Source organism: Novosphingobium sp. TCA1 (genome assembly GCF_009811895.1).
Classification (GTDB): domain Bacteria; phylum Pseudomonadota; class Alphaproteobacteria; order Sphingomonadales; family Sphingomonadaceae; genus Novosphingobium; species Novosphingobium panipatense_A.
Genome location: NZ_BLJH01000025.1, coordinates 1 through 56,944, shown reverse-complemented (window position 1 = coordinate 56,944; position 56,944 = coordinate 1). Strand labels below are relative to the sequence as shown.

The 56,944-nt window shown below is 64.7% G+C and carries 43 protein-coding genes and 1 other annotated feature; of the genes, 19 read left to right on the top strand and 24 right to left on the bottom strand.

Going from position 1 to position 56,944, the window contains the following annotated elements:
* The 12 genes from NTCA1_RS22200 to NTCA1_RS22145 all read right to left on the bottom strand — a co-directional run.
* On the bottom strand, positions 1-115 hold a 115-nt coding region (locus NTCA1_RS22200), incomplete at its 3' end, for an FAD-dependent oxidoreductase (RefSeq protein WP_159831891.1).
* Positions 115-1,317 carry a 3-oxoadipyl-CoA thiolase gene (gene pcaF / locus NTCA1_RS22195; protein ID WP_159831890.1) on the bottom strand — a complete coding sequence of 401 codons (1,203 nt, stop codon included), beginning with the start codon at positions 1,315-1,317 and terminating at the stop codon, positions 115-117. The genes pcaF and NTCA1_RS22200, both read right to left, overlap by 1 nt.
* 5 nt (positions 1,318-1,322) lie before the next feature.
* Positions 1,323-2,093, bottom strand: coding sequence for a 3-oxoadipate enol-lactonase (gene pcaD / locus NTCA1_RS22190; protein WP_159831889.1), 771 nt, complete (start codon positions 2,091-2,093; stop codon positions 1,323-1,325).
* 3 nt (positions 2,094-2,096) lie between these two features.
* The gene (locus NTCA1_RS22185; RefSeq protein WP_159831888.1) at positions 2,097-2,414 is read right to left on the bottom strand and encodes a 2Fe-2S iron-sulfur cluster-binding protein; all 318 of its coding nucleotides are present in this window, start codon (positions 2,412-2,414) and stop codon (positions 2,097-2,099) included.
* A gap of 15 nt (positions 2,415-2,429) precedes the next feature.
* The gene (locus NTCA1_RS22180) at positions 2,430-3,080 is read right to left on the bottom strand and encodes a 3-oxoacid CoA-transferase subunit B (RefSeq protein WP_159831887.1); all 651 of its coding nucleotides are present in this window, start codon (positions 3,078-3,080) and stop codon (positions 2,430-2,432) included.
* Complete coding sequence (locus NTCA1_RS22175; RefSeq protein ID WP_159831886.1) at positions 3,080-3,787, bottom strand: CoA transferase subunit A; 708 nt, start codon at positions 3,785-3,787, stop codon at positions 3,080-3,082. The genes NTCA1_RS22180 and NTCA1_RS22175 overlap by 1 nt, the downstream gene beginning before the upstream one ends.
* A 13-nt stretch (positions 3,788-3,800) precedes the next feature.
* On the bottom strand, positions 3,801-4,586 hold the full coding sequence (benD, locus tag NTCA1_RS22170; protein WP_159831885.1) for a benzoate diol dehydrogenase BenD: 786 nt from the start codon (positions 4,584-4,586) through the stop codon (positions 3,801-3,803).
* 163 nt (positions 4,587-4,749) lie between these two features.
* The gene (benB, locus tag NTCA1_RS22165) at positions 4,750-5,262 is read right to left on the bottom strand and encodes a benzoate 1,2-dioxygenase small subunit (RefSeq protein ID WP_159831884.1); all 513 of its coding nucleotides are present in this window, start codon (positions 5,260-5,262) and stop codon (positions 4,750-4,752) included.
* Positions 5,259-6,617, bottom strand: coding sequence for a Rieske 2Fe-2S domain-containing protein (locus tag NTCA1_RS22160; RefSeq protein ID WP_159831883.1), 1,359 nt, complete (start codon positions 6,615-6,617; stop codon positions 5,259-5,261). Before NTCA1_RS22160 ends, benB begins: the two co-directional genes overlap by 4 nt.
* Before the next feature lie 24 nt (positions 6,618-6,641).
* Positions 6,642-7,562 carry a dioxygenase gene (locus NTCA1_RS22155; RefSeq protein ID WP_159831882.1) on the bottom strand — a complete coding sequence of 307 codons (921 nt, stop codon included), beginning with the start codon at positions 7,560-7,562 and terminating at the stop codon, positions 6,642-6,644.
* A gap of 40 nt (positions 7,563-7,602) precedes the next feature.
* Positions 7,603-7,893, bottom strand: a complete 291-nt coding sequence (gene catC, locus NTCA1_RS22150; protein WP_086489968.1) for a muconolactone Delta-isomerase — start codon at positions 7,891-7,893, stop codon at positions 7,603-7,605.
* A 3-nt stretch (positions 7,894-7,896) separates the two neighbouring features.
* Complete coding sequence (locus NTCA1_RS22145) at positions 7,897-9,054, bottom strand: muconate/chloromuconate family cycloisomerase (protein ID WP_159831881.1); 1,158 nt, start codon at positions 9,052-9,054, stop codon at positions 7,897-7,899.
* Between the two features lie 111 nt (positions 9,055-9,165).
* On the opposite strand from NTCA1_RS22145, the gene NTCA1_RS22140 reads away from it, so the two are divergent.
* Positions 9,166-10,104, top strand: a complete 939-nt coding sequence (locus NTCA1_RS22140; RefSeq protein ID WP_159831880.1) for a LysR family transcriptional regulator — start codon at positions 9,166-9,168, stop codon at positions 10,102-10,104.
* An 85-nt stretch (positions 10,105-10,189) separates the two neighbouring features.
* On the top strand, positions 10,190-11,077 hold the full coding sequence (locus NTCA1_RS22135; protein WP_159831879.1) for a LysR family transcriptional regulator: 888 nt from the start codon (positions 10,190-10,192) through the stop codon (positions 11,075-11,077).
* A gap of 195 nt (positions 11,078-11,272) precedes the next feature.
* On the opposite strand, the gene ppdK is transcribed toward NTCA1_RS22135, so the two are convergent.
* The 3 genes from ppdK to NTCA1_RS22120 form a co-directional block, all read right to left on the bottom strand.
* A complete protein-coding gene (gene ppdK, locus NTCA1_RS22130) occupies positions 11,273-13,951 on the bottom strand; it encodes a pyruvate, phosphate dikinase (protein ID WP_159831878.1) in 2,679 nt (892 codons plus the stop codon).
* A 180-nt stretch (positions 13,952-14,131) separates the two neighbouring features.
* A complete protein-coding gene (locus tag NTCA1_RS22125; RefSeq protein WP_159831894.1) occupies positions 14,132-15,361 on the bottom strand; it encodes an MFS transporter in 1,230 nt (409 codons plus the stop codon).
* Positions 15,362-15,689: 328 nt separating this feature from the next.
* Positions 15,690-16,241, bottom strand: a complete 552-nt coding sequence (locus tag NTCA1_RS22120) for a transcriptional regulator (RefSeq protein WP_159831877.1) — start codon at positions 16,239-16,241, stop codon at positions 15,690-15,692.
* A gap of 124 nt (positions 16,242-16,365) precedes the next feature.
* Between NTCA1_RS22120 and NTCA1_RS22115 the strand changes: the two genes are divergently transcribed.
* Positions 16,366-18,624, top strand: a complete 2,259-nt coding sequence (locus tag NTCA1_RS22115) for an acyl-CoA dehydrogenase (protein WP_159831876.1) — start codon at positions 16,366-16,368, stop codon at positions 18,622-18,624.
* A gap of 12 nt (positions 18,625-18,636) precedes the next feature.
* Here the strand turns inward: NTCA1_RS22115 and NTCA1_RS22110 are convergent, their stop codons facing one another.
* From NTCA1_RS22110 to NTCA1_RS22100, 3 genes are all read right to left on the bottom strand, one after another.
* Positions 18,637-18,990 carry a hypothetical protein gene (locus tag NTCA1_RS22110; protein WP_086489962.1) on the bottom strand — a complete coding sequence of 118 codons (354 nt, stop codon included), beginning with the start codon at positions 18,988-18,990 and terminating at the stop codon, positions 18,637-18,639.
* Positions 18,991-19,112: 122 nt separating this feature from the next.
* Positions 19,113-19,517 carry a thioesterase family protein gene (locus NTCA1_RS22105; protein ID WP_086489961.1) on the bottom strand — a complete coding sequence of 135 codons (405 nt, stop codon included), beginning with the start codon at positions 19,515-19,517 and terminating at the stop codon, positions 19,113-19,115.
* Positions 19,518-19,685: 168 nt separating this feature from the next.
* Positions 19,686-20,267, bottom strand: a complete 582-nt coding sequence (locus NTCA1_RS22100) for a DUF4142 domain-containing protein (protein WP_159831875.1) — start codon at positions 20,265-20,267, stop codon at positions 19,686-19,688.
* Between the two features lie 97 nt (positions 20,268-20,364).
* Between NTCA1_RS22100 and NTCA1_RS22095 the strand changes: the two genes are divergently transcribed.
* The gene (locus tag NTCA1_RS22095) at positions 20,365-20,778 is read left to right on the top strand and encodes a DUF3597 family protein (protein ID WP_159831874.1); all 414 of its coding nucleotides are present in this window, start codon (positions 20,365-20,367) and stop codon (positions 20,776-20,778) included.
* 72 nt (positions 20,779-20,850) lie between these two features.
* Here NTCA1_RS22095 and NTCA1_RS22090 read toward each other — a convergent pair whose 3' ends face one another.
* Positions 20,851-22,224 carry a carbohydrate porin gene (locus NTCA1_RS22090; RefSeq protein ID WP_236549520.1) on the bottom strand — a complete coding sequence of 458 codons (1,374 nt, stop codon included), beginning with the start codon at positions 22,222-22,224 and terminating at the stop codon, positions 20,851-20,853.
* An 85-nt stretch (positions 22,225-22,309) separates the two neighbouring features.
* On the bottom strand, positions 22,310-24,739 hold the full coding sequence (locus NTCA1_RS22085; RefSeq protein ID WP_159831873.1) for a glucose/quinate/shikimate family membrane-bound PQQ-dependent dehydrogenase: 2,430 nt from the start codon (positions 24,737-24,739) through the stop codon (positions 22,310-22,312).
* Between the two features lie 502 nt (positions 24,740-25,241).
* Between NTCA1_RS22085 and NTCA1_RS22080 the strand changes: the two genes are divergently transcribed.
* On the top strand, positions 25,242-26,567 hold the full coding sequence (locus tag NTCA1_RS22080; RefSeq protein ID WP_159831872.1) for a dicarboxylate/amino acid:cation symporter: 1,326 nt from the start codon (positions 25,242-25,244) through the stop codon (positions 26,565-26,567).
* A gap of 34 nt (positions 26,568-26,601) precedes the next feature.
* On the opposite strand, the gene NTCA1_RS22075 is transcribed toward NTCA1_RS22080, so the two are convergent.
* The 3 genes from NTCA1_RS22075 to NTCA1_RS22065 all read right to left on the bottom strand — a co-directional run bounded on the left by NTCA1_RS22075 (position 26,602) and on the right by NTCA1_RS22065 (position 31,006).
* On the bottom strand, positions 26,602-28,152 hold the full coding sequence (locus NTCA1_RS22075) for a S10 family peptidase (protein ID WP_086489954.1): 1,551 nt from the start codon (positions 28,150-28,152) through the stop codon (positions 26,602-26,604).
* A 218-nt stretch (positions 28,153-28,370) separates the two neighbouring features.
* Entirely contained in the window at positions 28,371-29,873 is a 1,503-nt protein-coding gene (locus tag NTCA1_RS22070) for an MFS transporter (protein ID WP_159831871.1), read from the bottom strand.
* A 98-nt stretch (positions 29,874-29,971) separates the two neighbouring features.
* Complete coding sequence (locus NTCA1_RS22065; RefSeq protein ID WP_159831870.1) at positions 29,972-31,006, bottom strand: LacI family DNA-binding transcriptional regulator; 1,035 nt, start codon at positions 31,004-31,006, stop codon at positions 29,972-29,974.
* A gap of 250 nt (positions 31,007-31,256) precedes the next feature.
* On the opposite strand from NTCA1_RS22065, the gene NTCA1_RS22060 reads away from it, so the two are divergent.
* From NTCA1_RS22060 to NTCA1_RS22045, 4 genes are all read left to right on the top strand, one after another.
* The gene (locus NTCA1_RS22060) at positions 31,257-34,058 is read left to right on the top strand and encodes a TonB-dependent receptor (RefSeq protein WP_201282569.1); all 2,802 of its coding nucleotides are present in this window, start codon (positions 31,257-31,259) and stop codon (positions 34,056-34,058) included.
* A gap of 287 nt (positions 34,059-34,345) precedes the next feature.
* The gene (locus tag NTCA1_RS22055) at positions 34,346-36,160 is read left to right on the top strand and encodes an alpha-amylase family glycosyl hydrolase (protein ID WP_159831869.1); all 1,815 of its coding nucleotides are present in this window, start codon (positions 34,346-34,348) and stop codon (positions 36,158-36,160) included.
* Positions 36,161-36,182: 22 nt separating this feature from the next.
* Positions 36,183-37,805 carry an alpha-amylase family glycosyl hydrolase gene (locus NTCA1_RS22050; protein ID WP_159831868.1) on the top strand — a complete coding sequence of 541 codons (1,623 nt, stop codon included), beginning with the start codon at positions 36,183-36,185 and terminating at the stop codon, positions 37,803-37,805.
* Positions 37,802-39,868 (top strand): glycoside hydrolase family 97 protein, encoded by a 2,067-nt coding sequence (locus NTCA1_RS22045; protein WP_159831867.1) that lies wholly within the window; start codon positions 37,802-37,804, stop codon positions 39,866-39,868. Before NTCA1_RS22050 ends, NTCA1_RS22045 begins: the two co-directional genes overlap by 4 nt.
* A gap of 45 nt (positions 39,869-39,913) precedes the next feature.
* Here NTCA1_RS22045 and NTCA1_RS22040 read toward each other — a convergent pair whose 3' ends face one another.
* Entirely contained in the window at positions 39,914-41,410 is a 1,497-nt protein-coding gene (locus NTCA1_RS22040) for a SulP family inorganic anion transporter (protein WP_159831866.1), read from the bottom strand.
* Between the two features lie 64 nt (positions 41,411-41,474).
* Positions 41,475-41,531 (bottom strand) — a sequence feature (sul1 is cis-regulatory element that is thought to sense ions involved in sulfur or methionine metabolism; They are found in Alphaproteobacteria).
* 128 nt (positions 41,532-41,659) lie between these two features.
* Here NTCA1_RS22040 and NTCA1_RS22035 point away from each other — a divergent pair.
* The 10 genes from NTCA1_RS22035 (at position 41,660) to NTCA1_RS21990 (ending at position 56,292) form a co-directional block, all read left to right on the top strand.
* Complete coding sequence (locus NTCA1_RS22035) at positions 41,660-43,498, top strand: sodium:proton antiporter (protein ID WP_086489948.1); 1,839 nt, start codon at positions 41,660-41,662, stop codon at positions 43,496-43,498.
* Entirely contained in the window at positions 43,495-44,136 is a 642-nt protein-coding gene (locus NTCA1_RS22030) for an OmpA family protein (RefSeq protein ID WP_159831865.1), read from the top strand. The genes NTCA1_RS22035 and NTCA1_RS22030 overlap by 4 nt, the downstream gene beginning before the upstream one ends.
* 60 nt (positions 44,137-44,196) lie before the next feature.
* Positions 44,197-45,003 (top strand): AraC family transcriptional regulator, encoded by an 807-nt coding sequence (locus tag NTCA1_RS22025; protein WP_159831864.1) that lies wholly within the window; start codon positions 44,197-44,199, stop codon positions 45,001-45,003.
* 63 nt (positions 45,004-45,066) lie between these two features.
* Positions 45,067-46,008 (top strand): DMT family transporter, encoded by a 942-nt coding sequence (locus NTCA1_RS22020; protein WP_236549519.1) that lies wholly within the window; start codon positions 45,067-45,069, stop codon positions 46,006-46,008.
* Positions 46,009-46,454: 446 nt separating this feature from the next.
* Complete coding sequence (gene proP / locus NTCA1_RS22015) at positions 46,455-47,963, top strand: glycine betaine/L-proline transporter ProP (protein WP_159831862.1); 1,509 nt, start codon at positions 46,455-46,457, stop codon at positions 47,961-47,963.
* A gap of 140 nt (positions 47,964-48,103) precedes the next feature.
* Entirely contained in the window at positions 48,104-50,383 is a 2,280-nt protein-coding gene (locus tag NTCA1_RS22010; protein WP_159831861.1) for a glycoside hydrolase family 3 N-terminal domain-containing protein, read from the top strand.
* 95 nt (positions 50,384-50,478) lie between these two features.
* A complete protein-coding gene (locus NTCA1_RS22005; protein WP_159831860.1) occupies positions 50,479-51,420 on the top strand; it encodes a MucR family transcriptional regulator in 942 nt (313 codons plus the stop codon).
* A 447-nt stretch (positions 51,421-51,867) separates the two neighbouring features.
* Positions 51,868-53,220: an NAD(P)/FAD-dependent oxidoreductase gene (locus tag NTCA1_RS22000; RefSeq protein WP_159831859.1), complete on the top strand. Its 1,353-nt coding sequence runs from the start codon at positions 51,868-51,870 to the stop codon at positions 53,218-53,220.
* A gap of 13 nt (positions 53,221-53,233) precedes the next feature.
* Positions 53,234-54,526, top strand: coding sequence for a polysaccharide pyruvyl transferase family protein (locus NTCA1_RS21995; protein WP_159831858.1), 1,293 nt, complete (start codon positions 53,234-53,236; stop codon positions 54,524-54,526).
* Positions 54,527-54,606: 80 nt separating this feature from the next.
* On the top strand, positions 54,607-56,292 hold the full coding sequence (locus NTCA1_RS21990; RefSeq protein ID WP_159831857.1) for a hypothetical protein: 1,686 nt from the start codon (positions 54,607-54,609) through the stop codon (positions 56,290-56,292).
* Positions 56,293-56,944 lie beyond the last annotated feature (652 nt).

Sequence of the window (56,944 nt, the reverse complement as noted above, 5' to 3'; positions counted from 1 at the left end):
GATATTCCGGCTCGCGGCCGATCACGGTGATGGTCCCCTCGAAACCGTTCTGGCGAAGGGCGATCGCGCACTGCGCTCCCCCGTGCCCGGCTCCCACGATTACGACGTCGGACATCACACGCGCTCCATCAGTACGGCCAGCCCCTGCCCGACGCCGATGCACATGAAGGCCAGCGCATAGCGGCCGCCGCTGCGCTGAAGCTCCTCCACCGCCGACATCGCGATGCGCGCGCCCGACATGCCGAGCGGATGGCCCAGCGCAATAGCGCCGCCGTTGGGGTTCACGCGTGGATCGGCGGGATCGATCCCGAGATCGCGCAAGGTGGCGATGGCCTGGCTGGCGAACGCCTCGTTGAGTTCGATGACATCGAGCTCGTCCACGGTGAGCCCGCTACGGGCCAGCACTTTGCGCGCTGCCTCGATCGGCCCGGCGCCCATCACGCGCGGGGCGATGCCGGCCGCCGCCATGCCGATCACGCGGGCGCGCGGGCTGAGGCCATGGCGCTTCGCTGCTTCCTCGCTGGCGACCAGCATGGCCGCCGCGCCGTCGTTGAGACCGGAGGCATTGCCTGCCGTCACCGTGCCGTCGGGTTTCACCACCGGTTTCAGCTTGGCCAGCGCCTCAAGGCTGGTGGCGCGCAAATGTTCGTCGCGGTCAAACAGGACCGGATCGCCCTTCTTCTGCGGGATCGCCACCGGTACGATCTCTGCGGCGAAGCGCCCGCTCGCCTGTGCCGCCGCTGCCTTTTCCTGGCTGGCGAGGGCGAAGCGGTCCTGCTCCTCGCGGCTTACCTGCCACTGATCGGCCACATTCTCGCCGGTCTGGGGCATGGTATCGACGCCGTAGGCCGCCTTCATCGCCGGATTGACGAAGCGCCAGCCCAGCGTTGTGTCCTCGATCTTCTGGCCGCGTCCGAAGGCGCTGTCCGCCTTGCCCATGACGTAAGGCGCGCGGGTCATGCTTTCGGCTCCGCCCGCAATCAGAAAGTCGGCATCGCCGCTGCGGATCGCCTGCGCCGCCATGCCCAAGGCATTGAGACCCGAAGAACAGAGGCGGTTGACGGTGACGCCAGGCACGCTCTCGCCCATGCCCGCCAGCAGCACGGCCATGCGCGCGACATTGCGATTGTCCTCGCCTGCCTGGTTGGCGCAGCCGAGGATCACATCGTCCAGCATGGACCAGTCCGCTTGCGCATTGCGCTCGATCAGCGCCTTGAGCGGCAGGGCGGCAAGGTCGTCGGCCCGCACCGTCGCCAGCGAGCCATTGAGCTTGCCGATGGGGGTGCGGATAGCGTCGCAGATGAAGGCCTGGGTCACGATGATCAGCTTTCGAGGAAGGAGACGAGCGCGGCGGCGAGCGCCTCGGGGGCTTCGAGCGGGGCGAGATGGGCGGCCTCCAGCGCGACATGGGCCGCTCCGGGAATGCGGGAGACGAGATGCTCGCCGTGCCCTTCGAGCGGGGTAGAAGTGTCGCGGGTGCCGGTGACGACCAGCGTCGGGCAGGCGATGGCGGAAATGCGGCTCTCGAGATCCATATCGCGGATCGCCGCGCCGCAACCGGCGTAGCCTTGCGCATCCATGGTAAGGAGCTGGCGGCGCACGGTTTCGTAGACGGCAGGCTCGGCGGCATCCGACAGGAAGCGGCCCATCGCCAGATCGGCGATGGCGGCCATGCCCTCGCCGCGTACTTTGGCGATGCGGTCGCTCCAGGAAGCGCTGTCCATCGTCGCGGAGGTGCAGACCGGCGCCAGCTTCGTCACACGCTCAGGCGCGCGGAGCGCCAGTTCCATGCCGATCATGCCGCCCAGCGACACGCCCGCCAGCGCGAAGGAGGCAAGCCCGGCGGCGGCGGCCACGGCCAGCACGTCATCCGCCAGCGTGGTCATCGAGAAGTCGCCCGGCTCGGCCACAGAAGCGCCGTGACCGCGCGTATCGATCCGCAGCAGGGCGAAGCGGTCGCGAAGATGAGGCAGGACCGCGTCCCAGAGGTCCATGTCCGTGCCGATCGAATTGAGCAGCACCAGCGCGGGAGCCTCATCGCGGCCATCGCGCTTCCAGTAGAGCGAGGCTCCGGGAACCTGGGTGAAAGGCATGGTTCAATCCTCCGGGGCAATGGTAACGCGCAGGCCGTCCAGCGCGGCGGTCAAGGCAATCTGGCACGAGAGGCGCGAGTGCGCGCCGCGATGATCGGAGGAATCGAGCAGGTCGTTCTCATCCTCGCCGGGCGCGCCGGTCGCCTCGGCCCAATCCTCGGCCACGAAGACGTGGCAGGTCGCGCAGGAGCAGCAACCCCCGCAGAGCGCGAGCAATTCGTCGAAACCGCTGTCGCGGATGGCTTCCATCACGGTGACGCCCTCGCGGGCGTCGATTGCGGTTTCGTCTCCCGAACGGTCGACGACTATCAGTTTAGGCACCTGGACGTTCCTGTCTTACGCCGTTTCCAGCGCGTGGGCGAAAGGCGCGCCGGTCTTGGCGGTGACTTCCTCCAGCGTGACGCCGGGGGCGAGTTCCACCAAGGTCAGCCCGCCCGCCTTGCGGTCGATGGCGAAGACCGCGAGATCGCTGACGATCATGTCCACCACGCGCTTGCCGGTCAGCGGCAGGGTGCAGGCGGGCAGGATCTTGGGATCGCCGTGCTTGGAGACGTGATCCATCACCACGATCACCTTCTTCACCCCGGCGACGAGGTCCATCGCCCCGCCCATGCCCTTCACCATCTTGCCGGGGATCGTCCAGTTGGCGAGGTCGCCCTCGGCCGAGACTTCCATCGCGCCCAGCACGGCCATGTCGATATGGCCGCCGCGGATCATCGCGAAGCTGTCCGCGCTGGAGAAGAAGCTGCTGGTGGGCAGCGCAGTGATCGTCTGCTTGCCGGCGTTGATGAGGTCCGGATCGACATCCTCGTCATAGGGAAACGGGCCGATGCCGAGCATGCCGTTCTCGCTCTGCAGCGTGACCTTGATGCCTTCCGGCACATGGTTCGCGACCAAAGTAGGGATGCCGATGCCCAGGTTCACATAGTACCCGTCGCGCAGTTCCTTCGCGGCGCGGGCGGCCATTTCATCGCGGGTCCAGCTCATTACGCGGCCTCCCTTTCACGCACGGTGCGCTTCTCGATGCGCTTCTCGTTGATGGTCGAAAGCACCACGCGGTCGACGTAGATGCCGGGGGTGTGGATGCAGTCGGGATCGAAGGTGCCGGCGGGGACGATTTCCTCGACCTCGGCCACGGTCACCTTGCCCGCCGTCGCCATGTTCGGGTTGAAGTTGCGCGCGGTCTTGCGGAACATGAGGTTACCCTCCTCGTCCGCGCGCCAGGCCTTGATGATCGACAGGTCCGCGCGCAGCCAGGTTTCGCGCACGTATTCCTCGCCCTCGAACACTTCGACCGGCTTGCCTTCGGCGACCACGGTGCCGACGCCGGTCCTGGTGTAGAACGCCGGAATGCCCGCGCCGCCCGCGCGAATGCGCTCGGCCAGCGTGCCCTGCGGGTTCAGTTCCAGTTCGAGTTCGCCGGAAAGGTACTGGCTTTCGAACAGCTTGTTCTCACCCACATAGGAGGAGATCATCTTCCAGATCTGGCGGCTTTCCAGCAGCATCCACAGCCCGAACCCGTCCGCGCCCGCGTTGTTGGAGATGACCGTCAGGTCCTTCACGCCTGCCGCGCGCACTTCGGGGATCAGGCTCTCCGGGTTGCCTGAGAGGCCGAATCCGCCGGACATGATCGTCATGCCGTCGAACAGCAGGCCATCCAGAGCGCTGCGAGGGCTATCGTAGATTTTCGACATCGAGTGTCTCCGTTTAGCCGAGGTCGCCGCCCGCGACGGGCAACACGGTGCCGGTCACGTAGCTGGCCTCGTCCGAGGCGAGGAACAGGATCGGGGCGATCTGCTCCTCAAGGGTTCCGTAGCGCTTCAGGAAGGCGGAATCGGTCACTTGCGCGACCGCCTCGGCCATCCACGCCTGCTCCTGCGCGTTGTCGCCTTCGGCGTTGCGGGCGACACGTCGGGGGGGAGCGCTTGTGCCGCCCGGTGCCGTCGCGACGACACGAATGCCCGCTTCGGCGTATTCCATGGCAAGGCTCTGGGTCAGGCCGTTGATCCCGCCCTTCGCCGCCGAATAGGGCACCCGGCGAATGCCGCGCGTGGCGTTGGAGGAGAGGTTGACGATGGTCCCCGCGCCCTGCCCCAGCATGGTCGGCAGCACCGCATGGCAGCAGTAAAGCGTGGGCATCAGCGAGCGGCGGATTTCCGCATCGATCTGCGCCGGTTCGAACTCGGCAAAGGGCCGCATCCGGATCGCGCCGCCGACATTGTTGATGAGGATGTCGATCCGCCCGAAGGCCTCGACGGCTTTCCCCATCGCCGCCGCCGCGCCTTCGTAGGTCTCAAGGTCGCAGCAGACGGAAACCGTCTTTCCGCCCGCCGCCACGATGGCCTGTTCCACCTCGGTCACGAATTCGGCGCGGTCGACCAGCACCACGCTCGCGCCCTCGGCAGCGGCGCGGGTGGCGACACCGGCCCCGATGCCCTGCGCCGCACCGGTCACGACCATGACTTTGCCTGCGAAACGTGCCTTGAAGATCATGGCCGGGCCTCCACGCACTTCGTCATTGCGAGCGTAGCGAAGCAATCCAGGGGCGGCACTGCGCCGCTCTGGATTGCCGCGTCGGCTTCGCCTCCTCGCAATGACGAGGGTTGGGGGGACGTGATTAGGAGGGAGTGCATGTGAACAGACATGTCCGCCCCCATCATACGTGGTAGATGTCGATGACCTGATGAATGTAGTCGTCCTTCAGGACGATCTTCTTCTTCAGGATCTTCGGCATCTCATCCGCGGTATCCAGCGTCAGGAACGTGGTCCCGAAGAACTGCTGCGTCTGCTGGTAGCGGTGGCTCATCGTGTGCCAGTTGTAGCGCAGGTCCACCTGCCCTTCCCGGCTCTCCAGCACTTCGACATTGCCGATGAAGTGCGCCGAACGCGGCTCGGGCGTGGAGGCGGAAGAGCGCTCAGTATTGAGCCGGTAGACGCGGTCTTCCAGACCCTGCCGGTTGGCGTAGTAGATCAGCGAGATTTCGGTCTGCGGATCGGTGCAGAGTTCATCGTCGTCGGTCCAGGCGGGCATCCAGTATTCGACTTGGGGCGAATAGCATTCCAGCCACTCGTCGAACCGGCGGTCGTCCAGCAGACGCGCCTCGCGGTAGAGGAAGGCGCAGATCTCGCGGTAGGAGAGAACCTCACGGGTCATGTCGAGCGTGCTCATTCCGCCGCCTCCATCATCGGCGGCTGATTGGCCGCGTCCTTGGCCAGACCGTCCAGCATGATCTGCGCCCAGAACTCGTGCTGGCGCACGAACAGCCCCTCGTCCTCGCTGCGCTCGCTGGAGAGCAGCGGGTTCATGCCCATGGCCTTGGCATTGGCGTCTGCGCCGTGGATCCAGCGGGTGGCGCCGCGGCTGAGGTCGTTCCACAGCTCGCCCGCACCTTCGTAGGCCTTCTGGCAGGAGCGGAACTCCTCCAGATCGTCGGGCGTGCCCATGCCGGTGACGTTGAAGAAATCCTCGTACTGGCGGATGCGGTGGGCGCGATCCTCGGCGCTCTCGCCCTTGGGGGCGTAGCAGTAGATCGTCACTTCGGTGGTGTGCACGTCGATCGGGCGCACGACGCGGATCTGCGTCGAGAACTGGTCCATCAGGAACACATTGGGATAGAGCGCCAGATTGCGCGTCTGCTCGATGATGAACTTCGCCCGCTCCTCGCCCAGCCGGGCGTCGAGTTCGGGCTTGTGGTTCCAGATCGGCCGCACTTCGGGATTGATCACCTGCGTCCAGAGCAGGATGTGGCCATGTTCGAAGCCATAGACGCCGCTGGCGGGCGCCTTGGACCAGCCGTTGGCGTCCACCGCCTTGGTTCCGCCTTCGGCGCGGCGGCCCATGGTGGACTGGTAGTTTTCATGAACGGAGCTGACGTGATAGCCGTCGCAACCGTTCTCCATCTGCATCTTCCAGTTGCCGTCGAAAGTGTAGGTGGAATTGCCGGTCAGCACTTCCAGCCCTTCAGGCGCCTGATCGACCATCTGGTCGATGATGACTTTCGCTTCGCCCAGATGGTCTTCCAGCGGCAGCACGTCATGGTTCAGCGAACCGAACACGAAGCCGCGATAGCTTTCGACGCGCACCTTCGTGAGGTCGTGCGAACCCTCGTGGTCGAAGCTGTCCGGATAGGCGCCGGTGCTGGCATCCTTGGCGCGCAGCAGCTTGCCGTCGGTCTTGAAGCTCCAGCCGTGGAACGGGCAGACGAACAGCGGCTGGTTGCCCCGCTTGCGGCGGCAGAGCTTCGCGCCGCGATGCGCGCAGGCATTGACCACGCCGTTGATCGCGCCGTCCTTGGCACGGGTCAGGATTACGGGCGTGCGCCCGATGAAGGTCGTGAAGTAATCGTTCTTGCTGGGAAGCTGGCTTTCGTGGGCGAGGTACACCCAGTTGCTTTCGAAGATGTACTTCATTTCCAGTTCGAACAGCGCCGGATCGGTGAAGACATCCCGGCGGCAGCGGAACTCTCCGGTTTCGACGTCATCGACCACGGCGGTCGAGACCCGGTGCATGAGGCGTTCGTACATGATCCTGTCTCCCGTATTCTGCGATCAGGCCGTTTCGGTCTGCTTCTGCGGTTCGGCCTCGGCGCGGGCGCGGGACGAGAAGTGCTCGTCGTCCGCATCGGCGGCGCGCTGCATCTGGAAGTCGAACTGGATGTAGGCGCTGTCGCCCTGGCGGCTGGGCACCGGCAGCAGACCCTCGCGGGTGCCGAAGGCGAAATCGTCGGCCGCGAAGGGATCGTCGCCGAAGTTGATCTGCGTGGTCAGCGTGCGATAGCCTGGCGCTTCGATAAAGAAGTGGACGTGGGCGGGGCGATTGCCGTGGCGGCCCAGTGCCTGCATCAGTTGGTCGGTCGATCCGCCCGGCGGCACCGAATAGCCGCTCGGCTGCTTGGAATGGAACGCATAGCGCCCATCCTTGCCCAGCTTGATGCGGCGGCGGTTGTTGAACGGGGTCTGTTCGCCGGTCGGGTCGAAGTGCGAATACCAGCCCTTCGAATTGGCGTGCCAGACGTGGACGATCGCGTTCTCCACCGCCTCGCCATCCGGGCCGGTGACGCTGCCGGTCATGTGCAGGACCGTGGTGCCTTCGTCCTCGTCGACGGAGAGGTTCACATTGCCTTCCACCAACGGCGCACCGGCCACATAGAGCGGGCCTTCGATGGTGCGCGGGGTGCCACCGGTAAGGCCAGCCTCGGCATCCTTGGCGTCCATGTAGAGGTCCAGGAAGTGCTCAAGGCCGGTGCCCGGCACGATCAGGCCGATCTCGCCCGCGCTGTCCGAAAGGTACTTCATGGCGAGCCAGAACTCGCTTTCGGAAATGTCGTGGCGGACGATCAGCTCCATCACCGATTCGGTGAGGTCGCGCATGATCGCCTTGAGGCGCAGATTGCCGCCGCTCTCGTTCACGCCGGCGGCGCGATCGAGCAGCTGCTGGATTTCCGGGGTCTTTACGAAGCTGACGTCCATTTTGTTCTCTCCCAAGGACTGTATTCAGTGGCTCCGGCGATCAGCGATCGTCGTCATGGATGGAGGATGGGTGCCGGCAGAGCGGCGTGATTTTCATGGTCATGAAGGGGTAGAGCGGCAGGCCCATCAGCGTGTCGTGCAGCGCCGCATTGCTCTCGACATCGAAGATCGAGACGTTCGAATAGAGCCCCACCTTGCGCCAGATGTGGCGCCAAGTGCCAGCCTGCTGGAGCTTCTGGAAATAGGCCTTCTCGGCCGCCTTGATCTTCGCGGCTTCTTCCGCGTCGAAATCCAGCGGAATATTGACGTCCATTTCGACCATGAACAGCATGGCTCAGGCTCCTGCGTTTACGGCGTGAAGGCGCGGCCCCGAACGGTCACGCCGGAAGAATTCGACCTTGTCGGGATCGAGCGCGATGCCGAGGCCGGGGCCGGTCGGCACCTTCAGCGAAAAGTCCCCGTAGCCGAGCGGCTCGGTGAGGATTTCCTCGGTCTGGAGCAGCGGGCCGAACAGTTCGGTGCCCCAGGCCAGCTCGGGAACGGTGGCGAAGACATGGGCCGAAGCCGCCGTGCCCACGCCGCCTTCCAGCATCGTGCCGCCATAGAGGCCGATCCCCGCCGCCGTGCCGATGGCGGCGACTTCGGCCGTGGCGAAAAGGCCGCCGGATTGCGCGATCTTCAGCGCGAACACGCCCGCCGCACCGGCAGAGGCGATGCGCAGCGCGGTGCGCGGACCGTGCAGCGCCTCGTCCGCCATCAGCGGCACGCCGCGCGTGGTGGCAAGGCGGGTCATCGCCGCGATATCGTCTCCGGCGATGGGCTGTTCCACCAGATCGCAGCCCACGTCCTGCAGCATCGCCATGCCCAGCTTGGCCTGCGCCTCGCTCCAGTTCTGGTTCACGTCCACGCGCACGCTGGCACGGTCCCCCAGTGCCTTGCAGATCGCGCCGACATGGGCGACGTCCTGCGCTACGCTGCGCTTGCCGATCTTCAGCTTGAAGATGCGGTGGCGGCGCAGGGACAGCATTTCCTCGCCCTCGGCAATGTCGCGCGCGGTGTCGCCGCTGGCGAGGGTCCAGGCCACCGGCATGTCATCCCGCACGCGGCCGCCGCCGATCAGTTCGGATACCGGCACGCCCAGCCGCTTGCCCGCCATGTCCAGCAGCGCCGTTTCCACCGCGCACTTGGCGAAGTGATTGCCGCGCACGCACTTGGCCACTTTGGCCATCGTAGCGCCGACACGGGCGATATCGCAGGTCTTCAGGACCGGGACGATATAAGTGTCGATGGCGGACTTGATGCTTTCCGGGCTTTCCTCGCCATAGCTGAGGCCGCCGATCGTGGTGCCCTCACCAATGCCTTCGACGCCGTCGCTGTCCGTCAGGCGGACGATCACCATCGCCTGCGAATGCATCGTGGCCATGGCCAGCACATGCGGGCGGATCGTCGGTACATCGACGATTAAGGTATCGGCGCGATCCAGCATGGCCATTGCGGCGACTCTCCCGACTGGTTAGTGTTGCTGTCACTTATCTAGTGGTCGTCAAAGCGGTCATCAAAGACCAATCGGGTGCAAGCCTGATACCTAGCGGGTATAATGAGCATGGATCTTCGCCTTCTCCGCTACTTCGTCGCCGTGGCGAGCGACGGGAATTTCAACCGCGCGGCGGAACGACTGCACATTGCCCAGCCGCCGCTCTCCCGCGCTATCCAGCAACTGGAGGCCCATGTCGGCGCCGAGCTTCTGGACCGCTCGGTGCGCCCGCTTCGGCTCACCCCGGTCGGCAAGCTGCTCTACGAGCAGGCCACGCAGATCCTGGCGCGGATGGAAGACCTTGAATCGATGGTGAAGTCCGCCGCGGAGAGCAAACGGCGCCGTTTCGTCATCGGCTTCGTGGCATCGACCATCTATGCCCGCCTGCCCGAACTGATCCGCGAGTTCCGCAAGTCCGCGCCGGACGTGGAACTGGTCATGGTGGAAAGCACCACGCTGGACCAGATCGCCGCGCTGAAGGAAGGGCGCATCGATGTTGGCTTCGGCCGGATCCGGTTCGACGACCCGGCGGTGCGGCGCATCATCCTGCGCAACGAGCGGCTGGTGGCCGCCTTCCCGATGCATCATCCCCTGGCGCAGGACGACGAGCCCATTTCCCTGCGGGACCTCGCCAACGAACCACAGATTCTCTACCCCCGCATGCCGCGCCCCAGTTATGCCGACCAGGTCATGTCGCTGTTTCGCGACAACGGCATAGAGCCCAGGGTCGTTCACGAGGCCCGCGAACTCCAGATCGCGATCGGCCTTGTCGCCGCCGAGGAAGGCATGGCGATCGTCCCGGAATCGGTGCGGCGGGCTCGCAGCCACGACGTCGCGTTCCGGGACCTTGTCGAACCGGCGACATCGCCGATCATCATGAGCCATCGGCCCGGCGACCATTCCCCGGAACTCGCGCTAATGGCGGCGATCATCGCCCGGCAATATCAGGAGTGGGGCTATGGCGTTCCCGCCGCGCTCGCCGGCGCGGAGTTGACCGAAGAACGATGATCGGATCTCCGTCGCGCACTGTGCTAGCCGCAGCGCCTGATGCACATTATAGAGGCCCGCTCATGGCCGATCCGCGCGATATCCGATGCTTAACCTGACGACCCTGCAACTCTTCATCCGGGTTGCGGAACTGGGCAGCCTGTCGCGCGCAGCGGATGAGGCGAACTTGGCCATCGGCGCGATCAGCCGCCGCCTGACGCAGCTTGAGCAGGACCTTGGCGTCCAGCTTCTTGTGCGCAACGGACGCGGCGTGACGCCGACCGCGGCGGGCGACGCCCTGCTCGCCCACTCCCACCGGATCATGCGTGAAGTGGGCCTCGCGGTTTCCGACCTTTCGGACTATGCCAAAGGCCTGAAGGGCAGCGTCAGCATTCTGGCCTGCACCGCCGCGATTACCCAGTTCCTGCCCGCCGATCTTGCCGCCTTCGGCCATGCCAACGACAAGATCCGGCTCAACATCCAGGAAGTCTATTCTTCCGAGATCGTCGGACGCCTGCGCGCGGGCGAAGCGCAAGTGGGCGTCATCCTGGAGGAGCCCGGCACGGTCGGCCTCGACACCTGGAAGTACCGCTGCGACCGGCTTGCCGTGGTCGCACCGCCCCATCTGTTGTTCGGCACGCATTCGGTGCGTTTCCAGGACCTTGCCGAGCACGAATTCGTGCAGATGGGTTACGACACCGCCAATACCCGCCTGCTGGCGCGCGCTGCCGAAGAGCAGGGCTGGACCTTCCGCCTGCGCGCTGCCGTGGACAGCTACGACGCGGTCTGCCGCATGATCCAGGCCGGGTTCGGCATCGGCGTCCTGCCGAGCGAGGCGGCGAGGAACTTCATCGTGCCGATGGGTCTCAAGCTGGTCGAACTCGACGAGCCATGGGCCGAGCGCCAGATGCTGCTGACCGCCAATGGCGCAAGCCTCTCCGGCCCGGCGCGGCTGCTGATCGATTTCCTGGTGGAGCGCTCGGAAGGGCGCTGACCTACACACCCGCTCAGGCGAAGCTTGTCGAAGCCTCATGAAGCGTGACGCCACGCCTCCCATCCTTCGACAAGCTCAGGATGAGCGGAGTGTGAGGCTTTAAAACAGCCCTAAAGCAAATGCGGACCGCACGCTTTCGCGCGCGATCCGCATTCCTGGTCAGGTAGCTCCTCCTCCCCGACGCGGTTGTAGCTTTTACTTCCCGGCGAGGGCCGCCTGCGCCGCCGCCAGACGCGCGATCGGCACGCGGTAGGGCGAGGCTGAGACGTAATCGAGGCCGATCTTCTCGCAGAACGCGATCGAGGCCGGATCGCCGCCATGCTCGCCGCAGATGCCGAGCTTGATGTCCGGGCGGGTCTTGCGGCCGCGCTCGGCGGCGAGTTCGATCAGTTCGCCGACGCCGTCCACATCGAGGCTGACGAAGGGATCGCGGGCGAAGATGCCTTTGTCCACGTACTGCGTCAGGAACTTGCCCGCATCGTCACGGCTGATGCCGATGGTGGTCTGGGTCAGGTCGTTGGTGCCGAACGAGAAGAACTCGCCCAGCTGCGCGATCTCGCCTGCCTTGAGTGCGGCACGCGGCAGTTCGATCATGGTGCCCACGAGATAGTCCACCGTGGCGCCGCGTTCGCTGAAGACTTCGGCGGCGACGCGATCGACGATCGCCTTCATCAGCTCCAGTTCCTTGGCAGTGGCGACCAGCGGGATCATCACTTCCGGGATCGGCGCCTCTCCGGTGCTTTCCTTGACGATGAGCGCCGCCTCGAAGATCGCACGGGCCTGCATCTCGTAGATTTCCGGGTAGGTCACGCCGAGGCGGCAACCACGATGACCGAGCATCGGGTTGACCTCGTGCAGTTCACCGGCACGGCGCTTGAGCGTCTCGACGCTGACATTGGCGGCGCGGGCCACTTCCTCGAATTCCGCCTCGGCATGGGGCAGGAACTCGTGGAGCGGCGGATCGAGCAGGCGGATCGTCACCGGCAGGCCGGCCATGACCGTGAAGATCTCCGCGAAGTCGTCCCGCTGTTCGGGGAGCAACTTGGCCAGAGCGGCACGGCGCTCGGCTTCGCCTTCGGCCAGGATCATCTCGCGCACGGCTGTGATGCGGGCAGCGTCGAAGAACATGTGCTCGGTGCGGCACAGGCCCACGCCCTCGGCGCCGAATTCGCGCGCGGTGCGGCAGTCCAGCGGGGTTTCGGCATTGGCGCGGACCTTGAGGCGGCGCACCTTGTCGGCCCATTCCATCAGCGTGCCGAAGTCACCGGCGAGTTCCGGCTGCACGGTGGCCACTTCGCCCGCCATGACTTCGCCGGTGGCGCCGTCGATGGTGACGGTGTCGCCTTCCTTCAGGACGCGGCCGTCGATGCGCATGGTGCGCGCCACGTTGTCGATCTGGAGGCTACCCGCGCCGGAGACGCAGGGACGGCCCATGCCGCGTGCCACCACGGCGGCGTGGCTGGTCATGCCGCCGCGTGCCGTGAGAATGCCGCGCGCCGCGTGCATGCCGTGGATGTCCTCGGGGCTGGTTTCGACGCGAACGAGGATGACGGCCTTGCCCTGCTCGGCCAGCTTCTCGGCGGTGTCGGCATCGAGCACGATCGCGCCCGAAGCCGCACCCGGCGAGGCAGGCAGGCCCTTGGTGAGCACATCGCGCGGCGCCTTGGGATCGAGCGTCGGGTGCAGAAGCTGGTCGAGCGCGGCGGGATCGACGCGGGCGACGGCCTCTTCCTCGCTGATCAGGCCTTCGCGCGCCATGTCGACGGCGATCTTCAGCGCCGCCTTGGCGGTGCGCTTGCCAGAGCGGGTCTGGAGCATCCAGAGCTTGCCCTGCTGCACCGTGAACTCGATATCCTGCATGTCGCGGTAGTGCTTTTCGAGGATCTCGAACACGCCCGCGAGTTCCGCGTATGTCTCCGGCATCGCCTCTTCCATCGACAGCGGCTTGGCCCCGGCGCGCTCGCGGGCGCCCTTGGTCAGGTACTGCGGGGTGCGGATGCCGGCGACGACGTCTTCGCCCTGCGCGTTGATGAGATACTCGCCGTAATAGGCGTTCTCGCCGGTGGCCGGGTCACGGGTGAAGGCAACGCCGGTGGCCGAAGTCTCGCCCATGTTGCCGAAGACCATGGCCTGCACGTTGACGGCCGTGCCCCATTCGCCGGGGATGGAGTTCAGGCGGCGATAGACCTTGGCGCGGTCCGACTGCCAGGAGCCGAACACGGCACCGATCGCACCCCAGAGCTGATCGTTCACGTCCTGCGGGAACGGCTTGTTCCAGAGCTTCTCGACGATCGCCTTGTACTCGGCAACCAGAACCTTCCAGTCGGCCGCAGTCATCTCGGTATCGAGGTCGTAGCCACGATCTTCCTTGGCGATGTCCAGCGCTTCCTCGAAAGCGCCGTGATCGAGTTCGAGCACGACGTCCGAATACATCTGGATGAAACGGCGGTAGCTGTCCCAGGCGAAACGCTCGTCGCCCGAAGTCTGGGCGAGGCCTTCCACCGTCTCGTCGTTAAGGCCGAGGTTGAGCACGGTGTCCATCATGCCCGGCATCGAGATACGCGCGCCCGAGCGGACCGAGACGAGCAGCGGGTCAGCGGTATTGCCGAACTGCTTGCCGGTCACCTGCTGAATATGCGCGATGCCCTGCGCGACTTCGGCCTTCACGCTTTCGGGATAGACGCCGCCGTCATCATAGTAGCGCGTGCACATCTCGGTGGTGATGGTGAAGCCCGGGGGAACCGGCAGGCCGATCGCGGCCATGCCATCGAGGTTGGCGCCCTTGCCGCCCAGGAGGTTCTTGTCGCCCTTGCCGCCATCGTCGACGCCGCCGCCGAAGCGATAGACATAGCGCGTTTCAGTCAAAGCCGTCATGGATCGAATACCTCGTTACTGGCAAAGCGTTATCGCCGCCGAAACAAGATTCGGCGTTTTGCTGCGATGCGGCAACCTAGATGGCGGGATTCAAGGTGGGCTTCCATCGATAATTGGCAAAGTCGGTTTTCACATTTTGCGAAATCTGACACTGGCCTCACCGAGAAGGCAGTCCGTCGCTCAGACGCTCGGCCGGGTTTCCGGCAAACGCGCGAAAACCGGCAGGACGCAAAGACCGACGACCGCGATCATGACCCCGGGAACCGCCTGCCAGCCGGTCGTCTGGACCAGCACTTGCGCCACGAAAGGTGCAAGACCGCCAAACACCGCCGTTGCTGCCGTCGCGCCGAGGGCGAGGCCGGTCAGGCGTCCCTCGCCGGGAAACTGCTCGGCCGTCGCCACGGCGCCCACCGCGCTCACCGCGCCGCCCAGGGAGGCCAGCAGAAGCGCGCCGACCAGCGCCGCTCCGTAGGAACCCTCGGCCATGGCCGCGAAGGACGCCGCAGGCACCAGCACCGCCAGCACGCCGACGCAAAGCAGCACCGGCCGCCGTCCGATCCGGTCGGACAAGGCGCCAACGAACGGCGTGACGAAAATGACCATGACCGCCGCCGCCGTGGAGAGCCACAAGGCCTGGCTCTCCGCCATGACGCCCGATCCCGTGACGAACGCGGGGACATAAGTAATGCCGACATAATAGGTGATCGAGCCGAGCGCCGAGATCGCGAAACCGCGCCCGATCGCCGCGCGGTGCTGCGAGAGCACCTGCCGCAGCGGCCGCTCGGGCACGCTTCGCGCCGCCACTTGCCGCTCGAACTCCGGCGATTCCTCCAGAGTGGCACGCGCCAGCAACACGGCCCCGGCAAGCACCGCACCGAACAGGAAGGGAATGCGCCAGCCCCATGCGTCCAGCGCGACCGGAGCCAGTGCATTGACCACCAGCGCCGAGACACCCGCCGCCAGCAATCCGCCCAGTTCGCTTGCGGCAGCGGCAGAAGACGTGACCAGGCCGCGCCGATTGCGCCGCGCGCCTTCCATCAGGTAGGCGACCACCCCGGTATATTCGCCGCCCACCGAGAAGGCCATGATGCAGCGCAGGGCCAGCAGCAGCCAGCCCGCTGCGGGACCGATCGCGGCATGCGTAGGCATGGCTGCGGTGCCGAGCATGGCGGCCGTCATCAGCGCCATCGACAGCAGCATCATGCGCCGCCGTCCATAGCGATCGCCGACATGTCCGAAAACCGCCGCGCCCAGCGGCCGCATCAGGTAGGCCACCGCAAAGCCGCCAAGCGTGATCGAAAGCGCATTTCCGCCGCCGCCGAAAAACACCCGTGACAGCACGGTGGCGAGATAGAGGTAGAGCGTGAAATCGTACCATTCGACGATCGTGGAAAAGGCGGCGACCACCATGGATCGCTTCGACAGCGGCGCATGTTCCAATGGCGGCACAGCGGCAATCGAACCGGCCCTCACCGCTCCCTGCCTGCGTACCGCTTGCCTGCGTACTGCTTCCTGACGATTTCACCTGACGACATGGGCGGATGATAGCCAAGGCTGCGAACTTGGCAAATCTTGCACGTCCTCAGAGCCCGTTTGAAAAATGCCCATTCGGGCATTTTCTTGCGGCACCAGCCCACGCCCCCACCCTACCACCCGCAGGATAATACCGTTGGGTGGTAGGGTGGGGGCGTGGGCTGGTGCCGCAAAATTCGCGTTTCGCGAATTTTCGAACAGCCTCTCAGGCGGATCTCGCCCGCAAGGCCTCGGCAGCGCTACAGGCCGCTTTCCAGCGCTCTAGCTCGGCGCGCGCATCCGGCAGGGCGCGATGGGCGGGCGGATCGGCTTCCGCCGCGCAGACCTCGGCCAGCACCGCTGCCGCTGCCTGCTTTCGCCCTGCCGGCGGAACCTTGTTCCCTAGGATATCAGCGACGTCCTCCACGATCATGTCCGCGGTCTTGCGCAGGCGCAGATGGTGCTTGGGATAGCCGCAAGTCCGCAGCAGCGCATTGAGCCACTTCGCGTCCCATGACGGCGCGCTGGCATGAAGGGCATGGCCGGAAAGCTGCTCGACCATTCTTGCCGCGACCTGCTCGTGCGCCTCGCCCTCCCGCTCCAGCAGCCTGCGGGGGATGCGGTGGATGGCCTCGGCGGCATCGTCCCAGTCGGTCCAGCCGGGCGCGGGTCGGATCAGGTGGCTTTCACCCCGGCCGTCCTCGAAGACCCAGGCCACCTCGATCGGATAGCTCCGCTTACCCAGCGAGGATGCCTCGAAGTCCAGAAACACGCGCATTCCCGGTCCATGGCGCGCTGCGGACTTTCCGGCAAGCAGCCTTTGCGGGGCAGCGCCCAACCACAAAGCTGGGAGCCATTCCATCGGGACATACGTTGTGCCGGGCAGGAGAAGGAGCCTTTCGATGTCCCACACCGCCAATCCCCTGACCGCCGTTCGCCGCGAGGTGCTGACCCGTCCGGTGCTTTCGCTCGTGCAATCGGCGCTACCGGCCCTCTCCGCCACCGAAAACGAAGCGATCGATGCGGGCAATACCTGGTGGGACGCCGCGCTGTTCACCGGCAATCCCGATTGGGAACAGCTGCTGGCCATGCCTCCCGCCAGCCTGACGGACGAGGAACAGGCTTTCCTGGATGGCCCCACCGAAACGCTCTGCGGCATGATCGACGATTGGCGCATGACCTGGGAAACCCACGATCTGCCGCCGGAAGCCTGGGACTTCCTGAAGCGCGAGAAGTTCTTCGGCATCATCATTCCGCGCAAGCACGGCGGCCTGGGCTTTTCGAACTTCGCCCATAGCGAAATCGTCCGCAAGATCGCCACCCGCTCGGTCTCGGGGGCGGTGACGGCCATGGTGCCCAATTCGCTGGGTCCCGGCGAACTGATCCTGCGCTTCGGCACGTCCGCCCAGCAGGAATACTGGCTGCCGCGCCTGGCCGACGGGCGCGAACTTCCCGCCTTCGGCCTCACCAGCCCGGAAGCAGGCTCCGATGCCGCCGCCATGACCGACGAGGGCGTGGTCTGCCGGGGCGAGTGGAATGGAGAGGACGTGCTGGGCATCCGCCTCAACTGGCACAAGCGTTACATCACGCTGGGGCCGGTGGCGACGATCCTGGGACTAGCCTTCAAGCTGCGCGACCCGGACCACCTGCTGGGGCAGGAGGAAGAGATCGGCATCACCGTGGCGCTCGTGCCCACGGACCTGCCCGGCGTCACCATCGGTCGCCGCCACATTCCCTCTATGCAGACGTTCCAGAACGGCCCGAACGAAGGGCGCGACGTCTTCATTCCGCTGGAAAACGTGATCGGCGGACCCGAACGGGTCGGCCAAGGCTGGAAGATGCTGATGAGCGCGCTGGCGGCGGGTCGAGGGATTTCGCTGCCCTCGCTCTCGGCGGCGGCGGGCGCCTTCGCGGCCCATACCACCGGGGCCTATGCCCGGGTGCGCTCCCAGTTCAATCTGCCGATCGGCAAGTTCGAAGGAATCCAGGAACGCCTCGCCCGCATTGCCGCCAATGCCTATCTGCTGGACGGCGCGCGGCGGCTGACCTGCGCCGGGCTGGACCAGGGCAACCACCCCGCCGTCATCTCCTCAATCCTCAAGCTCCACGCCACCGAACGCATGCGCGTGGTGATCAACGACGCCATGGACGTCCACGGCGGCAAGGCCGTGATCGAAGGGCCGCGCAACTACCTCGGCAGCCAATACCGCGCCATTCCGGTGGGCATCACCGTGGAGGGCGCGAATATCCTGACGCGCAGCCTCATGGTCTTCGGGCAAGGCGCGATCCGATCGCACCCCTATCTCCTCGACGAAATCCGAGCCGTGGGCGATGCCGATCGGGGCCGCGCGCTGGCCAATTTCGACCAGGTGCTCTGGAAGCATGTGGGCCATGCACTCAAGACCGCGATCCGCGCTTTCGTACGCAACTGGAGCGGCGGGCTCTTCGCGCCTGCACCGAAGGCGGGCAAGGCGACGCGCTATTATCGCCAGATGAGCCGCTATGCCGCCGCATTCGCCTTCGCTTCGGACATTTCCTTCCTGACGCTGGGGGGCGAACTCAAGCGGCGCGAACTGCTCTCGGCCCGGCTCGGCGACGTGCTTTCCGAACTCTACCTCCTGTCCGGCGCGCTCAAGCGCTGGGAGGACGAAGGGCGGCAGGAAGCGGATCTGCCCCTGCTCGCCTGGTGCATGGAAAGCGGGTTCGCCACAATCGAGCAGCGCTTCGCCGGGATCATCGCCAACTTCCCCGCAAGGCCGGTCGGCTGGATGCTGCGCCTGTTCATCCAGCCCTTCGGCCGCCGCCGCAACGGCCCCTCGGACCGCACGATCCGCCGCTGTGCCGAAATCCTGATGGAGCCCTGCCCCGCCCGAGACCGGCTGGTGGAAAACGTCTATATCGGCGGCGCGGACGAAGCGGTCGGCCGCCTTACCGATGCCTTCCGGCAGACCGTGGCCACGCAGCCGGTCCACGACCGCCTGCGCAAGGCGCGCGTGCGGGACTGGGATCGGGCGCTGGCAGAGGGGCTTATCACCGCAGAGGAACTGCAAAGCCTGCACGAAGCGGACGAGGCAGTCGCGGACGTCATCGCGGTAGACGATTTCGCAGCGGAGGAACTGAAGCGGCCACCGTCGCAGAATCTGGCCGAGGCTGCCGAATAAGATCGGTCCGTTTCAGGATTTCGGCCGGGTCACAGCGCCCTGGACTTCCGGGAAACATTCGCGCGCGAGGTTCTTCCACATCGGCTCGACGGCGTCCTTCCAGTCGCCGAAGCCGTAGAGCACGAGCGTGCCGTCATGACGCGCCTCGAACGACATCACCGGGCTGGTCGGCGTATCGGTTTCCTTGGCGATGCGGAAATCCACTTTCCGTCCGAACTCGAAGGACAGGTTCTCGCTGACGCCCACGTCATCGAACTCGGTTTCCACGCAGGCCGCCACTTCACCGATAGGCCGGTCGGAATGGGCCTTTATGGAAGAGGAAACCGCAGGCATCGCAGCCGAAAGCAGGATAGCGACAAGAAACATGGCGTGCTTGATACCACGAGTGAACAGATGGCCCAAGAGGCGCCGAGGGCTTGCGGCTGCTTCGCGCGGCTTAAATCAGGCGCGATAGCTGGTACGAGCAGGTGACGACACGCCCTTCCCGATCAGCTTTCGCTTCCGAAGAAGTGGTCGATGACATCGCGCGCCAGGCGGGCGGGTTTCATCGTCGCCGCATCGAGGCAGCACCAGCTGGATTTGACTTCGGCGAGCACTTCCTCACCGCGCCTGATGACCGTTTCGTAGAACGCCCGCGCGCCCTGGACCTTTTCCAGAAGCACCGTGGCGATCACGTCGTCGCCCAGGAAAGTGGGCTTGCGGTAGGTAATCTCGTGCTTGAGGGCGACCCAGAGATGCTGGCCCACCACTTCCGTCGGCGCGATCGCGCGCCAATGGTCGAGAACCGCGTCCTGCACCCATTTAAGGTAGCTGGCGTTGTTCACATGGCCCATGAAATCGATGTCTGCGGCATCGACGCCAATGCGGAAGTCGTGGGGAATCGCTGTTGTCACGCCGTGACTCTAGCAGAACCGCTGCGTGGGCAGCAGACAAATCTGATGAACGCGGGGAAACCCGGATACGTCCCGAAGCGGGACAGAACGCGCCTGCTCAGGGCGATCTGAAGCGCAGGCCGTTCCAGCATTGAGCACGGCCTGCGCTTTCCCGATCTTATTACTCGATTACAGAGACTTGGCCATGTTGAGATGGGCCGTTACGGTGGGGATCAGTTCCTTCGCAAATGCCTGGAGCGGCGCGGAATCGCCGCTTGCGGCATAGTCCTTGAGCTTGGCCAGGGTCGCCTCGTGTCCGTCGACCTGGGCCTTGGCATAGGCCTTGTCGAAGTCCGCACCCTTCAGCGTCTTGAGCGAATCGATCGTCTGCTGCTGTGCCTCGGAAAGTCCGGCGTCGGGCGTGATCGCCGGGGCCAGCTTGTCGGTCACGCCCTTCAGCTTCGCCGTGGACTGGGTGTGCGCATCGACCATCTTTTCGGCAAAACGCTTCACGCCCGCCGATTGCCCCTGGGCGATCGCCAGCTTGGATGCCTCGATCTCGAAGGCATCGCTGGCGGCGGCGGCATTGGCAAAGGCCTGTGCCGGGGTCTGCGTGGCCGTGCCCATCGGCACATCCGCGCCCGGGATCGCGCCGGGAACAACGCCGGTAGCCGGCGCCGTAGCGACGTCGCTGGGGGCAGGCGCTTCCTTCTTGCAGCCCGCCACTGCGAGTGCGGCGATCGACACGGCCAGAACTATCCGATGCTTCATGGTGAATTCCTCTTCCAGACTACATCCTCATCGTGAACCATCGGCGCCCGCAGGCGTTCCCGCACTGACCGTTCCGGTCCACGGCAGGAGCACGACAATGGGAATTCTCGGCAATATCTACGACAAGATCTTCCATCACGGCAAAGCCAAGGCCGCCACGCCGGCCGCCACTTCGGCCCCCGCGCCTGCTCCGGCCGCCGCTCCGGCACCGGCAGCACCCGCCCCCACGCCTGCGCCCGAACCCGCCGTGCAGGTGGACGTCGGCGCGGTGCTGGCGGAAATGGCCTCGATGAAACCGGACAACGGCGGAAACTACCGCAGTTCGATCGTCGACCTGCTCAAGCTGCTCGACCTCGATTCCAGCCTTGCCGCACGCAAGGAACTGGCGGGCGAACTGAACGTCCATGCCGGGGCGGATGGTTCGGCCGAGCAGAACATCGCCCTCCACAGGGCGGTCATGGACAGCCTTGCCCAGAACGGCGGCGTCGTGCCGGACAGCCTGCGCCAGTAACCACTTCCTTTCCTTTCGCGGACCGCAGATCCTGAAAAATCGGAGGGGTCGATGCGGTCCGCGATTTTCCGATCAGAATTGCATGCGCACTTGCAGCCCGAGTGCCAGGGCATTCGGCGTCGAACGGAAGCTGAAAGCGCCGGGATCGATGATGTACTGCACGTCCGGCCGCACCACCAGCCAGCGGTTCGCCTGGAAACCGTAGCTCAGTTCGATCGCGGTTTCCCCTGCGGGCAGCGAGGCATAGCTCCCCGGAACCGGCGCGGTATCGACATGGACGCGGCGCAGGCGCGGATCGACCACGGCATGGGTGAACCCCAGCCCGATGGTATCGGCATCCCGGCCCTTGAACGTACCGGTCTTGACCAGCCCGCCCGCATACCAGCGGGTGATCTGCGCCGAGATCTGCGGATTGGCGGTGAACTGCCCGAATATCGACAAGCCGCGGTTGCCGCTGCCCTCCCGGACGATCATCTGGTCCGCCAGGATATAGAGGCCGTAGCGCCCTTTCACGGTGCCCCCGCCGCCCAACCGGTCCACGCGCGAGGTGTCGTAATAGGCGCCCAGCTTGTAATGACCGGGAAGCGCCCGGCTGCCCGGGCGCGTACCCGGATCGTACTCCAGCTCCAGCGGCAGCACGACGCCGGTGGTCCCGCCCGCGAAAGGATCCCAGGCATTGTCCTCGTCATTGAGACGCGGGTTCACCTGATAGACGCCGCTGCGCAGGACGAGATCGGGCCGCAGCTTGTAACGCACCGCCGCGCCCCAGCGGGCATTGGGATAGTTGTACCACCCGCTGTCGCCAGACATCGAGAGCGGATGGGCGCAGAACGCCGCATTCACGAAGTTGCAGCCGATCGCCATGCCGCCAAGGTCATTGCCCATGGCGAAGTATCCGAGCCGCAGGTTCAGCCTGCCGCCCATCAGGTTCTGCTCGACACTGGCCTCGGTCAGGCGCGCATAGTAGCCGCCCGCCGCTTCCTGGATCGGCAGGCGATTGCCGACGAAGTCCGAGGACAGGCCCACGCCGCGCCGATCGTTGAACGTCACATGGACGATCCCGCCCTGCCAACCGGCCAGACGCTCCATGTCGAAATCGGCGCCGAGGCGCACCTGCTGGACGTAAGTGGTGCCGCGCCGCTGGCCGCCATCCACGGCGGAGAAAGTCTCCGAAACATAGTCGCCCCGGAAAGTCACACCGGCTTTCTTGAGGTCGCTGCGCAGGCCTCCCCAGTCTCCGGTCAGCGTTTCGCGTTCGGTGGAAGGCGCAGGCGTGACGGGCGGGGCGACGACTTGCCCCGCAGCCCCTGTTTCAGCCTCGGTCTCAGCCCCGGTCTCAGCCTTTGTCTCAGGCGCTGTTTCAGCATGAGCCCCCGTCGCAGCAAACGACGCGCAAGTTACCAACGTGGCCGCCATTCGGGCGATAGTCTGGATCTGTCGGGCCAAGGCCCCCTCCTCCCCGCCGTCACCTGACGCGGGCTGTTCTATGTCGGATGGAAATGGAGGGCGGACCAGGCCGCCCTCCCAGCCGTTACGGCAGCTTGTAAGCGATCACGTAGTCCCCGCGGTCGGGCGACTGCCGCGCGCCGCCTGCGGTGATCACGACGTATTGCTTGCCGGTCTTCGGCGACTTGTAGCTCATCGGGCCGCCCTGGCTGCCGACCGGCAGGCGGGCCTTCCAGACTTCCTTGCCGTTCCCCGAGTCGAAGGCGCGCAAGTAATAGTCCTGGGTGCCCGCGATGAAGACGAGGCCGCCCTGCGTCGCCAGCGTTCCGCCCAGGGTCGGCAGACCGATCGGGATCGGCAGGCCCATCTTCACACCCATCGGGCCGGTATCGCGCACCGTGCCGACCGGGACCTGCCACTTGATCTTGCGGGTCTTCATGTCGATCGCGGTCAGCGTGCCGAAAGGCGGCGCCTGGCAGGGCACGCCCAGCGCGGAAAGGAAGCGGTCCTTCACCACCGAATAGGGCGTGCCTTTCAGGGGAACGCTGCCCATGCCGGTATTGATCGCCTCGCCCGCGGCACCGGCTTTGCCGGCCTGCTCCTTCGTCTGCGCGACCATCTTCACCCAAAGGCCGAGGCGCATGTCGTTGGCGAAGATCGTTCCGCTGGTCGGATCGATCGAAAGGCCGCCCCAGTTCATCCCGCCCAGCGAGCCGGGGAAGCTCAGCGACTTGTCGGTGCCGGGCGCGGTATAGAGCCCTTCGTAGCGCATGCCCTTGAAAGCGATGCGGCACATCAGCTGGTCGAACGGCGTGGCGCCCCACATGTCCGCCTCGGTCAACGGGCCGACGCCGATCTGCGGCATGCCCACCGATCGCGGCTGCGTGCGCGCATAAGGCTCGTTCGGAATATTGGCGGGTTTGACGCCGACATTGGCCACTTCCGTAAGCGGCCTGCCGGTCGCGCGGTCCAGCACATAGAGCTGCCCGGCCTTGGTGCCGAAGACGAGCGCGGGCACCGTCCTGCCGTCCTTCGCCGCGAAATCGAGGAAAGTCGGCTGCATCGGCAGGTCGAAATCCCACAGGTCGTTGTGGACGGTCTGGAAGTGCCACTTTTCACGGCCCGTCGTCGCGTCGAGCGCCAGCATCGAGGCGCCATACTTGTGATCCAGCGCGCTGCGGGGGACACCGTAGAGATCCACCGAGGAACTGCCCACCGGCATGAACACGGTGTTGGAGGCCGGATCGTAGGACATCGCCGCCCAGACGTTGGGCGTGGAGCGCGTATAAGTCTGGCCCGGCGCGGGCATACCTGTGATTGCCGGATTGCCGGGATCGAAAGCCCAGCGCAGCTTGCCGGTGACTACGTCGAAGCCGCGCATCACGCCGCCGGGCATGTCCACCTGGACATTGTCCGCCACGCGCCCGCCGACGACCACGGTGGTCCCGGCCATCGTCGGCGCGGAGGTGAGCTGGTACTGCGGGTCGGGCGCATTGCCGAGACCGGCCTTCAGGTCCACGCGGCCGCCGTTGCCAAAGTCGGGGCAAAACTTGCCGGTATCGGCATCGAGCGCGATCAGTTCGGCATTGATGGTGTTCATCAGGATGCGGCGCTGACACGGTGCGCCTTCGGGCACGGTAACGGCGGTGACCGGCGTGGCGCCGGGCATGCCGGGCTGCTGGAGCGGGCGCGTCGCATCGAAATAGGCAAGGCCGCGGCAGCGGTTCCACACCGAAGCCCGCGCATCGATCCGCGCCTTCCACTTCTCGCGGCCGCTATCGGCATCCAGCGCGATGACATTGTTGTGCGGCGTGCAGATATAGACGGTGTCGCCGATCTGAAGCGGGGTGTTCTGATCCTCGGCGCCGTTGCCGTCGCTGATCGCGACGTCGCCGGTGCGATAGGTCCAGGCGACCTGGAGGTTCTTCACATTGTCACGCGTGATCTGGTCCAGCGCCACGAAGCGGCTGCCGCCGCCGGTATTGCCGTAAGCTTCCCAATTCTTCTGCTCATGAGCGGGATCGACCGGAACCAATGCGCCTTCCACACCGGAAAAGGCCACCGTTGCATGGGGTACGAACATCCCCGCGAAACCGGCAGCGGAAGCCAGGCCGACGACGGCGGCGACGGCAATCGAGGGCTTCCAGGAAGGCGCTCGCCCCGAAGCCCGGAGCAGCAGCGGATAGGAGAGCGCGATGACGGTGGCGCCCACGCCCATGGCCAGAAGCCGGGAGATCAGCGGCCAGAACGAGAAGCCCGCTTCCCACAAGGCCCAGAGCACCGTCAGCAGGAACGTCGCACCGAACAGCAGCGCACCTGCCGGACGGCGGCGCGCGATCAGGAAGCCGGAGACCAGCAGCGCGATCCCGGCCAGGACGAAGTAGAAACTCCCTCCCAGGCTGACGAGCTTGACGCCCCCGATCGTGAAGAAGAGCCCCGCGCCCAGCACCACTACTCCCAGCAGGAGTAGCCATGCCCTGGTCAGCAGACCACTATCGTTCGTCGTGCCCCGCATGCGGCACCTCCTTGCTAGCTTTCGTTCGAAACGGATTCGGATCTGTGCGGCACGGAAAAAGCAAAAGGCACGGCCATGCCCGCTTCGAGCGATACGAAGCGGAACATACGCACAATCAATGCCTTACCCGTATTCCGGGCTGGTCCTGAACCGCACAGACGGAAGCGTCGCGCATAGGCTTTTCGCCACACCCTCGACCAATTTGAATTGCGCACGGGCAATCGTTTATTGCTTTGTTATTGCTATAGTATTCCAAACCATGAAGGCATGGAAGACTATCTTTTTGTTATGGGACCGCGCAATCGGCATGGCGGCGATGAGGTGCGTCGTATTGTCTATCAATTAAGTTGACAATATGACGCACCCGTTTAATCCCAGAGCAAGCCGCTTTTCGCGTCAGGTTCATGGGCACAGGATACCGTCCACCCCTTGCATGACGGCCCTCAAGCGACGAAATTGAAGGTTCGGCCGGGCCGCATGGCCAGGATGTGAAGGTATAGGAATGTCGAATAACCCGCGCGCCGGTCGGTCGTGGCTTCCCGGTTTTGGAACGCAGGTCATGCTCGGCATGGTCATCGGCCTCGTCGCGGGACTGGTGGTCAGGCAGATCGGGCCGGACAGCGCATTTTCCGTCGGCGCGACCGAGACCTTCCACACCGTGGCCCAGATCTTCGTCCAGCTTCTGCGCACGCTGGTGCCGCCGCTGGTCTTCACGGCGATCATCGCTTCGGTCGCTGCCCTGCGCGGGCTGGACAATGCGGTGAAGCTGGTAGTGCAGACACTGCTCTGGTTCGCCATCACCGCACTGATCGCGGTGCTGATCGGCATCGCCCTGGGCCTCACCATCCAGCCCGGCCTCCACGCCAGCGTCGATGCGGCCGCAGCGCAGGCGCCCAAGGCCGTTGGCGGCTGGCTGGACTTCCTCAAGGGTCTGGTCCCGGCCAACTACCTGGGCATCACCGCCTCCACCACCCTGGAGGCGGACGGCCCCGCCACTTCTGTTTCCTTCAACGTTCTCCAGATCATCATCGCCGCCGTCGCCGTGGGCGCAGCCGCCGTGCGCATCGGCACCAAGGCCGAGCCGTTCCTGACGTTCATGACCTCGGCCAACCTCGTGCTGCGCCAGATGCTGCGCTGGCTGATCGCGCTGACCCCGCTGGGCTCCGCCGCGCTGATCGCCAATGCCGTCATCAGCTACGGCTGGGACGCCCTTTCCGCGCTGGGCGCTTTCGCGGGCGCAGTCTATATCGGCCTCGCGATCGTATTGCTGGCGGTCTATCCGATCCTGCTGCTGATCCACGGCATCAATCCGCTGCGCTTCTTCTCGGTCGCCTGGCCAGCGATCCAGATCGGCTTCCTCTCGCGCTCCTCGGTGGGCACCATGCCGGTGACCGAGGAAGTGACCGAGCGCCTCGGCGTGCCGCGCTCTTACGCCGCCTTCGCCGTGCCGCTCGGCTCGACCACCAAGATGGACGGCTGCGCCGCGATCTATCCCGCGATCTCGGCCATCTTCGTGGCGCAGTTCTACGGCGTGCCGCTTCAGCTTTCCGACTATGCGCTGATCGTCTTCGTCTCGGTGATCGGCTCGGCCGCCACGGCGGGCCTGACCGGTGCAGTGGTGATGCTGACCCTGACACTGTCCACCCTGCGCCTGCCGCTGGAGGGCGTGGGGCTACTGCTGGCGATCGACCCGATCCTCGACATGGGCCGCACGGCGGTGAACGTCGCCGGGCAGGCGCTCGTGCCCACCATCGTCGCGCAGCGCCTCGGCATGCGCGGCCCGATGCAGACGGAGGCAGCCGAGCAGCCGGTGCCCGGCCTGGGTTGAACGGGGCGGCGGCCAGACCACCGCCCCTTTTCAATCAGCGCGCGTCCTCGGCAAGGAAGCGCTGCATGTCGACGCGCATCTGGTGGAGCGCCTCGGGGTTGAGATAGACCATGTGCCCCGCCGGATAGTAGCGGAACTGCAGGTTCTGCCGCAAACCCGGCTCCAGCATCATGTGCTTCAGGTCGCGCTCGGTGGAGAAGAACGGCGTCGCCATGTCGTAATAGCCGTTGAGCGACAGCACGCGCAGATGCGGGTTGATCCGCATCGCCGTCCCAAGGTCGGCCGTGACGTCGGCGACATTCTGCGGGCGGCCGTTCGGCGGGCGGTGGCTCCAGTCCCAGTCGAAATCGCCGCCTTCGCGCGCGCTCAGGCGGTAATCGAGGTCGGTCTGGTAGCCCAGCCTGGTCGTGAGCTGGTCGAGGAAGCTGCCGACGTAGAGACCGCTGATCGCCGTGTCGGAGGGATCGTACTCGGGGCTTTCGCCTGCCGCGTCCGCATCCAGTCCCTTGTAGCGACCGTCGAAGCGGCCGACCGTCTCACGCCCGCCGCGCAGCAGTTCCTTGCGGAAACGGCCGAGATCGATGCGCAAATTGGCCTGCTTGACGTAGTCCACCGAAAGCCCGGTAAAACGGCTGAGCTTCTGCGCCACCGCGTCTTCCTCGGCCGGCGTGATATCCTGCCCCTTGGCCAGCGCGGCGGCATATTCCCCGTTGGCGAACTGGCGGGCCTGCTCGACGAATTCGTCCACCGTCGCCGGGCGGTCGGCAACGCGATTGTGATACCAGGCGACGGCGGCGTAAGTCGGCAGATAGCCGATGTGGATCGTGTCGAAGCCGGACTGGCGGATTCCGTAGTTCATGATCGAGGAAAGCAGGATCACGCCGTTCAGCGCCATGCCGCGATCCTCCAACTGATAGGCCAGCGCGCCCGAGCGCGTCGTGCCATAGCTTTCGCCGAAGATGTACTTGGGATCGCCCCAGCGCGCGTTCTTGGTGACATAGCGCATGATGGCCTTTGCAAAGGCATCCACGTCCTGATCGACACCATAGAATTCGGCGCCCTTGGCATCGCCCAGCGGCCGCGAATAGCCCGCGCCCACCGCATCGAGGAACACCATGTCGGTGCTGCCGATCAGGCTGTCCGGGTTGGGGCCGACATCGTAGGGGGCCGGACGCACCGCCTCTGGATTGCCGGTACGCACATGATCCGGCGCGAAGCTGCCCATGCGCAGCCAGAGGCTCGCAGAGCCGGGACCGCCGTTGTAGAAGAACGTCACCGGGCGGTGCTTTCCGGGCGCCGTATAGGCGGTGTAGAACATGCTCGCGGTCGGCTTGCCCTGCGCATCACGGATCGTCAGCGTACCTGCCGTGGCGGTATAGCCGATCGACTTGCCGTCCACCCGCGCCGTGCCCTTGCTGGTCCGGGTCACTTCCTCGACCGGCGCGCTCGCCCAGTTGGCGGCAACGGCATCGGCCGTCTTTTCGGCATGCTGCCTGCCGGCGTCAGGCGCATCGTCCTTTTGCGCAAGAACCGGCTGAGACAGGGCGATCAGGGAAGCAAAGGCCAGGAAGGCAGGAAGCCGCATTGAAATTCCTCTGGTTTTGGTGCGAACCGGAGTGGTTTCTTATCGGATTGTGACAGTCTCACAAGATGCCGGATCGCAGTGGCCGTGGAACCGCGTGCCGCGCCAGGGTTTGTCCTCGACTACAGGCGAAAGGAAAAAACCATGCGCTCGGGTCTACTCTGGCTGATAGGCGTTCCCATTCCCATCATTCTGCTGCTCGCTTACTGCACAGGTCATTTCTAGATATCTTTCCCGATCCGCAGCGACGCGAAGGCTGCCACCAGCAGCGTCGCTGCCGCGAAGCCCATCGTCCAGATCGGCTCGCCGGGGAAGAAGGCCTTCATGATCGATCCCATGACGGTTGCCACCAGTAGCTGTGGCAGAACCACGAAGACGTTGAAAAGCCCCATGAACACGCCGAGTTTGGCCTGCGGCAGGCTGCTGGCCAGAATGGCGTAGGGCATCGCCAGGATCGAGGCCCAAGCGATCCCGATGCCGATCTCGCAAACCGTCAGCATGTCGGGGTCGCGCAGCACCATGAAGCCCGCGAAACCGGCCGCGCCCAGCACGAGGCAAGCCGCATGGGTTCTCGCCTTGCCGAGCCGCGCCGCCAGCCACGGCAGCACCACCAGCGCCGCGATCGCCGCAACGCCGTTGTAGACCGAAAACAGCACGCCCACCCAGTTGGCAGCCGCCTGATAGGCGGCGCTCGCCGGATCGGCAGAACCGAAGTGATACTGCGCGACGACCGGCGTGGTGTTGATCCACATGATGAACAGCGCCGACCAGCTGAAGAACTGGACGAAGGCCAGCCGCTTCATGATCGGCGGCATGCCCGAGAAATCGCCGACGATCCCCGCCAGCATCGAAGTGCCCCGACCGGCCCGCGCAAGCCGGATCGCACCGAGCACGGCCAGTCCATATCCCGCCAGCAGGCCGCCAAGCAGATAGACCTCCTTTTCGAGCTTCCACACATAAACGCCCAGCGCCACCAGCAGGCCCGCGACGATCCAGGGAAGCCCCGAAACCATGCTGCGCGCGGCGAGGTTTTCGCCCCCGACAGCCTGTTCCGCCGCCGCTTCGTCGAACGCGGCCTGCTCTTCTGGCGAATATTCGCGTGTCGTCATCACGGTCCAGAGCACGGCCGCCAGCAGGGCGGCGCCGCCCGCCCAGAAGCTGAGCCGCACCGTGTCGGGAATGCCGCCCGGCGGCGCGACATTGCTCACGCCTAGATGATCCAGCACATAGGGGAACAGCGAACCCACCACGGCGCCCACGCCGATGAAGGCGGTCTGCACCGCATAGCCCGCCGTATGCTGGTCCTTGCGCAGCATGTCTCCCACGAAAGCGCGGAACGGCTCCATCGAGATGTTCAGGCTGGCATCGAGCATCCACAGCAGCATCGCCGCCATCAGCAATTCGCCGCTCTGGGGCATGGCCAGCAGAGCGCTCGCCGCGAGCACGGCTCCAGCCAGAAAGTAGGGCCGCCTGCGCCCCAGACGGCCCAGCCACGTGCGGTCAGACAAGTGACCGACGACGGGCTGTACCAGCAGGCCCGTCAAGGGCGCGGCGATCCAGAGCGCGGGAAGATCGTCAATCGAGGAGCCGAGCGACTGGAAGACCCGGCTCATGTTGGCGTTCTGAAGGGCGAAACCGATCTGGATGCCGAAGAAACCGAAGCTGATGTTCCAGAGCCCGGCCCATCCCTGCCGGGGCTTTTCCAGCACTGCGGCTTCCTTCATCGCGTCCCTTCCCATGAAAGCGCCGGTCGCATGCCGGATCGCTTACCGGTTCCCTTGCACGGCACCCCGAGCGCGGCAATATGCATACGAATACGCAGCTAGCCCAGGGTACTGCGACGGGCCACAAGCCGCGCGCCCAGCGTGGCATCTGGAAGCGGGCGGTCCTCGATCAGCGCCACAAGGGTTTCGACCAGCCGCTCACCTGCGCCTTTCAGATCCTGCATGACAGTGGTCAGCGGCGGATTGGTCATGCTGGCGGCGGGCAGATCGTCGAAACCCATGACCGCCACATCGCCCGGAATCGCACGTCCCGCCGCGACGAGCGCACGCATGGCGCCGATAGCGATAAGATCGCTGGCGGCAAAGACCGCATCGAACGCCAGATCGCTCTCGATCAGATCGCGCATCGCCGCGTAGCCAAGATCCTCGTGGCTGATGGTATCGCGGCGTAGCGCGGGATCGCAGTCCAATCCGGCCTCCGCCATGGCCGCGCAAAGCCCGTGATAGCGCTCCGCGAATTCGGGATAGTGCTCGTCCGCCTGCCCGAGAAAAGCGATTTTCCGCCGCCCCAACCCGATCAAGTGCTCGCCCGCCAGCCGCCCCGCGCCGAAATTGTCGGACCCCACGGTCGCGCCGATATTGTCCTCGTTTACCGACCCCCAGCGCACGAACTGGGTCCCCTGCCCCACCAGCTGCGTCAGCCGGCTTTCGTAGAGCGTATAGTCTCCGTAGCCGAGCAGGATCAGCCCGTCGGCACGGTGGCTGTCCTGATAGCGGACGTGCCAGTCGTCCTCCATCTTCTGGAACGAGATCAGCAGGTCCAGCCCACGATTGGCGCATTGCCGGGTGATCGATCCGAGCATGGCCAGGAAGAAGGGATTGATCTTCGAATCGTCGGGCGTCTGCTCCTCGAAGAACAGCAGGGCGATGGTGTTCGAGCGCTGGGAACGCAGCGACGAAGCGTTCTTGTCGACCGAATAGTTCAGCTCCCGTGCGATTTCCTCGATCCGGGCGCGCGTGGCGGCGCTGACGGACTTGCTGCCTCTGAGGGCACGGCTGACGGTGGGCTGCGACACGCCTGCCCGATAGGCGATGTCGAAACTGGTCGGCCTGTTGCTCGGTTTGCGTCCCATGCTTTCGGCTTCCCGATTATCCTCGTAAAACTCTGTATTTTTGCGGTTTGGAGCCATGCGAGCAACGTTGCAATCCTGCAACGCAACGTGGCCTCGCGGCACTTGCGTATACGTATGCCATATTATGCATTCACCTGTCGCGCCCTAAGCGAGAGTGGAGCGGGAGAGTCGCGGCGCAAAAAACGTCGGACCTTCCACGTTCGTCCCCAGAGCATCCAGGGACGGACGGCAACCACTGGAGGAGGACGGGATGTCGCTTCACAAGGAATTTTCGCGCCTGAGGAATTCGTCCTCGCTGGCTCTCGTCGCCTCTCTCGCTGCCGGAGCCGCGACCTTGCTTCCGGCGCAGGCCTTCGCGCAGGACGCGGCGGCTTCGGGCGATCAGGCAGACGGCCCCGCGATCATCGTTACCGGCTTCCGGGCCAGCCTGGAATCGGCGGTCAACAACAAGAAGCGCGCCGAAGTGATCGTCGAATCGGTTTCGGCCGAGGACATTGGCAAACTGCCCGACGCCTCGATCGCCGAATCCATCGCCCGCCTGCCGGGCCTGACCTCGCAGCGCGTCAACGGCCGCTCGAACGCGATTTCGATCCGCGGCTTCGCGCCGGACTTCTCGACCACGCTGCTGAACGGCCGCGAGCAGACCTCGACCGGTGACAACCGCGCGGTCGAGTACGACCAGTATCCCTCCGAGGTGATCAATGCGGTCAACGTCTACAAGACGCCGATGGCCAGCCTGGTCGGCCAGGGTCTGTCGGGCACGGTCGACATGCGCACGATCCGTCCGCTCGATGCCGGCAAGCGTATCATCACCGTGGGCGCACGCGGCGTCTACGCAGACCTCGGCAAGCTGAACAAAGGGTCCGACGACAAGGGCTACCGCGTCAACGGCATGTACGTGGACCAGTTCGCCAACGACACCCTCGGCATTGCGCTGGGCGCCAGCTATACCGACGAACCCTATCAGGTTCAGGAGTTCAACGCCTGGGGCTATGAAACCGCGCCGGACGGGAACAAGGTCATCGGCGGCTCGAAATCGTACAATACCTCGAGCAAGCTGAAGCGCCTCGGCCTCAACGGCACGCTACAATGGCGCCCGAGCCCGAACTTCACCTCGACGATCGACGCCTTCTATTCCGACTTCAAGGACGACCAGATCAAGCGCGGCATCGAACTGCCGCTCTACTCGTCCTCTGCCACGCTCAATCCGGGCTATACCGTCGAGGACGGGCTGATCACCGACGGCAGCTTCTCCAACGTGAAGGGCATCCTGCGCAACGATGCCTTCCAGCGCCACGCCAAGCTCTACTCGTTCGGCTGGAACAACGAATGGAAGGGCGACGACGGCTGGAGCGCGATGTTCGACGCCAGCTATTCCAAGACCGACCGCAACGAACTGACCGTCGAGAGCTATTCGGGCACCGGCCGCCTCGGCACCGGCGCGACCGACACGATCGGTTTCACCAGCGCCGCCAAGGGAACGACCTTCAGCCACGGCATCGACTACGGTGACTGGAACCAGATCCTGCTCACCAGCCCGCAAGGCTGGGGCGGCACGCAAGTCGGCACGGACGGGGCCGCGATCTACGGCGGCCAGGACGGCTACTACAACGACCGCAAGATCAAGGACGAACTCTGGCAGTTCCGCACCGAAGTGAAGAGGGAGCTGGAATCCTCCTTCTTCAGTTCGATCCAGGCCGGCATGAACTATACCAGCCATGCCAAGACACTCGTGCCCGAGGAGTATTTCCTGGGTCTTGCCGCCAATACCGACGGCACGGTGAGTGTCGCGGTGCCAGAGCAGTACCGCCTGGGCACCACCAACCTCAAGTATCTCGGCCTCGGCAACGTGATCAGCTACGATCCGCTCGCGCTGGTTCGTGACGGCATCTACAACCTGGTGCCCAACCCGACCGGCGATGTGGTTTCCAAGGGCTATGCCATCCGCGAAAAGCTGATGACCGGCTACCTCCAGGCCAATATCAGGTCGCAGATCGGCGCCGCCGAACTGACCGGCAACCTGGGTGTGCAGGCGATCTGGACCGACCAGAACTCCAGCGGCGGCAGTGCCGCGCCCAACCTGGATCCGGTCACGGGCGAGCAGATCCTCAATCCCAACGGCTCGCCGAGCTATCTCTACGCCACCCGCAAATCGAGCACCGACTATCTCGACGTCCTGCCGAGCCTGAACCTCTCGCTGCGCTTCCCCAGCGACTTCGTGATCCGCTTCGCCGCGGCCCGCGAGATCATCCGCCCGCGCCTCGACGACATGCGCGCCTCGCTGGAATACGGCTATACCTTCACGAACGGCGTCGCCGTGGTCACCGGTTCCTCGGGCAACCCGGACCTGCGGCCGTGGCGTGCCAATGCGCTCGACCTGACGTTCGAGAAGTATTTCGCAGGCAAGGGCTATCTCGCCGCGCAGTTCTTCTTCAAGGACCTCAAGAGCTACGTCTACAATCAGGACGTGGCGATCGACAGTTCGACGCTGGCCCTGCCCGATCCCGGCAACGGCTACGCGATCTCGCCGACGGCGCTGATCAACGTTCCGGTCAATGGACAGGGCGGCAAAGTCTATGGCGTCGAGGTGGCGGGCACCGTTCCCTTCGATGCCTTTACTTCCGCGCTTTCCGGCTTCGGCGTGACCGGCTCGGTCGCCTATACGCAATCGAAGATCCATCCGACGCCGGGCGAACCCGCCTCGGCACTGCCGGGCTATTCCAAGTGGGTCGCCAACGGCACCGCCTACTTCGAGAAGTGGGGCTTCAACATGCGCGGTTCGGTCCGCTACCGTTCGACCTTCATCGGTGAAGTCTCAGGCTTCGCAGCCAATCGCGAGCGGCGCCGGGCCCAGCCGGAAACGATCGTCGATGCGCAGATCGGCTACGACTTCCAACCGGGCAGCCCGCTGGAAGGGCTTTCGCTCTACATCCAGGGCCAGAACCTGACCAATGCGCCCTTCGTGACGACCAATCCGGGCGATAGCCGCCAGATCATCGACTACCAGCGCTACGGCGCGCGGTACTTGGCTGGTTTTACGTATAAGTTCTGAGCCCATCCGGGCTCGGGCAAGTTCTGAGGCCAGACTTCGGTGCCGCAAAGGAACCTCCTCCTCCGCTGCGGCACCGTACAAGCGGAACCGGGAAGTCCCCCTCCCTCCCTTCCCGGTTCCGCCCCCGTCACCCTGAATTTGTTTCAGGGTCTATGTGTCGCCTTGCACGAAGGCACCGGACGCAAACCGCGTGACCGGCCTTGCATCCGAAGCCTCCGGGCGTGCTGATGGATGGACCCTGAAACAAGTTCAGGGTGACGATGACGGGAAACATCGGAGAATTTGAGATGAACCGCCTGCTTCCTTCCCTCGCTGCGCTGGCCGCATCGCTTGTCGCTCCCACCGCGATGGCTGGCCCGCTGGAAGACCTGCGTGCGCGTACACCCGAGCAGGAAGTTATCTACTTCGTGCTGCCCGACCGGTTCGAGAACGGCGATCCGTCGAACGACACGGGCGGCCTCAAGGGCGGCAAGCTGGTCACCGGGTTCGATCCGGTGGACAAAGCGTTCTACCACGGCGGCGACCTCAAGGGGCTGACCGCGCGGCTGGGCTATATCCAGAACCTCGGTGCGACGGCGATCTGGGTGGGGCCGATCTTCAGGAACAAGCCCGTGCAGGGGCCGAAGGGCAATGAGAGCGCGGGCTATCACGGCTACTGGATCACCGATTTCACCCATGTCGATCCGCATTTCGGAACGGATGCGGACTTCAAGGCGCTGGTCGATGCCGCCCATGCGAAGGGCATGAAGGTCTACATGGACATTATCGCCAACCATACGGCGGATGTGATCCAGTACAAAGAAGGCACCGCCGAGGGCTATCCCTACCGCTCCAAGGCGGATTACCCGTTTTCGCGTAAGGGCGGCGTCGGCGGCGCGCCGATCAATCCCGGCTTTGCGGGCGACGGCGATGCCAGCGCGGCGAACTGGGCGAAGATGATCGATCCGTCCTTCGCCTATACCCCCTATGTGCCCAAGGGCGAGGAGCGGGTGAAAGTGCCCGGCTGGCTCAACGACCCGATCTATTATCACAATCGCGGCAATACCGACTGGAAGGGAGAGAGCGCGCAGTACGGCGATTTCGTCGGGCTGGATGATCTTGCGACCGAGAACCCGCGCGTGGTCGAAGGCATGATCGCGATCTACGGCGATTGGATCGACAAGTACGGCGTCGACGGTTTCCGCATCGATACCGCCAAGCATGTGAACCCCGAATTCTGGCGCCAGTTCGTCCCCGCCATGAAGGCGCGGGCGGCGGCGAAGGGTATCCCGAACTTCCACATCTTCGGCGAAGTGATGAGCGGCGACTACGACCCGGCGCTGCTGGCAAGTTGGACGCGCAATGCCGCCCTGCCCGGCGTGCTGGACTTCGCCTTCATGCACGCGGTTCTGAAGGCAGCGGGCGGCGGTAGTAGCGAGGAACTGGCGCGCCTGCCCGATGATGACGGGCTTTACGAGGGCGGCGCCAGGGCGGCGATGCAATTGCCGACGTTCCTCGGCAACCACGATGCCGGGCGCGCGGCGATGTTCCTGAAGGCCGCGAACCCGGCGATGAGTGCGGACGAACTGCTGAAGCGCGACGAACTGGCCCACGCCATGCTGCTCACCCTGCGCGGCGTGCCGACGATCTATTACGGCGACGAGCAAGGCTTTGCCGGTACGGGCGGCGACCAGCTTTCGCGGCAGGACATGTTCGCCAGCAAAGTGGCAATCTACAACGGCGAGGCACTGGTCGGCACGGCCAAGACCACCAAGACCGAAAGCTTCGATCCCGCCCATCCGCTCTATCGCCTGATCGCGCAGCTTTCCGCCTTGCGCGTGAAGACGCCCGCATTGACCGACGGCCGTTCAGTCACCCGCGCGGCATCGGAGAAGCCCGGCCTCGTCGCCGTCTCGCGCTTCGATCCCAAGACCGGGCGCGAGGTGCTGCTGGCTTTCAACACCTCCACCGCACCGATCTCGGCGCAAGTTGCCGTCGATCCGGCCTCGCTTGCGTTCGAGGCGCTGGCGGGCACGGCCTGCGCCGCCACGGCCAGCGCGCCCGGTTCGGTGCGCGTCGAACTGCCGCCGCTGGGCTTTGCGGTCTGCGCGGCCAAACCCTGATCCACTCCCCCCGGAAAAGACCATGACCTTACCTGCCGAATGGTGGCGCGGCGCCGCCATCTACCAAATTTATCCCCGCAGCTTCGCGGACGCCAATGGCGACGGCATCGGCGACTTGCCCGGCATCGCCGCGCGGCTCGGTCATGTCGCCAGCCTTGGCGTGGAGGCGGTGTGGATTTCGCCCTTCTACGCCTCGCCCATGGCCGATTTCGGCTATGACATCGCGGATTACTGCGCGGTCGATCCGATCTTCGGCACGCTGGAAGATTTCGATGCCGTGATCGCGCGGGCCCGCGAATTGGGGCTGAAGATCATCGTCGATCAGGTCTACGCCCATACCTCGGACCAGCATGCATGGTTCGTGGAAAGCCGCCAGAGCCGCGAGAACCCGCGCGCCGACTGGTACGTCTGGGCCGATCCCAAGGAGGACGGCACCCCGCCGAACAACTGGCAGTCGATCTTCGGCGGCCCCGCATGGCGCTGGGACGCGCGGCGCGGGCAGTATTACATGCACAACTTCCTGGCCGAGCAGCCGCAGCTCAATTGCCATAACCCAGAAGTGCAGGACGCGCTGCTGGGCGTCGCGAAGTTCTGGCTGGACCGGGGCGTTTCGGGCTTCCGCATCGATGCGCTCAACCATTCGATGCACGACCCGCTGCTGCGCGACAATCCGCCCGCGCCGGAGGATGGCAAAGTCCGCACGCGGCCCTACGATTTCCAGATCCAGCGCTACAACCAGTCGCACCCGGATATTCTGGCCTTCATCGAGCGGCTCCAGGCGCTGATCGCCTCCTATCCCGATACTTATTCGCTGGCCGAAGTCGGTGGCCTCCATGGCGGCGCGACGATGAAGGCCTTCACGCTAGGCCCCGCGCGGCTGAACAGCGCCTATGGCTTCGACTTCCTCTATGCCGAGAACTTGACCCCCGCGCGCGTCGCTGCCGCGCAGGAATTCTGGCCTGATGAACCCGGAATGGGTTGGCCAAGCTGGGCTTTCGAGAACCACGACGCCCCCCGCGCCGTCTCGCGCTGGTGCGCGCCTGAGCACCGCGACGCCTTTGCGCGGATGAAGGCGATGCTGCTCCTCTCGCTACGGGGCAACCCGATCGTGTTTCAGGGCGAGGAACTCGGACTGGAGCAGGACGAGGTGCCGTTCGAACTGCTTCAGGACCCCGAGGCCATCGCCAACTGGCCGCTCACCCTTTCTCGCGACGGCGTGCGCACGCCGCTGCCGTGGAAGGCGCAGGACGAGCATGGTGGCTTCACCGGCGGTAACCCGTGGCTGCCGCTTTCCGAAGCGAACCTTGCCCGCGCCATCGACCGGCAGGAGGCCGATCCCGCCTCACTGCTGCACCTGATGCGGCATCTGATCCACTTGCGCCGTGAAAATGCTGTGCTGCGGCGGGGAACTTGCGAAGTGTTGCTCGCCGACGAGACGCGGCTTGTGCTGCGCCGTGCGGCTGAAGGCCGGTCGGTGCTGGCGGTGTTCAACATCGGTGAGCGCGATGCGGCGTGGCCGCAGGAGGTGCCAACAACAGGCAAAGTCCTCGCTGCCGTCAACGAGGGCGCGCCCGGCTCGCTCCCCGCATGGGCCGCTATCTGGATTGAAGAAGAAGCCAAGGCTCTGAACGGAGAAGACGCATGAAGCCTTTCCACCTGCTGGCAAAAGCCGGCATCCTCGCCGCCGCTCTCGCGCCGCTTGCCGTGCATGCGCAGGAGGCCAACACCAGCGTCACCGCCGCTTCGCCCGATGGCTCCATCGTGCTCACCGTCAGCACCGACAACGACAGCCGTCCCACCTGGTCGCTGTCGCGCAAAGGCAAGCTGCTGATCGCGCCGAGCAAACTGGGCTTCGTGCTGACCGACGGCGTCAACATGGTGCGCGGCTTCGCCATCTCCGGCAGCGAAAAGGGCGTGCATGACGATACCTGGCAGCAGCCCTGGGGTGAGCGCACCAATGTGCGCGATCATTATAACGAGGTGACCGTCCACTTCCGCCAGTCCGCCGCGCAGGGCAGCCGGTTGATGGACGTGCATTTCCGCCTGTTCGATAATGGCGTGGGCTTCCGCTACGAACTGCCCGAGCAGCCGGCGATGAAGACGATGAAGATCGCCGACGAAACCACCGAGTTCGACATCGTGCCCAAGGGCGAGGCATGGTGGATCCCCGGTGGCGAGTGGAACCGGTACGAGCAGGTCTACCAGAAGACCGCGATCGACGCCGTTTCCACCGCGCATACGCCGGTCACCATGAAGCTGGAGGACGGCACTCACCTGTCGTTCCACGAAGCGGCGCTGGTCGATTATGCCGGGTACTGGTTCAAGCGGGCCGATGGCCAGACGTTCCGCACCACGCTCTCGCCCTCGTCACGCGGGGCGCGGGTGGTGCGCGATCTGCCGTTCAACACGCCCTGGCGCACGATCCGCATTGCCGACAATGCGGCGGGCCTTGTCGAGAACGATCTGGAGCTGAACCTCAACGAACCCAACAAGCTGGGCGATGTCAGCTGGGTGAAGCCGATGCGCTATATCGGCATCTGGTGGGGCATGATCCGCGGCGACTGGACCTGGGCGACCGGCCCGAAGCACGGCGCCACCACCGCGCGGGCCAAACAGTACATCGACTATGCCGCCCGCCACAATTTCGGCGGCGTGCTGATCGAAGGCTGGAACAAGGGCTGGGACGGCGACTGGTTCGGCCACGGCGATTTCAGCTTCACCGAAGCGACGCCGGACTTCGATATCAAGGCGGTGACCGACTATGCGAGGCTGAAAGGCGTGGTGCTGATCGGCCACCACGAAACCGGCGGCAATATCGCCATCTACGAAAAGCAGATGGACGCGGGCTTTGCGCTCTATGAGAAGCTGGGCGTCACTTCGGTGAAGACCGGCTATGTCGCGGATGGCGGCGGCATCATTGCCGACACTTGGCACTACGGCGAAAAGCCGGGCGAAACGCATATGGAATGGCATGACGGGCAGCGTCAGGTGAACCACCATCTGGACGTGGTGAAGCTGGCCGCGCAGCACCACATTGCCATCGATGCGCACGAACCGGTCAAGGACACCGGCCTGCGCCGTACGTATCCGAACTGGGTCAGCCGCGAAGGCGCGCGGGGCATGGAATACAATGCCTGGGGTGCCTTCGCCAACGGGCCGGACCATGAGCCGACGCTGGTCTATACCCGCATGCTCTCCGGCCCGATGGACTTCACGCCGGGCGTGCTCAGCCTTGAAGGCGCGAAGCACGATCCGCTGGCCTCCACGCTCGCCAAGCAGTTGGGGCTTTACCTCGCGATCTATTCGCCGATCCAGATGGCGGCGGACTTCGTCGAGAACCTCGACAAGCATCCGCGCGAGATGGAGTTTATCAGCCATGTCCCCACCGACTGGGCGGAAAGCCACCTGATCGCCGGCGAAGTGGGCGATTACGCGGTCTTCGCGCGCAAGGATCGCAAGAGCCCCGAATGGTTCGTCGGCGGTGTTAACGATGCGACAGCGCGCAACGTCACGCTTTCGTTTGACTTCCTCGAACCGGGCAAAAGCTACAAGGCAACGATCTGGAAGGACGGGGAGGGCGCGACTTACCTCACCGATGCCCGCCACAGGATCGCCTATGACACACGCACCGTGAAGAAGGGCGACACTTACACGCTCTGGCTGGCGCCGGGCGGCGGCGCGGCGATGCGGCTGGTGCCGGGGAAGTAAGGCAAGACATTCCGGGACGGCGCCATGCCGTCCCGGAATGCGATATCAGTGCGGCGTGGCGCCGGTTTCGAAGCCGGTCTTGTCGTGCAGCGCAAAGCGGTCGACGATGTCCGCGCTGGCCCGGTTGTATCCGACGATCTCGACGCAGCGCCCCTCGCGGCGTAGGCGAGCCACGATCTTGTCCAGCGCGCCGACGGCAGAGATATCCCAGAAATGCGCGGCCGATACGTCGATCAGGACGTGCGAGGCTTCGCTTTCCGACTGGAACGCCCGCGTGAAGCGCTGGACGGAGGCGAAGAAGATCTGCCCCGTCACCCGGTAGGTCGCTCGCTCGCCATCGGCAGAGAGATCGCGCTCCACGGCAAACATGCGCTGCACTTTGCCTGCAAAGAACACGCCCGAAAGCAGCACGCCTGCCAGCACGCCCAGCGAAAGGTCGCGCGTCGCCACGACCACGACCACGGTTACCAGCATGACGGCCGAGGACGTCGGCGGATGACGGCGCAAGTTGGCGATCGAGGCCCAACTGAACGTCCCGATCGAGACCATGATCATGACGGCGACCAGCGCGGGCATGGGAATGCGCCCGACCCATGGCCCGAGCACGGCGAGAAGAAACAGCAGGAACGCACCCGCCACGAATGTCGAAAGCCGTCCGCGCCCCCCGGAACTGACGTTGATCACCGACTGGCCGATCATGGCGCAGCCGCCCATGCCGCCGAACAGGGCGGCGACGATATTGGCACTGCCCTGCCCCGCACATTCGCGCCGCTTGTCGCTGTCCGTATCGGTCATGTCGTCCACGATCTGCGACGTCAGCAGCGATTCCAGCAGACCGACCGCCGCCATCGTCAGCGAATAGGGCAAGATGATCCGCAAGGTGTCCAGCGTCAGCGGAACGTGCGGGAGGGCGAAGCTCGGCAGGCCTTCGGGCAGGCGGCCCATGTCGCCCACGGTATGAACCGGCAGTCCCATCGAGATGCTGAGCGCCGAAAGCAGCAGAATCGCGACGAGCGGAGACGGGATGGCCCTGGTCACGCGCGGGAACAGGTAGATCACGGCAAGCCCGCCGCCGACCATCGCGTAAGTCTGCCAGCCGACATGGGTGAGCTGGGGAAGCTGGGCCATGAAGATCAGGATGGCGAGAGCATTGACGAAGCCGGTAATGACCGAGCGCGAGACGAACTGCATCACCAGATCGAGCCGCAGCAGGCCCGCGGCGATCTGGAACAGTCCCATCAGGATCGTTGCCGCGAAGAGGTAGTCGAGCCCATGGTCGCGCACCAGCGGACCGACGAGCACGGCAACGGCGGCCGTCGCGGCGGAGATCATGGCGGGCCTGCCGCCGGTGAAGGAGATCACGATGGCGATCGCCACCGAGGCATAGAGGCCGACGCGCGGGTCTACCCCTGCGATGACCGAAAAACCGATGGCTTCGGGAATGAGCGCCAGGGCGACGACGATGCCCGCGAGCACGTCGCGGCGCACAGGGGCGGCGTCGCTGAACCACTGCCGCCGGTAGCGGGTGAGTGCGTTTGACATGGATGAAGTCCGCAATTGCACATGACGCCGGAAATACCGGCGCTGGAAAATGAGAGTCATGTGAGATTGTCCGGCGGATCGGCGGCCGGAATAGCCACCCGGATTCTCACCGGGCTCCTTGCGAATGGGGCGCCCTTACCCGACTTTGCCGTCCTCTTTCAAGTCTGGATGCCCGGCGAGCGCCCTTATGGCGGGAAAATCTCCCGCCCGGTGTTTACCTTTTGCGCCAAGGGCCGTTATGCTTTTCCCATGCAGCAGCAAGCCCTTGTCTTCGCGCTGATCGGCATTCTCGGTATCGGCGCGCAATGGATTGCGTGGCGTACCGGGTGGCCGGCCATTGCCCTCATGCTCGCCGCCGGTGTCCTTGCAGGTCCCGTCACCGGTCTGGTCGTGCCCGAACACACATTCGGGGACCTGCTCGAACCGATGGTCTCCGTGGCCGTCGCCCTGATCCTGTTCGAAGGCGGCCTCAGCCTCAATTTCCGCGAACTGCGCAGAACCGAGGGCGCGGTAACGCGCCTCATGGTTATCGGCATTCCCGTTGGCTGGGTGCTGGGAACGCTGGCCTGCTATTACGTCGCGGGACTGGTCTGGCCGGTCGCGGTGCTCTTCGCGGGCATTCTCGTCGTCACCGGGCCCACCGTGGTGATCCCCCTGCTTCGCCAGAGCAACGTCGCCCCCCGTCCGCGTGCGATCCTGAAGTGGGAAGCGATCGTCAACGATCCCTTCGGCGCGCTCTGCGCCGTCATCACTTACGAATACCTGCGCCGCGTGGACGAAGGCGGCACCTTGCTTTCGGTGCTCGCCGCCCTGCTCGCGGCGGCCCTCGTCGCGGGGTTGATCGGGTACGGCGTCGCCCGCGCCATCGCCTGGGCCTTCCCGCGCGGCCATGTTCCCGAATATCTCAAGGCGCCCGTCCTGCTGGTCGCGGTAATCGGCACTTTTGTGCTGTCGAACCTGATCCAGCAGGAAACCGGGCTGCTCGCGGTCACGGTCATGGGCGTGGCCATCGCCAATATGCGGCTGGACAGCCTGCGCGACATTCACCCCTTCAAGGAGAACGTCACGGTTCTCCTGATTTCCGGCGTCTTCGTGCTGCTCTCCGCCTCGCTGGACTTCAACGTGCTGCGCCAGTTCGAATGGCGCTTCATCGCCTACCTTCTCGCCCTGCTGTTCCTGGTCCGCCCGGCGACGGTGCTGATCAGCCTGGCCTTCAGCAAGATCCCGTGGAACGAGCGCCTGCTGGTGGCATGGATCGCCCCGCGCGGTGTCGTCGCCGTGGCCATGTCGGGCCTGTTCGCGCTGCGGCTGGACCAACTGGGCTACGGCGACGGCAGCATCCTGGTGACGCTATCGTTCTCGGTGGTGGTCGCCACGATCCTCGCCCACGGCTTCAGCATTCGCTACGTGGCCCGCTGGCTGAAAGTGACAGGCGCGCGCAAGAAGGGCCTGCTTGTGGTGGGCAGCACGCCCTGGAGCCTGTCGCTTGCCGAGCAGCTGCGCCAGCTCGACGTTCCGGTCATGATCGCCGATACCAGTTGGCAACGCCTTTCCGTGGCGCGGCAGGCGGGCATTCCCACCTATCATGGCGAGATCCTGGCGGAATCGACGGAGGAACGGCTGGACCTCGCACAGTTCCAGGTCCTCGTCGCGACGACCGACAGCGAGGCCTACAACGCGCTGGTGTGCAGCGAGTTCGCACCCGATATCGGGCGGGATTCGGTCTATCAGCTGGGCGGCATGGGCGACGACGAGGATCATCGCAGCTTGCCGGAGGCCCTGCGCGGCCGCGCCATGTTCGCTTCCGGGCTGGGGGTCGAGGACATCATGGAGCGCCAGCGCGCCGGCTGGGCCTTCCGCAAGACCCGCATCAGCGAGCAGTTCGATTTCGCCGATGCCCAGGCCGCCCTGCCAGACGAGGCCGACATGCTGTTCCTGCTGCGCAAGGACGGCAAGATCCGCTTCTTCACCCATGCCTCGCGGCCCGTGCCGCAGCCGGGCGACACCGTCATTTCCTATGGCCCGTCCCGTCACGGCGAGCCTGAAGGATCGCGCGACACCAACGACAAGAAGGAGGCGACAGCATGAAAAGCGCGCCCGTGATCGCATCCTCCATCCTGATCGCAGCCCTTTGCGGCTGCCAGCAGGGCGGCGGAAGCGAGGGAGAAACCACCGAAGCGGCCACCCAGGATGCCGGAGAATCCGACGCGATGGCCAGCGCCGCCCCGGACGAGCCCGCCGAAGAGCCCAGGAAGTCGATCATCCGCGCCGACGTCGGCACCGGACCTACGGAAGCGCCGCCGCTGGAGCCGGTCCACATCCTTGTGCCCTATCCCGCCAAGGGCGCGAAGCCCGATGACGCCGGAAAGGCGCTGATCGACGGCATTCTCACCGCGCCCGCCTTCGAAGCGGGCGGCGCGATCACCATCTGGGGCCACAGCGATTCCAAGGGGTCGGACGCAGACAACCTGGCGGCCTCGCGCCGCCGGGCGGAAGCGGCGCGCGCCTATCTCGAAACGAAGGGCGTCGATGGCAAGCGCATCACCGTGATCGCGCTGGGCGAAGCGCGGCCGGTCGCCCCCAACCGCAAGCTGGACGGCAGTGACGACCTGGAGGGACGCGCCCGGAACCGAAGGGTCGAGATCGAGGTGCGCCCCCCGGAAACGCCGGCTCCGCAAACGCAGGGCGCTGCAACGGCTCCCCCCGAGGCGCCCGGCAAGAGTTGACGAACTCGCCCGCCAAAACCAGCTGTCGCACCACCGCGCAAAGGTGGTAGACAGGCCGTCATGTCACCGTCGTCGCCCCTATCCCTCGACATGCGCAGTTATGGCGCAGAAAGCACGACCGATCGCCATGGCTTCGCGCAGATCGTCTTGCCGCTAGAAGGCGCACTGGTCATGGAAGTCGGTTCGCGCGGCGGCAGGATCGGGCGCGGCGAATTGGCCTTCGTGGAAACCGACTTGCGCCACGATCAGACAAGCGACCAACCAAACCGCTCGTTCATTCTCGACCTCGACCCCGAGGATCTGTCCCCGCACTTGCGCGAGGAACTCGGCCGACGGCCCTTCTGCGCGCTGTCCCCGGCCGCGAACAAGCTGGTGGACTTCATGGCGCTGATGGCGGCCCAGACGGATACGCGCCCGGAGACGCTCCGCCCCATGGTCGAACGCTGGGCGCCGCTCCTGTTCGAGACGCTCGCCGGTTCGCCGCCCCGCGCCCGCCTGCGGCTGGCCGGGCTGCTGGCGGCCGTGGAAGCCGCGCCCGGCCGGAACTGGAGCGCCGCTTCGATGGCCAGCCATGCCGGGCTTGGCGTCAGCCGCCTGCATGAACTGTTTCGCCAGGAACTGGACACCACGCCGCGCGCCTGGCTTTCCGAGCTGCGTCTCCAGAAAGTCCGCGAGGAACTGGGCTCCGGGCACGCCTCGATTGCCGAACTGGCCTATCGCTTCGGCTACTGCGATCAGAGCGCCCTGACGCGCGCCATGCGCAAGGCCACGGGCATGCCCCCGGCTGCCTATCGCCGCCGGATGATGGACGCTCCCTCGCCCCTCACGCCCGGCGATCGGCCGGAGCCTGCGTCAAAACCGGCGTAGACGCAGACAAGACTGCGGCGGAAAACCGATGCAGTCTGCCGCCTCTTCTCGATGGAGCTTGCAGTGTCGGATGGGCGAAACAAGGTTGTCGGCGTCGGGTTTGGAGCGGCGGCGGGCGCAGTATGGGGGCTGGTCTTCCTGGCGCCCGAACTCGCCCACGACTTCGGCCCGCTTTACCTCGCAGCCGGTCGCTATCTCGCTTACGGACTGATCGCCGCCGCCCTGCTGCTGCCGCGCTGGCCCATGCTGAGGCGCCATCTCGGACGGAAGGAGTGGATCGCCCTTGCCTGGCTCAGCCTGCTGGGCAACACGCTCTACTACATCCTGCTGTCGAGCGCGGTGCAAATGGCCGGCGTTACCGTCACCTCGCTCATCATCGGCTTCATTCCGGTCGTCGTGACGGTGATCGGCAGCCGCGATGCGAGTGCTCCCTCGCTTGCGAGACTGGCCCCGTCGCTCCTGCTGGGCCTCGGCGCCATGGCCTGCATCGGCTGGCAGACGCTGGGAAGCGTGCGCGCCGAAGCCGGGATCATGCCGCTGGTCGGGCTCCTCTGCGCGGTCGGCGCGCTTGCCTCCTGGGCGACTTTCGCGATCATCAACAGCCGCTGGCTGGTGCGGCTGCAGGATGTCTCGGCCCATGAGTGGAGCCTGCTGCTCGGGATCGTCACCGGTTTCCAGGCCGTGCTGCTGGTGCCGTTCGCGCTTCTTCTCGAACCCGCCGGCCATAACGCAGCCGCATGGTATCGCTTCCTCGCAGTCTCCGCCGGAGTGGCGCTCTTTGCTTCCGTCGTGGGCAATGCCTTCTGGAACACCATGAGCCGCCTGCTGCCACTGACCATGGTCGGCCAGATGATTCTGTTCGAAACGGCCTTCGCCCTGCTCTACGGTTTCCTCTGGGAAGCGCGCCTGCCCACCCCTGCCGAACTGCTGGCGATCGCCTGCATGGGGGCCAGTGTGGTGACATGCCTTGCCGCACATGCGCCCCGCCGGGTGGCGGCGGCCTGACAGCCGCTGTCCGATCGGACCAGCAGTGAATCCTCGATAATCGAGCATACATCATTCGGATCAACTGACTGTCTTTGAGTCGTATAGCAGGACCCGGCGGATCACATCTGCCCACAACCGATGTATCTGCAATCCTGTACCGATATCATGATCGTTGTCGCGGCTCATATATCGACCGATGTTCCGACATTTTCACTGAGAATATAGCACCGAAATCGCGTTGAAGCCGATTTCGGCGCAAATTCGCGAATATTCAATTCATCGCCAGAGAAGCACGGTTCGACCATTATTACCCCCTTTTTGGGCAAAGCATGTCTATGGGACGCCCTCCCCCGCTTGATGCCTCCTTCGGCATCGCACCTTTTCACGGCCGCTCGGCGGCCGCCTCCCGCTCGGCGATAGTGGTGCCCTTTCGCGCGCCTGCCCGAGTGCCAACGGAGACAGACATGCACGATCCCGTTGCGCAGGATGCGCAATTCGGCTGGTTCAAATCCCGCCGGGAAATGGCCATCGACGATATTACCCTGGTCGATCGCTCCCTGCTCAACCGCGCGGTCGGCGCCGCGGCCCTTGGCAATGCCATGGAATGGTTCGATTTCGGCGTGTACGGCTATATCGCCGTCACGCTGGGCCATGTCTTCTTCCCTTCGGGCAATCCGACGGTGCAGCTTATCGCCACGCTGGCCACTTTCGCCGCGGCATTCCTCGTGCGTCCGCTGGGCGGACTGGTGTTCGGCCCTCTCGGAGATCGCTACGGCCGCCACAAGATCCTGGCGCTGACGATGGTGATGATGGCCGTCGGCACTTTCGCCATCGGCCTCATTCCTTCCTATGAGCGGATCGGCATCGCCGCGCCCATCCTGCTGCTTGTCGCACGCCTGATCCAGGGCTTTTCGACCGGCGGCGAATACGGCGGCGCGGCCACGTTCATTGCCGAATATTCCACCGACCAGAAGCGCGGCCTGATGGGCAGCTGGCTCGAATTCGGCACGCTCGGCGGCTATATTGCCGGTGCCGGCACGGTCACGGCACTCCAGATGTCGCTGAGCGATGCCGAAATGCTTGCCTGGGGCTGGCGCGTGCCGTTCCTGATCGCCGGACCGCTGGGCCTGCTCGGCCTCTACATGCGCCTCAAGCTGGAGGAAACGCCCGCATTCCAGGCCTACAGCGAACAAGTCGATGCGCGCGAGGCCGATCGCCCAGGCCTGTCGGATATGTTCCGCCTGCATTGGCCGCAACTGCTCAAGTGCGTGGGACTGGTTCTGGTCTTCAACGTGACCGACTACATGCTGCTGACCTACATGCCCAATTACCTTACGGTGACCATGGGCTATGCCGAAAGCAAGGGCCTGCTGCTGATCATCCTGGTGATGCTGGTCATGATGCCGCTCAACATCATCGGCGGCCTGTTCAGCGACCGCCTCGGCCGCCGTCCGATGATCATCGGTGCCTGCGCCGCGCTGATGGTACTGGCGATCCCCAGCCTGCTCCTGATCGGAACCGGTAACGACTGGCTGATTTTCCTTGGCCTGATGTTGCTGGGCGTGGCGCTGGTCTGCTTCACCAGCTCGATGCCTTCGACCCTGCCCGCGCTGTTCTACACCCCGGTTCGCTACAGCGCGCTGTCGATCGCCTTCAACCTTTCGGTCTCGCTGTTCGGCGGCACGACTCCGCTGATAACGGCATGGCTGGTCAGCCGCACCGGCGATCCGCTGGTTCCGGCCTATTACCTGATGGGCGCTGCCGCGATCGGCATCCTGACCATGCTGACCGTGCGCGAAACCGCAGGCCTTCCCTTGCGCGGCTCGCCCCCGGCGGTCGAAAGCAAGGCCGAGGCGGTCGCGCTTCTCAAGAGCGATGTGCCCGTGACGGTGGACGAGACGATTCCGGCGATCCCGCAGGCCCAGCCGGAGCCAAAGGCAGAGCCCGTCCTGCTGCGCCCCGCCCTGACCTGAGCCGCCTTTACGGCAAAAGGATCGGCCGGTTGTCCCAAGCGACAACCGGCCGATCGCTTTTACGCCGCAGTGCAACAAAAATATCTCTACCGGCGTTTCGGGGGCATCGTTTGCAGTAACCGGATCGTCTTCTCGCTTCCATGACCATTCATCGCCGCGCCGTCCTGTCCGGCATCCTTGGCAGCGCCGCTGCTTTCGGCCTGCCCCGCATCACTTTTGCCGCCACTGAAGTGCAGCGCGTGGACGACCTGATCGCGCGCATGACGATCGAGGAGAAGGCCGGGCAGATGACCTGCCTTGCCGACGCCTTCCGCCCGTTCAACCCGCCCAATCCCCAAGCCGGTATCCAGGACGAGAAGCGCCTTTCCGAGGAAATCCGCAAGGGCCGGGTCGGCTGCCTGTTCAACGGCATCGGCGTGGCCGGAGCGCGGCGCGCCCAGGAACTGGCCGTCGAGCATAGCCGCCTCGGCATTCCGCTGCTGTTCGCGGGTGACGTGATCCACGGCCTCAAGACGATCTTTCCGGTTCCCCTTGCCGAAGCCTCCACTTTCGACCCGGCATTCGCGGAGCGCACCGCACGGGCCATGGCGGTGGAAGCCACCGCCGCAGGCCTTCACCTTACTTTTGCACCGATGGCCGATGTCGCGCGCGACCAGCGCTGGGGCCGCGTCGTGGAGGGCTCGGGCGAGGACGTCACCCTGGTGTCGCTGCTCTCGGCCGCACGGGTGCGCGGCTTCCAGGGACGCGACTTGCGCCGCAACGACTCCCTGCTCGCCTGCCCCAAACACTTCGCTGCTTACGGTGCCGTCGCCGGGGGCCTGGAATACGGCAGCATCGATATCAGCGACGAGACCTTGCGCGAAACCCACCTGCCGCCCTTCTCCGCCTCCTTCTCCGCCGGGGCGCTCAGCACGATGGCTGCGTTCAGCGAGATCAACGGCGTTCCCGCAACCGCCGACCGCGCCTTGCTCACCGATATCCTGCGCGGTGAAATGCAGTTCCGGGGCTTCGTATTCTCCGACTATACCGCCGACGAGGAACTGATCGCCCATGGCTATGCCGAGGACGAGCGCGACGCCGCGCGTCTTGCCGTCCTCGCAGGCGTCGACATGTCGATGCAGAGCGGCCTCTACATCCGCTATCTGCCGGAACTGGTGAAATCGGGCGCCGTACCGATGGGAACGGTCGATGTCGCCGTTCGCCGTATCCTTTACGTGAAGATGGCCATGGGGCTGTTCGACAATCCCTGGCGTTCGCTGGACGAGGACGTCGAACGCACCCGCTTCGCCACCCCCGCGCACAGGGAATTGGCGCGCGAAAGCGCGGGACGCTCGATCGTCCTGCTCAAGAACAGCGGGATATTGCCGCTCGACCCTGCACAAAGCCGCAAGATCGCGTTGATCGGCCCGTTCGGCGAGGACAAGGACAATGTCTACGGCCCCTGGGCGTTCTACGGCGATCCCGGCAAGGGCGTGGATATCGCCAGCGGCCTGCGTGCCGCGCTTGCCGATCCGGCAGACCTGACCGTCGTGCCGGGCTGCGGCGCCGACGCTGCGATCGAGGGCGGCATCGCCAAAGCCGTGGAAGCCGCCAAGGCGGCGGACATCGTGCTGCTCGCTCTGGGCGAAACGCAGACGATGTCAGGCGAAGCACAGTCGCGCACCACCATCGAAATTCCCGCAGTGCAGCAGGCTCTCGCAGACGCGGTAACCGCCACCGGCAAGCCGGTGGTCGTGCTGCTTCGCCATGGCCGCGCGCTCGCCCTTCACGATGGCGTTGCCAATGCCCAGGCCATTCTGGCAACCTGGTTTCTCGGCTCTGAAGCAGGCCATGCCGTTGCCGACGTACTGTTCGGCAAGGTCAACCCTTCCGGCAAATTGCCGGTCAGCTTCCCTTGGGAATCCGGGCAGGAACCGTTCTTCTACGACCGCAAGTCGACAGGCCGCCCGGTCGTCGACAATCGCACCGAGTATCGCGCCCGCTACACCACCACCGACAACAGCGCCCGGTTCCCGTTCGGGCATGGTCTCAGCTACAGCGACTTCGTGCTCGACAACCTGAAACTGTCCGACACCGCAATGCGGTGGGATGATACTGTCAGCATTGCCGTCAAGGTCGCCAATAAGGGAAGTCGGCGCGGCAGCGAAGTGGTGCAACTATACACCCGCGACCGCGTCGCCAGCCGCACTCGCCCGATCCGCGAGCTGAAGGGCATCGAACGCGTCACGCTTGATCCGGGCGAGAGCAAGACCCTGCGCTTCTCGCTCACCCGCCGGGATCTGGAGTTCGTCGGAGACGGCAACCGCCGCATTGCCGAACCTGGACTGTTCGACATCTGGGTCGGCCAGTCCTCGACGGGCGGACTTCATGCGCAGATCGAACTCTACGCCGCCGCACCCGGCGCGAACACTCCAAATTGACTAATTGCCCCTAGGGCATTTCCTGTATAGTTACTTCGATTGTGCGAGAGAAAAGCTGGCTGGTTCAACTCGCGAAATCTCCAAGGGAGCATGTGATGCCCAATAGCGAAAACCTCGACCTTACCCGTCTTACGGTCGATCTGCTGAGCGCCTATCTTTCCAACAACAGCGTGCCCAGCAATGAACTGCCCGATCTGATCGAGCAGACCCGCACTGCGCTCGCCGCCCAACCGAAATCGACTGCCGAAAGCGAGCCGGTATACAAGCCTGCTGTCTCGGTAGAGGACAGCACTGCTTCACGCGAGCATATCCTCAGCCTGATCGACGGCAAGCCCTACAAGAGCCTGAAGCGCCACCTCTCCAACAACGGCCTGACGCCTGCGGAATATCGTTCACGCTACGGCCTTGCCGTGGACTATCCGATGGTCGCGCCCGCTTATTCCGAACACCGCCGTGCGGTAGCCCAGCGCATGGGCCTCGGCGGACGCCCCGGCGCCGTCAAGCGCGACACGGCACCGACGGCACCCAAGACTGAAGCCCCTGCGCCTGCGGCCAAGGCACCCGCAGCAAAGGCAGCCTCCGCAAAGCCCGCTACGGCGGGAAGCGGCGAGTTCAAGGCCGCCCCCGCCAAACCGGCAAAGGCCCCTCGCGCCGCGAAGAAGCGTTTCGCCAGGGAACCGCAAGCAACTACGCCTAAAGCCGACACCGCACACGCGACAACCAAACCCGCGCCCAAGCAGGAAGTGAGCAAGCCCGCTACTACCAAGGCCGCGACAGCGAAGCCGAAGACCGGTAAGCCGAAGACCGGCCAGGCCAAGAGCGCCAAGCCCGCCAACACAGCTTCAGCACCCGCCACCAAGCCGGAAGCCGCCGCCGCTCCTGGCGAGGCAAAGCCTGCCGCACCTGCCAAGCCCAAGCGTAGCAGGCCGACCGCCGCTAAAGCGGCTACCAAGACCACCCCTGCGAAGGCTGCGGCAAGCTCCCGCAAGGCTCGTCCCAAGGCGGAAGCCGCTAAGCCAACCAATCAGCCCGAATGACGTTCGGTTCCCGGCAAGTCGCATGACTTGCCGGGACTGGCACTATGGTGCCCAAATTTCCGCAAACACTGCGCCTAACGAGCACCCAAGACCTTGTCATCCGGGCTATGATGGGCACGATCCCAAGCCGTCACGCCTTCCCGCTCGTGAAAGCTGGTCGAAAGCCGACGGTGTAATCGGCAAGCTTCCTTCCGGCATGTTGTCAGCAGAATGCCGTGTCGATGCAAATGAAGTCACTGCAAAAGTGGATCAAGAAGCAAGCAGCCACATCCAAAACGGATAATGATCGAATTGCCGCCCGCTGATCGTCCCAATAGAAATACGACAGCCCGCTCACCTGTACCGGGTCAGGAGACCGGAGGGCGTGATGGTATCGGCAGCAATCGTCCTTGCGATTTCACTTCGGTCCCATGCTGAACACTCCGCTTCAAGCGGACAGTGCCTTTCATGAGCGAAGTGCCGCCCCCGGCGTCCGCAGAATCCGTCATTGTGCTTGGAGGCGGCATCGCCGGAATCAGTGCCGCCGCCACCCTGCAGGCGGCTGGGCACAAAGTTATCGTCATCGATCAGCAAGCTCAGATCGGCGGCACCCATCGCAGCCGTCAAATCGGCCCTTATACTTTCGATGCAGGCAGCATCTTCTACGAAGAAACGGCCAGAATTTTCGACCTTGCACCAGCATTGCGCGAATCCTGCCCGGAAGTTTTGAGCATTCAACGCCGAATAGCGCCGGATGGATCGATCCTCCTCTATCCCATAGAGCCCCGTGATCTGCTCAGGCAGCCCGTTCTTCGCCTTGTCCTCGCCGTTCTCGACCTGATCGTCTCGCGCATCTGCCTCAGGCAGGACGGCACGCTGGAAAAGCTCTGCACCAAAAGGCTGGGCCGACGCTTCTTCGATGATACCGGCCTGCGCCATTACCTGGCCCGCTTCCACCACGTGCCGCCCCGGCAGATCGACGAAGAGTTCTTCTTCCGCCGAATGGCCATTATTGAGCGTTTCACGCGAACGAAGAACCTTGCACGAAGCGCGGCCCGGGCGGTCCTGCCCCGGAGACCGCAAGCGTCCGCAAGGCAGTGGTCCATGCGCGTACGGCCCCAGCAAGGCTTCGATGCCCTTTTCGGTCCCATTGCCCGGCAGCTTTCGGCGATGGGTGTGGAATTCGCCCTGAACGAACGCATCGTATCCTTGGCGCGCGAAGGGGCGTTTTTCAAAATACGGACGGACCACGGCACACGCGTGGCTTCCGCCATTGTCAGTACCATTCCGCTCGACAGGCTTCATCGCGCCCTGTTCTCGCGTCCTTCCGGTCTGGAAAGCCTGGACATGACCACCCTCTACGTTTCGGCAGAATGGCTCCATCCCGATATCGGCAACGTACTCTTCAATTTCCACGCGGACGGCACGTGGAAGCGCGCGACGATCTACTCGCGGATCTACCCCGATCCGGCCATCCCCCGCGAATTCTTCTCGGTGGAAACGACGCTGCCGCCGGGTACGCAGCACGATCCCCAAGGCGCTTTCGCGGCGTTCTGCATTCATGTGGAAAGCCTCAAGCTGGCCCGCGGCCTCAAGCTGGAAGGACATGAACTTCTGGAGGACTGCTACCCACTGCTCTCGGTAGGCACCCGCAAGACCCTAGACAGCGTGCTCGCCCGGATCGGCAGAACCGGTGTCATCACGGCGGGGCGACAGGGAAGCTTCGAGTATCTGCCGACATCCTCGGGCGTGATCGCGCAAGTCGCCCGCCAGATCAGCGGCCTCGCAGCCGCTGCTCCTAAACCCGAGATGGCCGCTTGAGGACATGGCATTCATGCATTCATCAACCGCTCCCCTTCAAGATTTCTCCAACAGCCTTCAAACTGCGCAAGCGGCCCCGGAATTCGTCCACCGCCCCCGCGTGCGAATATTCAACGTCAAATACAGCCCCAACCTGGGGGACGGTCTCCTATCCGAATGCCTGGAACAGGCACTGGTGGATTGCGGCGCGCATGACGATACTTCGTCGGTGGACCTTGCCGGGCGCACCGCATATGGCCCGGGCGCAGCGGGACGGGGCACGCTCATTCGTGCATTGCATATGCTGCCCACCCTATTGCGACGGCATTCGGTGCGCCTGCCGCTCGCCGTGCAGTCCCGCCGCCGGTGGCGCCCGCACTATGAAGCCTCTCTTCAAAACGCGGACTGCGTGGTCATCGGCGGCGGCAATCTCATCGTCGATCTCGACCTCAACTTTCCGACCAAGATTGCGCTCACCATAGAAGCAGCTGAAAGACGCGGTCTGCCCGTCTTCATCTACGGCTGCGGCGTGTCGACCGGCTGGAGCCGCCAGGGCCGGGCCCTCATGCGCCGCGCACTGGAGCGGGGCGTCGTGCGAAAGGTCTTCGTCAGAGATCAGCGATCCCAGGCCTTATGGGATGCCGAATTCGGTTCGGAGCTTGGCCTTCCGGCCTCTGTCGCGCCGGACCCGGGCCTGCTCGCCCATGCGCGATTTGGTCTTTCTCCTTCTGCACCCGCGCAAGCTGATCGCCACGGCCCGATAGGTCTGAATATCACCAGCCCCGTCGCGGTAGGCTACCATTCGGGAACGACCGTCGAAAAGGCCGTTCTGGAATCCTGGTATCGCCAACTTGCCGAGGAACTCGCGAGCGAGGGGTACGATGTAGTCCTGTTCACGAATGGCAGCCCCGAAGACCGTGCTTGCGCAGGCCGGCTCGCGAGCGCCCTCTCGGCAGGCCCCTGGCCGGGCAGAATTTCCGCTACCGAACCCAGGACCCCGCAAGAACTCGCAAGGCTGGTGAGCAGGCTGCAAGGCCTCGTCGCCTTTCGTATGCATGCGATCATCGCCGCCTATTCCTGCCGGATCCCCTTCGTTGCCCTGACCTGGGATCCGAAGCTAGATTCCTTCGTACAATCCGTCGATCTCGCAAATTGGATGCTGGATCCCTTCACAGCGTCGCCCGCGATCACCCTGGAATGCATGAAAGAGGCCATCCGCCGGGGAATCGATCCTGATGATCACGCCAGGGTGATCGAGCGAGCGCGATCGGGCGTGGCCGATCTCTACGCCGAAATCGCAAAGACCCGCACGAAGCCAAAATCTTGAAACCATACGCCATCCCTCTGGCCGCAGCGCTATCGCTTGCGAAAAGCAGCCCTCTCGCGGCCCCTTCCCAGAGCATCAACATGGCCAAGGATGCTCTTACATCCTCGGCACCTGCGGTTGAGGCGCCGCGCCTTTCCGCCAACGACGTTCAGCCGACCGAACCCATGCGCCTGGGCGCCGCATCAAACTTCTCGCAAGGCTGGAACGAGGCCCTCTTCCAAAGCGCCCTGGCCCTGCCTCTCACGAACTGGCGTGACAGCATCCGCTGGGCCGACGTGGAGAAGACACCGGGGCACTACGAATTCACCACTCCAATGACGAGTTACCCCGCGCGTCTCGCCACCCGTAACGCGCGTCTCACCCTGACGCTCAACTGGGGCAATCCGCTCTACGATGCCGGACAGACGCCGCACTCCACAGAAGCCCTTGCAGCCTTCGCGAACTTCGTGACCGAACTGGTGCGGCGCTATCCGGCGATCGATACGCTGGAGATCGGCAACGAGATCAACGGCAACAACTTCGTCAACGGCGTCGTCAGGGAAAGCAGCCTGGCTCAGCGCAGGCGCTATCATCTGGCCATGGTTCGCGCTGCCGCAGAAGGCGTAAGAGCTGCCGGTTCCAAGGTCCGGGTCATCGGCGGATCGGTCCATTCACTTCCTGCCGGGTTCCTCTGGCCATTGCTGGATAGCCCGGGGGCAAAGGATCTCGCTGGCCTGGCCCTTCACCCCTACACGACCCCGATCGACCAGCTGCCCAGCCAGATTGGCGTGCTGCGTCGCCATCCACTGTTGCGAAACATGCCCCTCCATGTGACGGAGTTCGGTAGCGTGGATCCCGCTTCGGCCGCGGACGACCTCGTGCGATCTTATGCGACCCTTTCGTCGCTCGGCTTTTCGGAAATGGACTGGTACCCTCTGAACGACAGGGGCGACGGCTTCGTCCCCCTGCTTCGCCGTGATGGCAGTATCACCGAAGTCGGCAGAGCCTTTCGCTTTGCGAACGATCGGCTGGCACGGTTCCGCGCAAGCAATCTCAGCCCGGACCCTTTCACTTTCATCCATGCCTTCGGCCCCGACCTTTGGGCTTTGTGGGGCGCCCCCCGGAAAGTCTGGATCGACACGGCCGAAGTGACCGCGTTCGACGCTACCGGCAACGCCCTCGCCCCGGAGCAGCTCGCGTTGGATGAAACCCGGGTGCTGATCCTGCAGGGTCGCCGCAAGCTGGCATTCCCGGAAAGCGTGAAGTTGGGCTGTCTCTCCCTGATTGCCGACAGCTTCCTGGGCTTCTCATACCCGGCCAAAGGCATTCGCTCCGTGCCCACCGGGTTTGCAAGTTTCACGCTGAATGCCCAGCACACGGTGCCGCTCGAAACTCTCCCCGGCCAGCAAGGCGATGGAGTGCCCTGGACGCCCTATCTTGGCAGAACCACCGCCGCCTTCCCGCGCGTATCTGCAGATCTCGCCATTCCGGGGCCATCAGACGATGCCTTGCTGCTGGAGTTTCCAGCCGCTCGCACCGGCATGCTCCGCATCGTGGGTGAGTTCTCGGCCGCCAATCCCGGCGCGCAGCTTCCCTCCATTTCGCTCCAGGTCAATGGCCGTGACATTCAGCCGCTACCAAGCTCGAAGAGCAGCACCATCAATCGACGTGTAGATGTTCAGAAAGGCGGAACGTTGGGTTTTGCCATCAGATGGAACAGAACTGCGCGAGACAGCGCCGTCAAATACCGCATCCGTCTTTTCGATGACGCGGTCTGCCCGGTCTAGCCGGCATTCGCTCGAAGCGAATCTGAGTAAGGCACGGCCCACAGCGCCATAATCGTCGTATCATGCTGCGGATTGGCCGATAAACGCCCTTACGAACCATAGAGCCTCGCCAATTTGCGAAAATCGGCTCCAGTGGCCATTCGGATCCGGTGCCATCATCAAAATATTCGGCTTCTGCCTGCCCAAAACTGCAGATGACGCGTGCGATCGCCGCCGGGACTTATGCGTAGTGTCAGGCTGCCGATAATCCTAAAAAGTGCGGCCGAAATAGCTACGCCCATCGCGCCATGGTTAATGCAGGGTTTCACACCGGAGAGACAACAGCTTGTTCACACTGAAATATCCAGGTGGTGGCGCTGGTACGATTCTGAATGATCCGGCAGACTACCTAACAAACTGTCAGAGTGCAGTAATACTTCACGAACGCACAATTTAAATACCATTTACTGCAAACGGAAGGGCAAGATTAGCGCCAATCATCGAAAACGAAACTCGTTGAACGAATTCACCCTCGCCAGAAAATAGCATCGAATGCGGCACTCTGGCGAAAAACAGCGAGTTTCATATCATGAACACTGCAACCAAGATCAATCTAGGCCGTGTTGACAAAAGGGATTCCCAAGCGGGCCGGGTTCTGATTCAAGACTGCTTT

Excerpts from the sequence above, each read along its gene's own strand:
- NTCA1_RS22095 (WP_159831874.1), top strand. The coding sequence starts at position 20,365 with ATGGGAATTCTCGGCAATATCTACGACAAGATCTTCCATCACGGCAAA.
- proP (WP_159831862.1), top strand. The coding sequence starts at position 46,455 with ATGCACGATCCCGTTGCGCAGGATGCGCAATTCGGCTGGTTCAAATCC.
- NTCA1_RS22115 (WP_159831876.1), top strand. The coding sequence starts at position 16,366 with ATGTCCCACACCGCCAATCCCCTGACCGCCGTTCGCCGCGAGGTGCTG.
- NTCA1_RS22085 (WP_159831873.1), bottom strand. The coding sequence starts at position 24,739 with ATGCGGGGCACGACGAACGATAGTGGTCTGCTGACCAGGGCATGGCTA.
- NTCA1_RS22080 (WP_159831872.1), top strand. The coding sequence starts at position 25,242 with ATGTCGAATAACCCGCGCGCCGGTCGGTCGTGGCTTCCCGGTTTTGGA.
- NTCA1_RS22175 (WP_159831886.1), bottom strand. The coding sequence starts at position 3,787 with ATGTCGAAAATCTACGATAGCCCTCGCAGCGCTCTGGATGGCCTGCTG.
- NTCA1_RS22000 (WP_159831859.1), top strand. The coding sequence starts at position 51,868 with ATGAGCGAAGTGCCGCCCCCGGCGTCCGCAGAATCCGTCATTGTGCTT.
- NTCA1_RS22110 (WP_086489962.1), bottom strand. The coding sequence starts at position 18,990 with ATGTTTCTTGTCGCTATCCTGCTTTCGGCTGCGATGCCTGCGGTTTCC.
- NTCA1_RS22065 (WP_159831870.1), bottom strand. The coding sequence starts at position 31,006 with ATGGGACGCAAACCGAGCAACAGGCCGACCAGTTTCGACATCGCCTAT.
- pcaD (WP_159831889.1), bottom strand. The coding sequence starts at position 2,093 with ATGCCTTTCACCCAGGTTCCCGGAGCCTCGCTCTACTGGAAGCGCGAT.
- NTCA1_RS22140 (WP_159831880.1), top strand. The coding sequence starts at position 9,166 with ATGGATCTTCGCCTTCTCCGCTACTTCGTCGCCGTGGCGAGCGACGGG.
- NTCA1_RS22160 (WP_159831883.1), bottom strand. The coding sequence starts at position 6,617 with ATGTACGAACGCCTCATGCACCGGGTCTCGACCGCCGTGGTCGATGAC.
- NTCA1_RS21995 (WP_159831858.1), top strand. The coding sequence starts at position 53,234 with ATGCATTCATCAACCGCTCCCCTTCAAGATTTCTCCAACAGCCTTCAA.
- benB (WP_159831884.1), bottom strand. The coding sequence starts at position 5,262 with ATGAGCACGCTCGACATGACCCGTGAGGTTCTCTCCTACCGCGAGATC.
- NTCA1_RS22045 (WP_159831867.1), top strand. The coding sequence starts at position 37,802 with ATGAAGCCTTTCCACCTGCTGGCAAAAGCCGGCATCCTCGCCGCCGCT.
- NTCA1_RS22040 (WP_159831866.1), bottom strand. The coding sequence starts at position 41,410 with ATGTCAAACGCACTCACCCGCTACCGGCGGCAGTGGTTCAGCGACGCC.
- NTCA1_RS22180 (WP_159831887.1), bottom strand. The coding sequence starts at position 3,080 with ATGAGCTGGACCCGCGATGAAATGGCCGCCCGCGCCGCGAAGGAACTG.
- NTCA1_RS21990 (WP_159831857.1), top strand. The coding sequence starts at position 54,607 with ATGGCCAAGGATGCTCTTACATCCTCGGCACCTGCGGTTGAGGCGCCG.
- NTCA1_RS22100 (WP_159831875.1), bottom strand. The coding sequence starts at position 20,267 with ATGAAGCATCGGATAGTTCTGGCCGTGTCGATCGCCGCACTCGCAGTG.
- NTCA1_RS22030 (WP_159831865.1), top strand. The coding sequence starts at position 43,495 with ATGAAAAGCGCGCCCGTGATCGCATCCTCCATCCTGATCGCAGCCCTT.
- NTCA1_RS22035 (WP_086489948.1), top strand. The coding sequence starts at position 41,660 with ATGCAGCAGCAAGCCCTTGTCTTCGCGCTGATCGGCATTCTCGGTATC.
- NTCA1_RS22060 (WP_201282569.1), top strand. The coding sequence starts at position 31,257 with ATGTCGCTTCACAAGGAATTTTCGCGCCTGAGGAATTCGTCCTCGCTG.
- NTCA1_RS22055 (WP_159831869.1), top strand. The coding sequence starts at position 34,346 with ATGAACCGCCTGCTTCCTTCCCTCGCTGCGCTGGCCGCATCGCTTGTC.
- NTCA1_RS22135 (WP_159831879.1), top strand. The coding sequence starts at position 10,190 with ATGCTTAACCTGACGACCCTGCAACTCTTCATCCGGGTTGCGGAACTG.
- NTCA1_RS22070 (WP_159831871.1), bottom strand. The coding sequence starts at position 29,873 with ATGAAGGAAGCCGCAGTGCTGGAAAAGCCCCGGCAGGGATGGGCCGGG.
- NTCA1_RS22050 (WP_159831868.1), top strand. The coding sequence starts at position 36,183 with ATGACCTTACCTGCCGAATGGTGGCGCGGCGCCGCCATCTACCAAATT.
- NTCA1_RS22120 (WP_159831877.1), bottom strand. The coding sequence starts at position 16,241 with ATGCGCGTGTTTCTGGACTTCGAGGCATCCTCGCTGGGTAAGCGGAGC.
- NTCA1_RS22025 (WP_159831864.1), top strand. The coding sequence starts at position 44,197 with ATGTCACCGTCGTCGCCCCTATCCCTCGACATGCGCAGTTATGGCGCA.
- NTCA1_RS22155 (WP_159831882.1), bottom strand. The coding sequence starts at position 7,562 with ATGGACGTCAGCTTCGTAAAGACCCCGGAAATCCAGCAGCTGCTCGAT.
- NTCA1_RS22125 (WP_159831894.1), bottom strand. The coding sequence starts at position 15,361 with ATGGTGGTCGCCGCCTTTTCCACGATCGTCGAATGGTACGATTTCACG.
- ppdK (WP_159831878.1), bottom strand. The coding sequence starts at position 13,951 with ATGACGGCTTTGACTGAAACGCGCTATGTCTATCGCTTCGGCGGCGGC.
- NTCA1_RS22010 (WP_159831861.1), top strand. The coding sequence starts at position 48,104 with ATGACCATTCATCGCCGCGCCGTCCTGTCCGGCATCCTTGGCAGCGCC.
- benD (WP_159831885.1), bottom strand. The coding sequence starts at position 4,586 with ATGATCTTCAAGGCACGTTTCGCAGGCAAAGTCATGGTCGTGACCGGT.
- NTCA1_RS22075 (WP_086489954.1), bottom strand. The coding sequence starts at position 28,152 with ATGCGGCTTCCTGCCTTCCTGGCCTTTGCTTCCCTGATCGCCCTGTCT.
- NTCA1_RS22145 (WP_159831881.1), bottom strand. The coding sequence starts at position 9,054 with ATGGCCATGCTGGATCGCGCCGATACCTTAATCGTCGATGTACCGACG.
- catC (WP_086489968.1), bottom strand. The coding sequence starts at position 7,893 with ATGCTGTTCATGGTCGAAATGGACGTCAATATTCCGCTGGATTTCGAC.
- NTCA1_RS22005 (WP_159831860.1), top strand. The coding sequence starts at position 50,479 with ATGCCCAATAGCGAAAACCTCGACCTTACCCGTCTTACGGTCGATCTG.